At 68.4% G+C, this 55,270-nt stretch carries 56 protein-coding genes and 2 riboswitches (2 of these 58 running past the window's edge); of the genes, 29 read left to right on the top strand and 27 right to left on the bottom strand.

The genetic code is table 11. The features are described from left to right. From SFC76_RS01020 to mtnP, 7 genes are all read left to right on the top strand, one after another. A protein-coding gene (locus tag SFC76_RS01020; RefSeq protein ID WP_322847636.1) for an MFS transporter crosses the window boundary here: on the top strand, positions 1 to 564 show its 3' end. Its footprint begins 696 nt before the window's first position; 564 of the gene's 1,260 nt are visible here — the last part of the coding sequence; its start codon lies beyond the left edge, outside the window; it ends in the stop codon at positions 562 to 564. A gap of 343 nt (positions 565 to 907) precedes the next feature. Then, positions 908 to 2,146: an SLC13 family permease gene (locus SFC76_RS01025; protein WP_322847637.1), complete on the top strand. Its 1,239-nt coding sequence runs from the start codon at positions 908 to 910 to the stop codon at positions 2,144 to 2,146. 131 nt (positions 2,147 to 2,277) lie between these two features. After that, positions 2,278 to 2,613, top strand: a complete 336-nt coding sequence (erpA, locus tag SFC76_RS01030) for an iron-sulfur cluster insertion protein ErpA (protein WP_038660722.1) — start codon at positions 2,278 to 2,280, stop codon at positions 2,611 to 2,613. A gap of 3 nt (positions 2,614 to 2,616) precedes the next feature. After that, positions 2,617 to 3,387 carry an exodeoxyribonuclease III gene (gene xth / locus SFC76_RS01035; RefSeq protein WP_322847638.1) on the top strand — a complete coding sequence of 257 codons (771 nt, stop codon included), beginning with the start codon at positions 2,617 to 2,619 and terminating at the stop codon, positions 3,385 to 3,387. Then, on the top strand, positions 3,384 to 4,181 hold the full coding sequence (locus SFC76_RS01040) for a transporter (protein ID WP_322847639.1): 798 nt from the start codon (positions 3,384 to 3,386) through the stop codon (positions 4,179 to 4,181). Before xth ends, SFC76_RS01040 begins: the two co-directional genes overlap by 4 nt. A gap of 285 nt (positions 4,182 to 4,466) precedes the next feature. Next, on the top strand, positions 4,467 to 5,861 hold the full coding sequence (locus SFC76_RS01045; RefSeq protein ID WP_322847640.1) for an amino acid permease: 1,395 nt from the start codon (positions 4,467 to 4,469) through the stop codon (positions 5,859 to 5,861). Then, on the top strand, positions 5,861 to 6,724 hold the full coding sequence (gene mtnP, locus SFC76_RS01050) for an S-methyl-5'-thioadenosine phosphorylase (RefSeq protein ID WP_322847641.1): 864 nt from the start codon (positions 5,861 to 5,863) through the stop codon (positions 6,722 to 6,724). Before SFC76_RS01045 ends, mtnP begins: the two co-directional genes overlap by 1 nt. A 13-nt stretch (positions 6,725 to 6,737) precedes the next feature. Here mtnP and SFC76_RS01055 read toward each other — a convergent pair whose 3' ends face one another. The 3 genes from SFC76_RS01055 to SFC76_RS01065 all read right to left on the bottom strand — a co-directional run bounded on the left by SFC76_RS01055 (position 6,738) and on the right by SFC76_RS01065 (position 10,889). Further along, positions 6,738 to 7,214 carry a DUF2141 domain-containing protein gene (locus SFC76_RS01055; protein ID WP_322847642.1) on the bottom strand — a complete coding sequence of 159 codons (477 nt, stop codon included), beginning with the start codon at positions 7,212 to 7,214 and terminating at the stop codon, positions 6,738 to 6,740. Positions 7,215 to 7,401: 187 nt separating this feature from the next. Beyond that, positions 7,402 to 10,086 carry an aconitate hydratase AcnA gene (gene acnA / locus SFC76_RS01060; protein WP_322847643.1) on the bottom strand — a complete coding sequence of 895 codons (2,685 nt, stop codon included), beginning with the start codon at positions 10,084 to 10,086 and terminating at the stop codon, positions 7,402 to 7,404. A gap of 152 nt (positions 10,087 to 10,238) precedes the next feature. After that, positions 10,239 to 10,889 carry a L,D-transpeptidase family protein gene (locus SFC76_RS01065; RefSeq protein WP_322847644.1) on the bottom strand — a complete coding sequence of 217 codons (651 nt, stop codon included), beginning with the start codon at positions 10,887 to 10,889 and terminating at the stop codon, positions 10,239 to 10,241. Positions 10,890 to 11,065: 176 nt separating this feature from the next. Here SFC76_RS01065 and SFC76_RS01070 point away from each other — a divergent pair, with 176 nt between their 5' ends. The 6 genes from SFC76_RS01070 to SFC76_RS01095 all read left to right on the top strand — a co-directional run bounded on the left by SFC76_RS01070 (position 11,066) and on the right by SFC76_RS01095 (position 14,360). Further along, complete coding sequence (locus SFC76_RS01070; RefSeq protein WP_322847645.1) at positions 11,066 to 11,623, top strand: hypothetical protein; 558 nt, start codon at positions 11,066 to 11,068, stop codon at positions 11,621 to 11,623. A 261-nt stretch (positions 11,624 to 11,884) separates the two neighbouring features. Next, complete coding sequence (locus tag SFC76_RS01075) at positions 11,885 to 12,166, top strand: hypothetical protein (protein ID WP_322847646.1); 282 nt, start codon at positions 11,885 to 11,887, stop codon at positions 12,164 to 12,166. Positions 12,167 to 12,276: 110 nt separating this feature from the next. Then, positions 12,277 to 12,969, top strand: a complete 693-nt coding sequence (locus tag SFC76_RS01080; protein WP_322847647.1) for a helix-turn-helix transcriptional regulator — start codon at positions 12,277 to 12,279, stop codon at positions 12,967 to 12,969. Positions 12,970 to 13,011: 42 nt separating this feature from the next. Next, positions 13,012 to 13,377: a hypothetical protein gene (locus SFC76_RS01085; protein ID WP_322847648.1), complete on the top strand. Its 366-nt coding sequence runs from the start codon at positions 13,012 to 13,014 to the stop codon at positions 13,375 to 13,377. Between the two features lie 45 nt (positions 13,378 to 13,422). Continuing rightward, complete coding sequence (locus SFC76_RS01090; protein ID WP_322847649.1) at positions 13,423 to 13,890, top strand: hypothetical protein; 468 nt, start codon at positions 13,423 to 13,425, stop codon at positions 13,888 to 13,890. After that, positions 13,887 to 14,360: a hypothetical protein gene (locus SFC76_RS01095; RefSeq protein ID WP_322847650.1), complete on the top strand. Its 474-nt coding sequence runs from the start codon at positions 13,887 to 13,889 to the stop codon at positions 14,358 to 14,360. The genes SFC76_RS01090 and SFC76_RS01095 overlap by 4 nt, the downstream gene beginning before the upstream one ends. A gap of 7 nt (positions 14,361 to 14,367) precedes the next feature. Here the strand turns inward: SFC76_RS01095 and SFC76_RS01100 are convergent, their stop codons facing one another. Further along, positions 14,368 to 14,553, bottom strand: coding sequence for a hypothetical protein (locus tag SFC76_RS01100; protein ID WP_322847651.1), 186 nt, complete (start codon positions 14,551 to 14,553; stop codon positions 14,368 to 14,370). 143 nt (positions 14,554 to 14,696) lie between these two features. On the opposite strand from SFC76_RS01100, the gene SFC76_RS01105 reads away from it, so the two are divergent. Next, positions 14,697 to 15,119, top strand: a complete 423-nt coding sequence (locus SFC76_RS01105; protein ID WP_322847652.1) for a phasin family protein — start codon at positions 14,697 to 14,699, stop codon at positions 15,117 to 15,119. A 275-nt stretch (positions 15,120 to 15,394) separates the two neighbouring features. On the opposite strand, the gene SFC76_RS01110 is transcribed toward SFC76_RS01105, so the two are convergent. From SFC76_RS01110 to SFC76_RS01125, 4 genes are read right to left on the bottom strand one after another with little or no spacing between them, the layout of a single operon-like run. Next, a complete protein-coding gene (locus tag SFC76_RS01110) occupies positions 15,395 to 15,898 on the bottom strand; it encodes a GNAT family N-acetyltransferase (protein ID WP_322847653.1) in 504 nt (167 codons plus the stop codon). A 55-nt stretch (positions 15,899 to 15,953) separates the two neighbouring features. After that, positions 15,954 to 17,537, bottom strand: coding sequence for an efflux transporter outer membrane subunit (locus SFC76_RS01115; RefSeq protein WP_322847654.1), 1,584 nt, complete (start codon positions 17,535 to 17,537; stop codon positions 15,954 to 15,956). Continuing rightward, a complete protein-coding gene (locus tag SFC76_RS01120; protein WP_322847655.1) occupies positions 17,534 to 20,785 on the bottom strand; it encodes an efflux RND transporter permease subunit in 3,252 nt (1,083 codons plus the stop codon). Before SFC76_RS01120 ends, SFC76_RS01115 begins: the two co-directional genes overlap by 4 nt. A 4-nt stretch (positions 20,786 to 20,789) precedes the next feature. Next, positions 20,790 to 21,974, bottom strand: coding sequence for an efflux RND transporter periplasmic adaptor subunit (locus SFC76_RS01125; RefSeq protein WP_322847656.1), 1,185 nt, complete (start codon positions 21,972 to 21,974; stop codon positions 20,790 to 20,792). 189 nt (positions 21,975 to 22,163) lie between these two features. On the opposite strand from SFC76_RS01125, the gene rpiA reads away from it, so the two are divergent. From rpiA to SFC76_RS01155, 6 genes are all read left to right on the top strand, one after another. Beyond that, positions 22,164 to 22,871 (top strand): ribose-5-phosphate isomerase RpiA, encoded by a 708-nt coding sequence (gene rpiA / locus SFC76_RS01130; protein WP_416222374.1) that lies wholly within the window; start codon positions 22,164 to 22,166, stop codon positions 22,869 to 22,871. 80 nt (positions 22,872 to 22,951) lie between these two features. Beyond that, a complete protein-coding gene (tkt, locus tag SFC76_RS01135; RefSeq protein WP_322847657.1) occupies positions 22,952 to 25,027 on the top strand; it encodes a transketolase in 2,076 nt (691 codons plus the stop codon). Then, positions 25,020 to 26,144 carry a transaldolase gene (gene tal, locus SFC76_RS01140; protein WP_322847658.1) on the top strand — a complete coding sequence of 375 codons (1,125 nt, stop codon included), beginning with the start codon at positions 25,020 to 25,022 and terminating at the stop codon, positions 26,142 to 26,144. Before tkt ends, tal begins: the two co-directional genes overlap by 8 nt. Positions 26,145 to 26,430: 286 nt before the next feature. After that, entirely contained in the window at positions 26,431 to 27,414 is a 984-nt protein-coding gene (gnd, locus tag SFC76_RS01145; protein ID WP_322847659.1) for a phosphogluconate dehydrogenase (NAD(+)-dependent, decarboxylating), read from the top strand. Then, a complete protein-coding gene (locus SFC76_RS01150) occupies positions 27,411 to 28,229 on the top strand; it encodes a Cof-type HAD-IIB family hydrolase (RefSeq protein ID WP_322847660.1) in 819 nt (272 codons plus the stop codon). Before gnd ends, SFC76_RS01150 begins: the two co-directional genes overlap by 4 nt. Then, positions 28,226 to 28,972 carry an HAD-IIB family hydrolase gene (locus SFC76_RS01155; RefSeq protein ID WP_322847661.1) on the top strand — a complete coding sequence of 249 codons (747 nt, stop codon included), beginning with the start codon at positions 28,226 to 28,228 and terminating at the stop codon, positions 28,970 to 28,972. Before SFC76_RS01150 ends, SFC76_RS01155 begins: the two co-directional genes overlap by 4 nt. 4 nt (positions 28,973 to 28,976) lie before the next feature. On the opposite strand, the gene SFC76_RS01160 is transcribed toward SFC76_RS01155, so the two are convergent. The 7 genes from SFC76_RS01160 to aroQ all read right to left on the bottom strand — a co-directional run bounded on the left by SFC76_RS01160 (position 28,977) and on the right by aroQ (position 35,252). Beyond that, a complete protein-coding gene (locus SFC76_RS01160) occupies positions 28,977 to 30,323 on the bottom strand; it encodes a glycoside hydrolase family 27 protein (RefSeq protein WP_416222366.1) in 1,347 nt (448 codons plus the stop codon). Positions 30,324 to 30,472: 149 nt separating this feature from the next. After that, a complete protein-coding gene (glnA, locus tag SFC76_RS01165; protein ID WP_322847662.1) occupies positions 30,473 to 31,885 on the bottom strand; it encodes a type I glutamate--ammonia ligase in 1,413 nt (470 codons plus the stop codon). A 37-nt stretch (positions 31,886 to 31,922) separates the two neighbouring features. Beyond that, entirely contained in the window at positions 31,923 to 32,261 is a 339-nt protein-coding gene (locus tag SFC76_RS01170; RefSeq protein ID WP_038660652.1) for a P-II family nitrogen regulator, read from the bottom strand. 194 nt (positions 32,262 to 32,455) lie between these two features. After that, entirely contained in the window at positions 32,456 to 32,797 is a 342-nt protein-coding gene (locus tag SFC76_RS01175) for an arsenate reductase family protein (protein ID WP_322847663.1), read from the bottom strand. 148 nt (positions 32,798 to 32,945) lie between these two features. Further along, positions 32,946 to 34,298: an acetyl-CoA carboxylase biotin carboxylase subunit gene (gene accC / locus SFC76_RS01180; protein WP_322847664.1), complete on the bottom strand. Its 1,353-nt coding sequence runs from the start codon at positions 34,296 to 34,298 to the stop codon at positions 32,946 to 32,948. Between the two features lie 4 nt (positions 34,299 to 34,302). Beyond that, positions 34,303 to 34,803: an acetyl-CoA carboxylase biotin carboxyl carrier protein gene (accB, locus tag SFC76_RS01185; protein WP_322847665.1), complete on the bottom strand. Its 501-nt coding sequence runs from the start codon at positions 34,801 to 34,803 to the stop codon at positions 34,303 to 34,305. Between the two features lie 14 nt (positions 34,804 to 34,817). Beyond that, a complete protein-coding gene (gene aroQ, locus SFC76_RS01190; RefSeq protein ID WP_322847666.1) occupies positions 34,818 to 35,252 on the bottom strand; it encodes a type II 3-dehydroquinate dehydratase in 435 nt (144 codons plus the stop codon). 341 nt (positions 35,253 to 35,593) lie between these two features. Here aroQ and thiS point away from each other — a divergent pair, with 341 nt between their 5' ends. The 5 genes from thiS to SFC76_RS01215 all read left to right on the top strand — a co-directional run bounded on the left by thiS (position 35,594) and on the right by SFC76_RS01215 (position 38,385). Then, positions 35,594 to 36,601 carry a sulfur carrier protein ThiS gene (gene thiS, locus SFC76_RS01195; protein WP_322847667.1) on the top strand — a complete coding sequence of 336 codons (1,008 nt, stop codon included), beginning with the start codon at positions 35,594 to 35,596 and terminating at the stop codon, positions 36,599 to 36,601. Between the two features lie 105 nt (positions 36,602 to 36,706). Continuing rightward, complete coding sequence (locus SFC76_RS01200) at positions 36,707 to 36,889, top strand: CsbD family protein (protein ID WP_322847668.1); 183 nt, start codon at positions 36,707 to 36,709, stop codon at positions 36,887 to 36,889. Between the two features lie 80 nt (positions 36,890 to 36,969). Further along, positions 36,970 to 37,254, top strand: a complete 285-nt coding sequence (locus tag SFC76_RS01205) for a hypothetical protein (protein ID WP_322847669.1) — start codon at positions 36,970 to 36,972, stop codon at positions 37,252 to 37,254. A 70-nt stretch (positions 37,255 to 37,324) separates the two neighbouring features. After that, on the top strand, positions 37,325 to 37,522 hold the full coding sequence (locus SFC76_RS01210) for a hypothetical protein (RefSeq protein ID WP_322847670.1): 198 nt from the start codon (positions 37,325 to 37,327) through the stop codon (positions 37,520 to 37,522). Continuing rightward, on the top strand, positions 37,519 to 38,385 hold the full coding sequence (locus SFC76_RS01215) for a glutamine amidotransferase-related protein (RefSeq protein WP_322847671.1): 867 nt from the start codon (positions 37,519 to 37,521) through the stop codon (positions 38,383 to 38,385). Before SFC76_RS01210 ends, SFC76_RS01215 begins: the two co-directional genes overlap by 4 nt. Here SFC76_RS01215 and SFC76_RS01220 read toward each other — a convergent pair. The 9 genes from SFC76_RS01220 to SFC76_RS01260 form a co-directional block, all read right to left on the bottom strand. Continuing rightward, entirely contained in the window at positions 38,382 to 40,028 is a 1,647-nt protein-coding gene (locus SFC76_RS01220) for a thiamine pyrophosphate-binding protein (RefSeq protein ID WP_322847672.1), read from the bottom strand. The genes SFC76_RS01215 and SFC76_RS01220 overlap by 4 nt on opposite strands. A gap of 64 nt (positions 40,029 to 40,092) precedes the next feature. Next, positions 40,093 to 40,491, bottom strand: a complete 399-nt coding sequence (locus SFC76_RS01225; protein ID WP_322847673.1) for a hypothetical protein — start codon at positions 40,489 to 40,491, stop codon at positions 40,093 to 40,095. A gap of 585 nt (positions 40,492 to 41,076) precedes the next feature. Further along, the gene (locus SFC76_RS01230) at positions 41,077 to 42,060 is read right to left on the bottom strand and encodes a type II secretion system F family protein (protein WP_322847674.1); all 984 of its coding nucleotides are present in this window, start codon (positions 42,058 to 42,060) and stop codon (positions 41,077 to 41,079) included. Positions 42,061 to 42,079: 19 nt separating this feature from the next. Next, positions 42,080 to 43,051: a type II secretion system F family protein gene (locus SFC76_RS01235; RefSeq protein ID WP_322847675.1), complete on the bottom strand. Its 972-nt coding sequence runs from the start codon at positions 43,049 to 43,051 to the stop codon at positions 42,080 to 42,082. Between the two features lie 11 nt (positions 43,052 to 43,062). Continuing rightward, positions 43,063 to 44,337, bottom strand: a complete 1,275-nt coding sequence (locus SFC76_RS01240) for an AAA family ATPase (RefSeq protein ID WP_322847676.1) — start codon at positions 44,335 to 44,337, stop codon at positions 43,063 to 43,065. Continuing rightward, positions 44,337 to 44,978, bottom strand: coding sequence for a CpaD family pilus assembly protein (locus SFC76_RS01245; RefSeq protein WP_416222375.1), 642 nt, complete (start codon positions 44,976 to 44,978; stop codon positions 44,337 to 44,339). Before SFC76_RS01245 ends, SFC76_RS01240 begins: the two co-directional genes overlap by 1 nt. Positions 44,979 to 45,016: 38 nt before the next feature. Next, complete coding sequence (locus SFC76_RS01250) at positions 45,017 to 46,594, bottom strand: pilus assembly protein N-terminal domain-containing protein (protein WP_416222367.1); 1,578 nt, start codon at positions 46,592 to 46,594, stop codon at positions 45,017 to 45,019. A gap of 1 nt (position 46,595) precedes the next feature. Further along, positions 46,596 to 47,630: a Flp pilus assembly protein CpaB gene (gene cpaB / locus SFC76_RS01255; protein WP_322847678.1), complete on the bottom strand. Its 1,035-nt coding sequence runs from the start codon at positions 47,628 to 47,630 to the stop codon at positions 46,596 to 46,598. A 78-nt stretch (positions 47,631 to 47,708) separates the two neighbouring features. Next, entirely contained in the window at positions 47,709 to 48,176 is a 468-nt protein-coding gene (locus SFC76_RS01260; protein ID WP_322847679.1) for an A24 family peptidase, read from the bottom strand. Between the two features lie 50 nt (positions 48,177 to 48,226). Here SFC76_RS01260 and SFC76_RS01265 point away from each other — a divergent pair, with 50 nt between their 5' ends. Both SFC76_RS01265 and SFC76_RS01270 read left to right on the top strand, forming a co-directional pair. Beyond that, positions 48,227 to 49,159, top strand: a complete 933-nt coding sequence (locus tag SFC76_RS01265; RefSeq protein ID WP_322847680.1) for an alpha/beta hydrolase — start codon at positions 48,227 to 48,229, stop codon at positions 49,157 to 49,159. Continuing rightward, the gene (locus tag SFC76_RS01270; protein ID WP_322847681.1) at positions 49,156 to 50,235 is read left to right on the top strand and encodes an FAD-binding oxidoreductase; all 1,080 of its coding nucleotides are present in this window, start codon (positions 49,156 to 49,158) and stop codon (positions 50,233 to 50,235) included. The genes SFC76_RS01265 and SFC76_RS01270 overlap by 4 nt, the downstream gene beginning before the upstream one ends. A 156-nt stretch (positions 50,236 to 50,391) precedes the next feature. Here SFC76_RS01270 and rnhA read toward each other — a convergent pair whose 3' ends face one another. From rnhA to ispH, 3 genes are read right to left on the bottom strand one after another with little or no spacing between them, the layout of a single operon-like run. Next, positions 50,392 to 50,862 carry a ribonuclease HI gene (gene rnhA / locus SFC76_RS01275; RefSeq protein ID WP_322847682.1) on the bottom strand — a complete coding sequence of 157 codons (471 nt, stop codon included), beginning with the start codon at positions 50,860 to 50,862 and terminating at the stop codon, positions 50,392 to 50,394. Beyond that, entirely contained in the window at positions 50,859 to 51,812 is a 954-nt protein-coding gene (thrB, locus tag SFC76_RS01280; protein ID WP_322847683.1) for a homoserine kinase, read from the bottom strand. Before thrB ends, rnhA begins: the two co-directional genes overlap by 4 nt. A gap of 54 nt (positions 51,813 to 51,866) precedes the next feature. Further along, complete coding sequence (gene ispH, locus SFC76_RS01285) at positions 51,867 to 52,838, bottom strand: 4-hydroxy-3-methylbut-2-enyl diphosphate reductase (protein ID WP_322847684.1); 972 nt, start codon at positions 52,836 to 52,838, stop codon at positions 51,867 to 51,869. Positions 52,839 to 53,007: 169 nt separating this feature from the next. Here ispH and SFC76_RS01290 point away from each other — a divergent pair, with 169 nt between their 5' ends. Together SFC76_RS01290 and gcvT are read left to right on the top strand one after the other, a co-directional pair. Then, complete coding sequence (locus SFC76_RS01290; protein WP_322847685.1) at positions 53,008 to 53,643, top strand: hypothetical protein; 636 nt, start codon at positions 53,008 to 53,010, stop codon at positions 53,641 to 53,643. A gap of 295 nt (positions 53,644 to 53,938) precedes the next feature. Next, a riboswitch (glycine riboswitch) is annotated at positions 53,939 to 54,031 on the top strand. Next, positions 54,032 to 54,138, top strand: a riboswitch (glycine riboswitch). Positions 54,139 to 54,195: 57 nt separating this feature from the next. Beyond that, positions 54,196 to 55,270, top strand: partial view of a glycine cleavage system aminomethyltransferase GcvT gene (gene gcvT, locus SFC76_RS01295; RefSeq protein WP_322847686.1) — the 5' portion only. 131 nt of this gene lie beyond the right edge of the window; 1,075 of the gene's 1,206 nt are visible here — the first part of the coding sequence; it begins with the start codon at positions 54,196 to 54,198; its stop codon lies beyond the right edge, outside the window.

Consider the following 55,270-nt stretch of genomic DNA (forward strand, 5'->3'; position numbering starts at 1 on the left):
AACAAGCCGCTGCTGCTGTTCGCGGTGATCGCCTTCCTGTTCCACCTCGCCAATGCGGCGATGCTGACCTCGGTCAGCCAGTTGCTCGCCAAGACGGTGGGCAAGGATTCGGCGACCTCGCTGACCGCGGCGTGCATCGTCGCGGCGCAATTGGTGATGGTGCCGGTGGCGGTCGTGGTCGGGCGCAACGTCGATCGCTGGGGGCGCAAGCCGCTGTTCCTGATCGCCTTCGGCGTGCTGGCGGCGCGCGGGGCGCTGTACACGATGTCGAACGATCCGTGGTGGCTGGTCGGCGTGCAGGCGCTCGACGGCGTCGGCGCGGGGATCTTCGGCGCGCTGTTCCCGGTGGTGATCGCTGACCTGACCAAGGGCACCGGGCGGTTCAACGTGTCGCAGGGCGCGGTGGCGACCGCGCAGGGGCTGGGCGCGGCGCTGAGTGCGTCGCTGGCGGGGGCGATCATCGTCGGCGTCGGCTATGGCGCGAGCTTCCTGACGCTGGCGGGGATCGCGACGGCGGGGCTGGCGCTGTATGCGCTGGCGATGCCCGAGACGAAGCCGGCGTGAGGCGCGTATTTTTGGCGACGATGCCGTCGCCGCATTTCCGCAGGGGCGGGAACCTGGGATCGGGCAGAGCGACGCAGGTCGGTTTTCGGGACGCCGAGACTTCCGCAAAAGTCGTACGTGGCACATCAAAACCGTACCCCGGCGAAGGCCGGGGCCCAGTTCGGCGACGGTTTGTAATGACTTACGATGGCCTTCCCAACTGTGCCCCGCCCTCCGCCGGGGTACGGTATGAGGGTGTGGCGAGCCGGTCTTCGCAGATCGCTCGCCTTCGCGGGGGTGACATGGGTTACGGGGGTGGGATCGTGGCTTCGATCGGGGTGTGCGTGGAAAAGGGTAGGGGCCGATGATCGCGACCGTTGGGATATGCGCCGCCGCGACCGCGGGGGTGATCGTCCGGCCGTTCCGCTGGCCTGAGGCGGTGTGGGCGGTGGGTGGCGCGGTGCTGCTGCTGCTGCTCGGGCTGATCGCGCCGGCGAGCGCGTGGGCGGCGGTGCTCAAGGGGACCGACGTCTATCTGTTCCTGATCGGCATGATGCTGCTGTCGGAGGCGGCGCGCGCGCATGGCGTGTTCGACTGGGTGGCGCAACGCGCCGCGGCGGGCGCGAACGGGTCGGCGGCGCGGCTGTTCACGCTCGTCTTCCTCGTCGGGGTGGCGGTGACCGCCTTCCTGTCGAACGATGCGACCGCGGTGGTGCTGACCCCCGCGGTCTATGCGGTCGCGCAGCGTGCCAAGGTCAAGCCGCTGCCGATGCTGTTCGCCTGCGCCCTGGTCGCCAATGCGGCGAGCTTCATCCTGCCGATCTCCAATCCGGCCAATCTGGTGCTCTACGCCAGCGACCTGCCGCGGCTGGGCGCGTGGCTGGCGGCGTTCGCGTTGCCGTCGGTGCTGGCGATCGGCACGACTTATCTCGGCCTGCGCTGGCTGTTCCGCAGCGACCTCTCGGGCACGGCGGAGCAGGGCGAGGGCGTTGCGCTGTCGGGCAATGGGCGGATGGCGCTGGCCGGGATCGGCGCGACCGCGGTGCTGCTGACGGTCGCATCGGCGCTGGGCTGGGACCTCGGCTGGCCGACGTTCGGGGCGGGCGTCGTCACCGCGCTGGCGGTGCAGCTGCGCGCGCGGGAGTCGCTGGTGCCGCTGGTCAAGGGCGTGTCGTGGCTGGTGCTGCTGCTCGTCGCCGGATTGTTCGTGATGGTGCAGGCGCTCGCCGAGACCGGGCTGATCGGCTGGCTGGCGGCGCAATTGTCCGCGGCGGCGGCGACCGACCCGCGGGCCGCCGCGGCGGCGGCGGGCGGGCTGCTCGCGGTCGGCAGCAATCTGGTCAACAATCTGCCCGCCGGGCTGATCGCGGCGCAGACGATCGCGGCGGCGCATCCGCCGGCGCTGGTGGTCGACGCGTTGCTGATCGGGGTGGATCTGGGGCCGAACCTGTCGATCACCGGGTCGCTGGCGACGATCCTGTGGCTGATCGCGATCCGGCGCGAGGGCGAGGATGTGACCTTCGGGCAGTTCCTGCGCGTCGGGGTGGTGACGACGGTGCCCGCGCTGGTGCTGGCGATCGGGGTGCGGGTTTTGATGGGGTAGGGGCGTATTCCCCGCTTCCCATGAGGTGACGGAAGGGGAGGATACGGCGCACTGCGTTGCTCGACGAGTGAGGGGACACTCGCCACCCATCCCCTGTTGCCCCGCGCCCCCGCCGCGCCTATCTCCCGGGGATGGCCACGTCTCCCGAGATCCTGCTCACTCCTGCCGCGGCGAAGCGTGTCGCGGCAATTGCCGGCAAGCAGAACAAGCCCGCGATCCTTCGCCTGTCGGTGGATGGCGGCGGCTGTTCGGGGTTCCAGTACAAGTTCGGCTTCGCGGAGGCGCCCGAGGGCGACGATACCGTCGCCGAAACCGATGGCGTGCGACTGGTGGTCGACAGCGTCAGCCTCGACCTCGTGCGCGGCTGCCAGGTCGATTATGTCGAATCGCTCGGCGGGGCGGCGTTCCGCGTGGAGAATCCCAATGCGGCGTCGGGTTGCGGCTGCGGCTCCAGCTTCGCGATCTGACGGTTGAAGCTCGTCACCTATAACGTCAACGGGATCAAGGCGCGCCTGCCCCGGTTGCTCGAATATCTCACCGAACAGCAGCCCGACGTGGTCTGCCTGCAGGAGATCAAGTCGAGCGACGACACCTTCCCGCATGCCGATATCGAAGCGCTGGGTTACGGCGCGGTGTGGCACGGCCAGAAGGGGTTCAACGGCGTCGCGGTGCTCGCGCGCGGGCAGGTGCCGGTCGAGCGGCAGCGCGGGCTGGCCGGCGAGGACGAGGACGACCACAGCCGCTATCTCGAATGCGCGGTCGACGGACTGGTCGTCGCGTCGATCTATCTGCCCAACGGCAATCCGCAGCCGGGGCCGAAATTCGATTACAAATTGCGCTGGATGGAACGGCTGGCGGCGCGCGCGCAGGTGTTGCTCGACGAGGAAGTGCCGACGGTGCTGATGGGCGATTACAACGTGATCCCCAATGACGACGATACCTTCTCGGTGCGCGCGATGGCGACCGACGCGCTGATGCAGCCGGAAAGCCGCGCCGCCTATCGCCGCTTGCTCGCGCAGGGGTGGACCGATGCGCTGCGCACGCGGCAGCCGACGGGGCGGGTGTGGACCTTCTGGGATTATCAGGCGGGGGCATGGCAGCGCGACGCGGGCTTCCGCATCGACCATCTGCTGCTCAGTCCGCAGGCCGCCGACCGGCTGGTCGATGCCGGCGTCGACAAGGCGTATCGCGGGCGCGAGAAGGCCAGCGATCATGCGCCGACCTGGGTACGGCTGTCGTGAGGCGCGCTGCCGCGGCGGGTGCCGTCGCGATGACCTTCGTCGCCGCGCCGGCACTGGCGCAGAAGAGCTATTGCCCCGAACGCCCCGGCCTCGATACGCCGGCCTGCGTCATCGCCCCCGGCCGCGTCTCTGTGGAGACGGGGGTGGTCGACTGGACGCTCGACCGCCAGCCGGACAGTCGCACCGATACCGTGCTGATCGCGGACACGCTGGTGCGCGTCGGCGTCGCCGACCAGATCGAGGCGCGAATCGGCTGGACGCCTTATGGCCATGAGCGCGAGCGCGACCGGCAGACGGGGGCGATCGACCGGGTCGGGCAGAGCGGCGACGTCTCGCTGGGGCTCAAGGCGGGGCTGTTGCATCCCGACGGAAACGGTCTGTCGCTGTCGCTGCTGCCCTATGTGACGGTGCCGGTCGGCGGCAGCACGATCGGGTCGCGCGTCGCGGGGGGCGGATTGCTGGTGCCGGTCACCTTCCGGTTGAACGACACGGTGCATCTCGACGCGACGCCCGAGGTGGATGCGCAGCCCGACGAAGAGCGTGCCGGGAGGCATCTGCGCTACAGCAGCGCGGGCGGCGCGACGGTGAAGCTCGCCAAGACGGTCTCGGCGGCGCTCGAGGCGCAGGTGATCCGCGACGAGGATCCCGACGACCGCAGCACGCAATGGCTGAGCGCGGCCTCGGTGACGTGGAAGCCCAAGAAGGACTGGCAGTTCGACGTGCAGACGACGCTGGGCCTCAACCATGCGGCGCCCGACGTGGAACTGGCCGGGGGCATTTCGCGACGGTTCTGAGGCGGGGGAGGTAGGTCGCCGGTTATTACCGTCACCCCCGGACGTTGCGAAACCTCTGAAACACGGCAGATGTACCCCGGCGAAGGCCGGGGCCCAGTTGGGTGAAGGTGGGCGATGACGTACCGCCGCCTTCCCAACTGGGCCCCGGCCTTCGCCGGGGTACAAGGCTGGTGCGACGGGGTATGTGGGGCGGGGGGCGCCCGTCTTACAGCCTCCGCCGTTCTCGCTGCTCTACCCACCACGGCAGCGACCGCTTATACCTCCGCCATCCAGGGAGGGAACCGCATGAGCTTATTGCGTCGCAAGACGATCCACGCCCAGCCGCCCGAGCAGCAGCTCGCGCGGACGCTGAGCTGGCCGCATCTGGTCGCGCTGGGGGTGGGCGCGATCGTCGGGACGGGTATCCTGACGCTGATCGGCGTGGGTGCCGACCGCGCCGGGCCGGCGGTGATCCTCGCCTTCGTCGTCGCGGGGGCGATCTGCGCTTGCGCGGCGCTCTGCTATGCGGAGATGGCGACGATGATCCCCGCCTCGGGATCGGCCTATACCTATAGCTATGCGACGCTGGGCGAGGTGATCGCCTGGGTCGTGGGGTGGAGCCTGATCCTCGAATATTCGCTGGTCGTGTCGACCGTCGCGGTCGGCTGGTCGGGTTATGCGGTGGGGTTCCTCAAGGGGTTGGGCGTGGCGGTGCCGGCGGCGCTGGCCAACGGGCCGGGGCTGGGCGGCGTCGTCAATCTGCCCGCGGTGGCGATCATCGCGCTGGTCGCCGGGCTGCTGATGCTGGGGACGCGCGAGAGCGCGCGGGTCAACACCGTGCTGGTGCTGATCAAGATCGTCACGCTGGCGCTGTTCGTCGGCGTCGCCCTGCCGCATTTCGATGCCGCCAATCTGCATCCGTTCACGCCTTACGGCTTCGGCAGCCCGACCGGGGCGGGGGGCGTGAAATATGGCGTGATGGGCGCGGCGGCGATCATCTTCTTCGCTTTCTACGGCTTCGACGCGATCTCCACCGCGGCGGAAGAGGCGAAGAACCCGGAACGCGACCTGGCGATCGGCATCGTCGGTTCGATGCTGGCGTGCACCGCAATCTACATGATCGTCGCGACTGCGGCGGTGGGCGCGCTGAGCTATACGCGCTTCGGCAGCAGCCCCGAGCCGCTGGCGCTGATCCTGCGCGAACTCGGCCAGCCCAAGGTGGCGACGGTGGTCGCCGCCGCGGCGGCGGTTGCGCTGCCGACGGTGCTGCTCGCGTTCCTCTACGGGCAGAGCCGCATCTTCCTCGTCATGGCGCGCGACGGCTTCCTGCCCGCCGCACTCGCCAAGGTCAGCAAGCGCGGCGTGCCGGCGCGGATCACCGCGATGACCGCGGTGTTCGTCGCGGTGATCGCCGGGCTGGCGCCGCTCGACGTGATCGCCAGCCTTGCCAATGCGGGGACGCTATGCGCCTTCGTCGCGGTGGCGGCGTGCGTGCTGGTGTCGCGGCGGCGCGACCCCGATGCGCGGCGGCCGTTCCGCACGCCGTTCGCCTTCGTCGTCGCGCCGTTGGCGATCCTCGGCTGCCTGTATCTGTTCACCAGCCTGCAGGTGCGCACGCAGGTCGCGTTCTTCGGCTGGAACGCCTTCGGGTTGCTGGTCTATTTCCTCTATGCTCGGCCGCGCGCGACGGTCGCAGGCTGATGGCGGGCTGGCATATCGGCATCATCGGCGGCTCCGGCCTCTACGACGTCGAAGGCGTCGAGGACGGCCGCTGGGTCGAGGTGACGACGCCGTGGGGCGCACCGTCGGATGCGATCTTCAGCGGGCGGATCGGCGAGGTCGCGGTGTCGTTCCTGCCGCGGCACGGTCGTGGCCACCGGATCAGCCCGGAGGCGATCAACGCGCGCGCCAATATCGACGCGTTGAAGCGGCTCGGGGTGACCGACGTGCTCGCGGTGTCGTCGGTCGGGTCGCTGGTCGAGGCGCGGCCGCCGGGCAGCTTCACGATCGTCGACCAGTTCATCGACCGGACCAAGGGGCGCACGTCGAGCTTCTTCGGCACCGGCTGTGTCGCGCACGTTTCGATGGCCGATCCGGTGTGTCCGCGGTTGAGCGATTACGCCGCCGCGGCGGTCGGCGCCGGGGTGGATCGTCGCGGCACCTATCTGGCAATGGAGGGGCCGCAATTCTCGTCGCGGGCGGAGAGCGTCCTCTACCGGCAATGGGGATGCGACGTCATCGGCATGACCGCGATGCCCGAGGCGAAGCTCGCGCGCGAGGCGGAGCTGCCTTATGCTTTGGTCGGGATGGTGACCGATTACGATTGCTGGCGCGAAGGCGAGGCGGCGGTCGATGTCGCGCAGGTGATGGCGCAGGTGTCGGCGAATGCGGCCAAGGCGCGGGCGATGGTGGTGCGGCTGCTGCGCGCGCTGCCCAAGGCGCGGCCGGCGTCGCCGATCGACACCTGCCTCGACAGCGCGATCATCACCGCCAAAGGCGCGCGCGATCCGGCGCTGGTGGCGAAGCTGGACGCGGTGGCGTGGCGGGCCTTGGGTCTGGGGTGAGCCGCCGGTCCGGTCAGCGATCCGGGCCGACCGAGAAGCCGTGCCGGTAGTTCATCGTCACCGCGATCCGGCTCGTCCCGGCGGCGAGCGGCACCGCCACCTGCGCGAAGGCGGGCTTGAGCTTGAGCAGCGAGAGGCCGGGATCGCGCGAGAAGGCGCCGCCGTCGCCGCCGTCGGACTTGCCGTTGGCATTGGCGTCGTGGCGGACGGCGACACCGTAGGTGCCGGGGCGGGGGACGGGGATACAGACCTCCAGCGTGCGGCGTCCGTTGGTCGGCGCCTCGACGCGGCCGAGCCAGCGGCCTTTCTGGAGGAAGCCGGGTTCGTCGTAGAGCTGGACGCGGACGTCGCCAGTGCCGGCGCGCACGCCGCGGACCGTGACGATCAACCGGTGCGGCGTGGCGGCGGTGCAGCCGGTGGTGCTGTGCTGCGCAGTCGCCGGCGTGGTGGCGAGCGCGAGCAGCGCGAGTGACGGGATGAGGCGGGCCATGCGGCGGTAACGCTCCGGAAAAGCGTGATTATACCGTCGGATGTGGCGAGGGTGTGGCCGCTGCTTGGCGGATCGTGGCGGGTATCGGCGGATGCCGCCGCTCCGGCTTATGCGGGATCGATATGCAGTCAATTCCTCCCCCTGGCGGGGGAGGAATTTAGCCAAAATCCCCAGGCGGCGCCCCGGCTTATGCCGCGAGGTTGCGCAGCACGTACTGGAGGATGCCGCCGTTGAGGAAGTATTCCAGTTCGTTGACGGTATCGATGCGGCAGCGCGTCTCGAACGTCTCGGTGCTGCCGTCGGCGCGGGTGAGCTGAACCTCGACGGTCTGGCGCGGGCGCAGATTGGCGACGCCGGTGATCGTGAACGTCTCCGATCCGTCGAGGCCGAGCGTCTGGCGCGTCACGCCCTCGGCGAATTGCAGCGGCAGCACGCCCATGCCGACGAGGTTCGAACGGTGGATACGCTCGAAGCTCTCGGTGATGACCGCGCGCACGCCGAGCAGGTTGGTGCCCTTCGCCGCCCAGTCACGGCTGGACCCGGTGCCATATTCCTTGCCCGCGACGATGACGAGCGGCGTGCCATTCTCCTTGTGGCGCATCGCCGCGTCAAAGATCGGCATCACCTCGCCGTCGAACCTGGTCATGCCGCCTTCGATCCCCGGCACCATCTCGTTCTTGATGCGGATGTTGGCGAAGGTGCCGCGGACCATGACGTTGTCGTTGCCGCGACGCGCGCCATAGCTGTTGAAGTCGGCGCGGCTGACCTGCCGCTCCATCAGCCACTTGCCCGCCGGGCTGTCCGCCTTGATCGAGCCGGCCGGCGAGATGTGGTCGGTGGTGATCGAATCGCCGAGGATCGCCAGCGGCTTCGCCTCGATGATGTCGGTGACCGGCTTCGGGGTCATTTCGAGACCGTCGAAATACGGCGGGTTGGCGACATAGGTCGAACCCGACGGCCAGGCGTAGGTGTCGGATTCGGTGATCTGGATCGACTGCCACTTGGCATCGCCGGCATAGACGTTGCCGTAGCGCGAGCGGAACATCGTATCGTCGATGTTCGCCGCCATCACGTCGGCGATCTCCTGGTTGGTCGGCCACACGTCCTTGAGGAACACGTCCTGACCGTCGGTGCCCTGGCCGAGCGGCGTCTCGGTCATGTCGAGCGTCACCGTGCCCTTGAGCGCGTAGGCGACGACGAGCGGCGGCGAGGCGAGGAAGTTGGCGCGTACGTCGGGCGAGACGCGGCCCTCGAAGTTGCGGTTGCCCGACAGCACCGAGGCGGCGACGATGTCGTTGCCGTTGATCGCCTTCGAGATCGGCTCGGCGAGCGGACCCGAATTGCCGATGCAGGTGGTGCAGCCGTAACCGACGAGGTTGAAGCCGATCGCGTCGAGATCCGCGGTCAGGCCGGCCTTGTTGAGATAGTCGGTGACGACCTGCGAACCGGGGGCGAGCGACGTCTTGACCCAGGGCTTGGGCTTGAGGCCGAGCGCGTTCGCCTTGCGCGCGACGAGGCCGGCGGCGACGAGCACCGACGGGTTCGACGTGTTGGTGCAGCTGGTGATCGCCGCGATCACGACGTCACCGTCGCCGATGTCATGGCTGCGCTCGGGCACGTCGACGCGCTCCGGACGCTCCTTGTGATAGATCTTGAAGAGATCGCCGTTGAACACCTCGTCGACCTTGCCGAGGCTGACGCGATCCTGCGGACGCTTCGGGCCGGCGAGCGATGCGGTCACGGTGCCCATGTCGAGTTCGAGCGTGTCGGTGAACAATGGCTCGGGGGCGTCGTCGAAGCGCCAGAAGCCGTTCGCCTTGGCATAGGCCTCGACCAGCGCGACATTCTCGTCGGACCGCGCGGTGAGGCGCATATAGTCCATCGTCTTCTCGTCGATCGGGAAGAAGCCGCAGGTCGCGCCATATTCGGGCGCCATGTTGGCGATCGTCGCACGGTCGGCGAGCGTCATCGAACCGAGGCCTGGGCCGAAGAACTCGACGAACCGGCCGACCACGCCCTTGGCGCGCAGCATCTGCGTGACGGTGAGCACCAGATCGGTGGCGGTGATGCCCTCGCGCAGCGCGCCGGTCAGCTTGAAGCCGACGACTTCGGGGATCAGCATCGACACCGGCTGGCCGAGCATCGCCGCTTCCGCCTCGATGCCGCCGACGCCCCAGCCGAGCACGCCCAGACCGTTGATCATCGTCGTGTGGCTGTCGGTGCCGACGAGCGTGTCGGGATAAGCGATCGCGGTGCCGTCGCCATGCTCGCCGACGCTGTCCGACGACCAGACCGCCTGACCGATATATTCGAGGTTCACCTGATGGCAGATGCCGGTGCCCGGCGGCACGACCTTGAAATTGTCGAGCGCGGCCGAGCCCCACTTGAGGAATTCGTAGCGCTCGCCGTTACGCTGATATTCGAGATCGACGTTGTCCTCGAATGCCTGCGGCGTGCCAAATTCGTCGACCATCACCGAGTGATCGATGACGAGATGGACGGGAACCTGCGGGTTGATCTTGGCGGCGTCGCCGCCGAGCTTGGTGATCGCATCGCGCATCGCGGCAAGATCGACGACGCAGGGGACGCCGGTGAAATCCTGCATCAGCACGCGCGCCGGACGATATTGGATCTCGCGGTCGGAGCGGCGCTCCTTCTGCCAGTCGACGATCGCCTGCACGTCGGCCTCGGTGACGGTCTTGCCATCCTCGAAACGCAGCATATTCTCAAGCAGAACCTTCATCGAGAAGGGCAGGCGGCTGATGTCGCCGAACTTGGCGGCGGCCTTTTCGAGGCTGTAGTAAGCGTAGCTCTTGTCGCCGACCGTCAGGGTCGTGCGGGTGTTCAGGCTGTCCTGGCCGATGGCGGTCATTGTGAGTCCTTCAATTTGGCCCAGGGCGCTCGGGGAGGCGGCCAGAGGGCCGCGCGGGCGCGCGAGAGCGCTTCAGCGAAAGCGTATGTCGCGGCGGCCTTAGCAAGGGCGGTCCGATGGGGGAAGCGCCTATGCCCACCTGCGGATGACTCTCAAGACACGAGCGTTTCGCCGGTCGCCAGCGTCTTGCCGCGGGTGATGATGACGCGGTCGCCGACCTTCGCCTCGCGGAACAGCAATTTGGCGAAGGCGGTCGGCACGCCGATACAGCCGTGCGTGGCATAGCCCCAGGCGACTTCGGTGCCGTGGACCGCGACGCCGTCGTTGGTCAGCCGCATCGTATAGGGCATCGGCGCGCCATAGAGGCTGGAGACGTGGTGCGCGTCCTTCATCAGGATCGGGAAGCTGCCGAGCGGAGTCGGCTTGTCGTCGGCACCGTACAGGATCGCGGTGGCGCCGATCTCATAGCCGTCGCGGAAGACCGACAGCGTCTGCGCGGCGAGATCGACGGTGACGATCAGCGGGCCGGCGGGCACGCCCGCATCGTCCCAGGTATAATCGCCGAACTTGATCGGGCCGATGTCGAGGACGCGCTTGACGATGAGCGGGTTGGGGGTGGGCTGCGCGATCGGCCGGGGCTGGGGCCGGGGGGCGGCGACAACGGCGCGGGCGGCGGGCACGGCGGGCGCATGCGCCGGCGGTGCGGCGGCCGGGCGGAGCGCCGGGACGGTCGCGGCGGCGGCGACGCCGATCGCGACGGCGGCGAGGATGAGCTTGGCCGCGAAGGCCCGACGTGCGGCCATGATGCGCTCCCGGTGGAACGGGGGGAATGCTCCGGTTGCAGGCACTTGGCTAGGGGGCTCGCGCGGCTGTACCGACGCGGGACGGCGGGGCGCGGCGTCAACCGTGTTGCTGGGTCGCGGGTTTCTGGCAGGGATAAGGGGGAGCCATCGGCGGGCGGGGCGGTTAGGCTGGCGGTATGGCGAAGCTGAAGGTCTATCGTACCCCGATTGGATTCCACGACGCTTACGTCGCGGCGGCGAGCCAGAAAGCGGCGTTGCAGGCGTGGGGGAGCGAGCGAGACCTGTTCGCACGCGGCATCGCCGAAGTGGTGACCGATCCGGCGCTCACCGCCGAACCGCTGGCGCAGCCCGGGACGGTGATCAAACGCTCGCGCGGCACCGCGGCGGAGCAGATCGCGGCGCTGCCGGACACGCCGGCGAAGACGCCGCGCCGCCAGCCCGACGACGCGGCGGATGCACCCGCACCCAGGCCCAAGCCCAGGCCGGCACCGAAGCCGGTTCCGAAACCCGATCGCCGCGCGCTCGATGCCGCGGACCGGGCGCTGTCGGAGGCGGAGGCGCGGCATCGCAGCGAGGCGCGGGCGCTGCGCGCCGAGGAGGCGGAGCTCGCCAGACGGCGACGGACGATGGAGCGCGAGCAGGAGGACGAACGCGCGCGGCTGGACGAGGCGAGGCAAACGGCGGCGGATGCCTACGAGCGCGCGATGCGGCGGTGGAAGGGCGGCGACGGCTAGCCGCGACCGGCACTCGGGGCTTAGCCGAAATTCCCCCCCCGCCAGGGGGAGGTGGCATGCCGCAGGCATGACGGAGGGGGAGGTAAGCGACACGTCCGTTTCGTGTCCTCCCCCTCCGTCACGGCTTCGACCCGGCACTCCCTGGCGGGGGAGGGATTCGGTCGACTGCCGATCCGGACCAGCCCAAGCGGCGGGCAAGGCGTTGCGCAGGCGGAACATTGCGCGGGTACATGGGGTTGGACCGGCCAGAAAGGATCATCCATGTCCCATATTCCGAGTTCCGCCATGAAGCACGCCGGCCCGGTCCATCACGACGAGGCCAAGACGCCGCCGAAGCCGAAGAAATCCCCCAAGCGGCAGCCCGGCGGCCTCGGTACCGGCGCGTGGCTGGCGATCGGCGGGACGATCCTCGCCGGCGCCGCCGCCGCGATCGCGCTGCCGCTGCTGCGCGGCGACAAGCCGCCGGTCGCGACGCGCCGCGGCAAGAAGGCCAACAGCGGCAAGGGCGCGCACAAGAAGCCCGGCAAGCCCGCGCACGGCTGACCATCGCCCGCGTCGTCGCCGGCACGATGCTGGTTGCGGCGCGCGATGGGCGATAGAGGGCCGTTTTCCCCGCAACCTGTGAAACGACGATCTTGGCAATAGCGCATCCCATGCCGATCGACCGCGACGACAGACCGCTTGCCGACCCCGGCGAAACCACCGGTGTCGATCGTGAAGCTCTTGCCATGCCCGCCGTCCCGCGGGACAGAGGGCAAGTGACGGACCCAGCCCCTTTCGACCGCCTGTCGCGGCGCCACCGCGAATGCCTGCGCGGCGTGCGCGAGCTCAAGGGGTCGAAGGAGATCGCCGACGAACTCGGCATCGAGAAGAGCACCGTCGACAAATACCTGACCGAGGCGGTGAAGGTGCTCGGCGCGCGCAACCGTCGCGACGCCGCATTGCGCCTCGCCGCACACGAAGAGGCGGCGGCATCGGCCGCATCCGACCTCCGGATTCCGCAGGATCCCGCCGTTTCGGCGCCGGAAACCGCCTCCGATAAAATGGGGGGTCATTCTGCACGGCTAGTCGATCCGGCGATCGACCTGCCATTGCCGGTGGTGCCGGACGACACGATCGTCAGGGCACCGGGGGTTTCCGGGGAGCCGCCTTCCAGGCACAGCTTCCCGGAAATACGGCTGCCCTTCCGGCGGAAGGGACAGCGGGGCAACGACCTGTCGGTCGGAGGCCGGTTGATCTGGATACCGGCCATCGCCATCAGCCTCGCCATCGGGTTCGGCATGCTGATGACCGGCCTCCAGGTCCTCACCGGCATCATCGAGACGATCGCCCGCCGCCTTTCCTGATCTTCAGCGAAAGCACCCCCACGGGGGTGAACGGGGTGGCCAATGTCTTACGCGAACGCTCATTATGCCGATTCCCAGGTTGCCGCCGACGCCGTCGCCACCTTGCTGTGGCGGCTCGAGACGCAGCTCGACGAAGCCTTCGCCACCGGCGGCGAGCTGCTCGCCGCGCTGCCGCGGGCACGTGCCGCCGCCAAACTGCCGGCGATCGCCGGGCAGCAGGCTTTCGAAACCCTCAGTCAAGCCATCCTCGCGATCGGTACGGCGCGCGGTCACACCGTCGCCGGTCACCGCGTCATCGAGAAGGTGGGCCGCCAGATCGGGTATGAAACGAGTTTCGGCGACGAACAGCCGAAGCCCGATTTCGTCCCGACGGGCGTCGACGGCAGTCACTTGCGCGTCGCCGCCTAGGTGTCATGGCTTGACCACCAGATTGCTCCTTTGGCCGGTCAAGTCATGACACACGTCATCCTCTTCAACATCGTCCTGCTCGGTGCGTGCGCTTATGCCCTGGCGGCAGGCGGGGCGCCCGAGCGGTGGACCGCGGCGGTGTTCCTCGCCGGGGCGACGACGACCTTCGTGCTGCCGTTCCAGCCGCACGTCAGTTATCATTCGGTGCATCTGATGATCCTGACGGTCGATTGCGCGGTGCTGCTCGGGCTGGTGTGGATCGCGGTGCGGGCCGACCGGTTCTGGCCGCTGTACGTCGCCGCGCTGCACCTGATCACGATCGCGATCCACGGCGTGAAGGCGCTGGACCCTCATCTCGTGCCGTGGATGTACGCGGGGGCGAGTGCGAAGATCGCCTATCCCATGCTGGTGCTGCTGGCGATCGGCGCGTTGCGCCATCGCCACCGCCTGGCCCGTTTCGGGAGCGACCGCGACTGGTCGCCCCTCCGCAGACCGGATTACGAACACTCATGAACGCCGATATCCGGTTGCTGCGCTGGCCCGAGCGCGATCGCGAGAACCACGAACGCCTCGTCGCCGCGATCGCCCGCGTCCGCTTCGCCGCGGCGCAGGGGCGGGGCGAAATCGTCGCCTCGACCTTCGTCGGCCCAGAGGAGCCCGACGACGCCGACCGCGCCCGCGCGCTGCTCGCGCAGCGGCGTAGCCGCGATGCGGCGGCGGGCAGCCATGCCGAGCTGTTCGGCGAACCCGGCTGGGACATCCTGCTGATCCTGTTCGTCGCCTACGAGGAGGATCGGACGATGGCCAGCGGCCCGCTGCTCGCCGAGGCGCGGATACGCGGCGCGGTCGGCCGGCGCTGGCTGCAGGTGATGCAGGCGCGCGGGCTGATCCGGTGGGAGGCGATGGAGCCGCGCGATACCGCGGCGGTGGCGCTGACCGACGAGGGGGTCGTCTTCGCGCTGCGCTGCATCGCCGCGGCGTGAACGGGGATCAGGCGGAGCCGAGCAGCCGCTCCGCCTCCTCGCGCATCATCTCGACACCCTGACAGATGTGCAGACCCGCGACGGTATGACCGAGGTCGTCCGACAGGCGGATCAGTTCCTCACCGAGCCCGATCGCACGGTGGAGCAGTTCGCCGCGAATGCGGGGCGGCATCGGGTTTTCGATCTTCGACATGCAACGGGCCTTCTACCGGCGCGCGAACGCGACGCAACGGCTGCTTCGTCACGCTGCCGGAGCCAAGCCATCTATCACACGTTGAAGTCATGGTAACCAAGCGGACCGCCGATACGGCGTCCCAAGATGAGAGGAGAGCGATGATGGCCGAGGATTTCGGTGGTGCCGGCAACGGCGCGGGCGCGGATGCGGGTCAGGGCGCTGCGGATGCGATGCGCGATGCCGCCGAGCGGGCGCGCGCGGGCTTTTCCGACCACGTGCTCGATCCCGCCCGTCGCGCCGGCGAGGCGATGCGTGCCTCCGGCCAGAAGGCGGCCGACAACGGCGCGACGATCGGCCTGAAGATCATCGAACAGGCCGAGCAGAATTCGCGTCAGGCGTTCGAAGCGATGCGCGAGGCGGCGCAGGCCAAGGACCTCAGCGAGGTGATGCGCATCCAGGGCGAGTACCTGCGCGAACAGGGCCAGCGCGCGATGAACCAGGCGCGCGAGATGGGCGAGCTGATCATGCAGTTCGGTCGCGACGCGGTGTCGCCGGTGCAGTCGGGGGACGACAAGGCGGGCTGAGCGGCTGGGGGGCGCCTCGCTGATCCTCGTAGCACGGATGCGGCGACATCAGCGAGGTTCGAGCCATGTCCTTATTGGATCCGTCACCCAGGACTCGTTCGAAACCTGTGCCAAACACCTGATGTACCCCGGCCTTCGCCGGGGGGCAATGTAGGTGTGAGCGCACCGACTTTTGCAGAGATTTCGACTTGTTCCGGGGTGACGGAGTGAGCTTGGATGCCGACAGGCTTACGTGATCGGCCAAACCTTATCTCAGATGAGGACCTTTCGCGACTTCAGCCGGTCGGGATCGGGCGGGCGAGGATCAGCAGGTCGTGCGCGACGCCGTCGCGGGCGCGGACGTGGCCGGCGAGCAGCGCCTCGCGGCGGAAGCCAAGCCCTTCGAACAAGGCGATCGAGCCGGCCTGATCGGGCGTCATCGTCGCGCTGAGCTTGGCGAGGCCGTGCGCGCGGGCGATCGCGAGCAATGCCTCGAGCAGATCGCCGCCGAGCCCCGCGCCGCGACGGTCGGTGGCGACGAGCAGGCGGATCTCGCCGACATGGCCGCTCCAGCCGAGCGGATCGCGGACCAGCGCGCCGGTGGCGACGATGCGGCCGCCGTCCTCCGCCACGAGGCTGTCGATCCAGCCTTCGCCGATCGCCTGCTGCCACGCCTCGATGACGCGCTCGTGGCGCAGGTCGCGGCCGAGGAACAGCAGATCATGTTCGGGCAGGCTCGCGGCGAAGGCGAGCATCGCCGCATCGTCGGTCGGGCGGAAGCGGCGGATCGTGTGGCTCATGCGTGCGGTTCCTGCCCTGATGGACGCTAACCATCGGGGATATCACGCATAAGCGTCAACCGTCGCGTGGCGTTCCGTTTGGCGTCACCGGTTGCGGGCCCTGCGGCGTCGCCTCCAGCGTCGAATCGCCGCCGAGCACGCGGTACAGCGTGACGCGATTGCTCGCGCCGGTAAGCGTCGTGGTGATCAGCGTGCGCTGCGCGGTGTAGAACGAGCGCTGCGCGTCGAGGCTCGACAGGAAGGTGTCGATCCCGCCCTGATAGCGCGCGTTGACGAGTTGCAGCGTATCCGCCGCCGCCGCCTGGAAATTGGTCTGCGCGCGCAGCTGGTCGGCGATCGTGCCCTGCCGTGCGAGCGCATCCGCGGTTTCCTGGAACGCGGTCTGGATCGTCTTCTCGTAGGTGGCGAGCGCGGCGTCGCGCTGCGCCTCGGTATAGCGGACGTTGGCGCGGCCGGCGCCGGCCTGGAAGATCGGATAGCTGACCGAGGGCGCGACCGAATAATTGAACGCGCCGCCGGCGAACAAAGACGACAGCGCGGTGCTGGCGAAGCCGACGAGCCCGGTCAGCGAGATGCGCGGGAACAGCGCGGCGCGCGCCGCGCCGATCTCTGCATTGTAGGCGCGGAGCTGATATTCGGACTGGACGACGTCGGGGCGGCGCAGCAGCACGCCGCTGTCGATGCCCGCGGGCAGCGTCGCGATCGTCGCTTGCGCCTCGTCGATCGAGACGGGGAGCAGCGTCGGATCGACCGGCGCGCCGACCAGCAATTGCAGCGCATTGACGTCCTGCGCCACCAACGTCTTCTGTTCGGCGAGATCGGCGTTGGCGGTTTCGAGGATCTGTTCGGCCTGGCGCAGGTCGGTGCGCGCGCTGACCCCGCCTTCGAGCCGGGCGCGGGTGAGGCGGACGCTGACCTGCGCACTGGTGGCGGTGTCCTGCGCGACCTTGAGCAGGCTGCGGTCGGCGGCATAGGTCAGCCACGCATCGGCGATGTCCCCGACCAGCGTCAGGCGGGTGGCACGCGCCGCCGCCTCGGTGGCGAAATAGCGGTCGAGCGCGGCGCGCGACAGCGACCGGATGCGGCCGAACAGGTCGAGTTCGAAGGCGGTGACGCCGAGCTGCGCGGAAAAGGCGCTGTTGCCGTTGCCGGTGGTGGTGATCGTGCCGGTCGAGCCGTTGCCGGTGCCGACGCCCGTGCCGGTCCCCGTATTGCCCGTGCCGGTGTTGCCCGTCCCGGTATTGCCGGTGCCCGTATTGCCGGTGCTGCCGCTGCTCGCGGTGCTGCGCGCGCCGTTGCCGCCACCCGAATAGGTGTAGCGGCCCGAGGCGTCGACCGCGGGGAACAGGTCGGCGCGCTGGATGCGATATTGCGCGCGCGCCGCGGTGATGTTGGCGGCGGCGACGCGCAGGTCGCGGTTGTTGACCAGCGCCTGGTCGATCAGCGTCTGGAGCCGGCGATCCTTGAAGATGTCGCGATAGGTGAAGGCGGGCAGCGCCGCTTCGCTCTGGCGGAGATAGGCGTCGCCGATCGGCCACGACGTCGGCACCGGCGTTTCCGAGCGGACGTATTTCGGCTCCATCGAACAGGCCGACAGCGCGCTCGCCGCGAGCGCCAGGGCGAGGATCGAACGGGTCATCGGGCGGGCTCCGGCTCGGCGGCGGGCGGCATCGGCGGCGCGGGCGGCTCCTTATTGTCCTTGCCGCCCTGATGGCCGGTCGGGCGACCGCGCAGCTTGGCGATCCCGTCGCGGACGCCGCGGCGGACGAGCACGAAGAACAACGGGATGTAGAAGATCGCGAGGAAGGTGGCCGACAGCATGCCGCCGATCACCGCGGTGCCGATCGCGATGCGGCTGTTCGCGCCGGCACCGGTCGAGATCGCCAGCGGCAGCACGCCGAAGATGAAGGCGAAGCTGGTCATCAGGATCGGCCGCAGACGGATCTTGGCGGCCTCCAGCGCGGCGTCGAAGACGCGCGCGCCCTTGCGCTCCGCCTGTTCGGCGAATTCGATCATCAGGATCGCATTCTTGGCGGCAAGACCCATCGTCGTCAGCAGCCCGATCTGCAGATAGACGTCGTTGGTCAGCCCGCGCAGCGTGACGAAGGCGATCGCGCCGATCAGCCCGAGCGGGATGATAAGCAGCACCGCGAACGGGATCGACCAGCTTTCGTACAGCGCCGCGAGGCACAGGAAGACGACGAGGATCGACAGGCCGTAGAGCAGCGGCGCCTGACCGGAGGACAGCCGCTCCTGATAGGACAGGCCGGCCCAACTCACCGAGGTGCCGGGGATCTGCGCCGCCAGCTCGGCCATCCGCGTCATCGCGTCGCCCGAGCTCTTGCCGGCGGCGGCCGAGCCCTGGAATTCATAGGAGGAGATGCCGTTGAACCGCGACAGCGTCGTCGGTGCGGTCGCCCAGCCGGTGCTCGCGAAGGACGAGAAGGGCACCATCTGTCCGTTCGACCCGCGCACGAACCATTGCTTCAGATCTTCCGGCGACGCGCGATATTGAGCATCGCCCTGCACGTAGACGCGCTTGACGCGACCGCGATCGATGAAATCGTTGACGTATTGGCCGCCCCAGGCGGTGGTGAGCGTGCCGTTGGCGTTGCTCTGCGTCAGGCCGAGCGCGGACAGCTTCTGCTGGTCCATGTCGACGCGCAGCGTCGCGATGTCGGGCAGTTCGGTGAGGCGCACCGAGGCGAGCATCGAATCGGCATTGGCCATCGCGAGCAATTTGTCGCGCGCGGCATTGAACTGGTCCTGCGACAGGCCGCCGGTGTTCTGCAGCTCCATCGTGAAACCGTCGGACTGGCCGAGGCCGCGGACCGCGGGCGGCACCAATGCGAACACCTGCGCGTCGCGCAGGCCGCGGAAGGCGGCGGAGGCGCGACCGGTGATCGCGTCGGCGGTGTTCTCCTTGCCCTTGCGTTCCGACCAGTCGACGAAGTTGAGGAAGCCCTGGCCGGTGTTCTGGCCGCTCGCGCCGCCACCGCCACCGCCGGCGACGGTGAACAGCACCGACGAATTCTTGCCTTCGTTCTGGATGAAGTAATTCTCGACCTGCTTCTGCACCTCGATCGTCCGCGCCTGGGTGGCGCCGGCGGGCAGGCGGAACTGGACGATCGCAGACCCCTGGTCCTCGGTCGGCAGGAAGCCGGTGGGCAGGCGCAGGAACAGGATCGCCAGCAGCGCGACGAGCCCGAGATAGATCAGAAGGAACAACCATTTGCGATCGACCACCGCGCGCACTGCATTGGTGTAGCGCTCGACGCCGCGTTCGAAATTGGTGTTGAACCAGGTCGATGCCTTGGTCCCCCAGCCGGCGACCCGCGGGAAGCGGCGCTTGAAGCCCTGCGCCTCCTCGGCCTCCTGCGATTTCTGCTTGAGCAGCGAGGCGGTGAGCGCCGGCGACAGGATCAGCGCGACGAGCACCGACAGCACCATCGCCGCGACGATGGTCAGCGAGAATTGGCGATAGATCACGCCGGTCGAGCCGCCGAAGAACGCCATCGGCAGGAACACCGCCGACAGGACGAGCGCGATCGCGATCAGCGCGACGGTGATCTCGTTCATCGACTCGATCGTCGCCTCCCGCGGCGTCATGTCGGGATTCTCTTCCATGAGCCGTTCGACGTTCTCGACGACGACGATCGCGTCGTCGACGAGCAGGCCGATGGCGAGGACGAGCCCGAACAAGGTCAGCGTGTTGATCGAGAAGCCGGCGAGGTGGAAGACCGCGAACGTCCCCAGCAGCACCACCGGCACCGCGATCGTCGGGATCAGCGTCGCGCGCCAGCTCTGGAGGAAGACGAACATGACGATGACGACGAGGATTACCGCCTCGATCAGCGTCTTGACCACCTCTTCGATCGACAGTTCGATGAACGCGGTGGTGTCGTTGGCATAAGCGACCTTGAGGCCGGGCGGGAAGGTCTTGGCGACGCGCGCGACCTCCGCCTTGACCAGCTCGGCCGTCTCCAGCGCATCGGCGCCGGGGGCGAGCAGCACCGCGATGCCGGCGCCGGGATGGCGGTTGATGCGGCTGACCGAGGCGTAGCTTTCCGCGCCGAGTTCGATCCGCGCGACGTCCGACAGGCGGACGGTGGCGCCCGAGGGAAGCGTCTTGACGATGATCTGGCGGAATTGCTCGGGGGTCTGGAGGCGCGACTGGGCGGTGACGGTCGCATTGAGCATCTGATCGGAGGCGGAGGGCAGGCCCCCGACCTCGCCCGCCGCGACTTCGGTGTTCTGGTTCTGGATCGCGGTGCTGATATCGCCGGGGATCAGCGAATAACTGGCGAGCCGCGACGGATCGAGCCAGATGCGCATCGCATATTGCGAGCCGAAGACGTTGACGTCGCCGACGCCATGGACGCGACCGAGCGGGTCCTGGAGGTTGGAGACGAGATAGTCCGACACGTCCATGTTGGTGCGCTGGTCGGTCTCGTCATAGACGCCGACTATCAGCAGATTGTCGGGGTTCGACTTGCGGACGACGAGGCCCTGCTGCTGCACCTGTTGCGGCAGGCGCGCGACGCCCTGCTGCACCTGGTTCTGCACCTGCACCTGCGCGATGTCGGGATCGGTGCCCTTTTCGAACGTGGCGGTGATCGTCACCTGGCCGCGGCTCGACGAGGACGAGCTGAAATAGAGCAGGCCGTCGATGCCGGTCAGCTGCTGCTCGATGATCTGCGTCACCGAATTCTGCAGCGTCTGCGCGTTGGCGCCCGGGAAAGTCGCGCGGATCGACACCTGCGGCGGCGCGACGTCGGGATATTGCGCGATCGGCAGGCTGAGGATCGAGCCGACGCCGGCGAGCATGACGATGATCGCCAGCACCCAGGCGAAGATCGGGCGATCGATGAAGATACGGCTGATCACAGGCTCAGCCCGCCTTGCTTTGGGCGTTACCCTGTTCGCCGTCCTTGCCCTGCTGCGGCGGTTTGACCACCTGCGGGCTGTTCGCGGGCACCGCCTTGACCTGCGCATTGGGGCGCAGGTTGTTGAGCCCCTGCGTGATGACCTTGTCGCCGGCATTGAGGCCGGAGGTGACCACCCAATAGCGGCCCTGCGTCCGCGACGCGGTGACCGGCTTCTGCACCGTCTTGCCGTTCGGTCCGACCAGCATCACCGTCGCGGCGCCCTTGGCATCGCGGGTCAGCGCTTCCTGCGGCACCAGGAAGGCGCGCTGGTTGATCGACTGCGCGAAGCGGGCGCGCACGAACATGCCGGGCAGCAGCAGCCCCTGCGGATTGGGGATGCTGGCGCGCAGCGTCACCGTGCCGGTTTCGGTGTTCACGAGAGCTTCGGAGAATTCGACGCTGCCGGTCTGGCCGTAATCGCTGCCGTCTTCCAGCTTGAGCCGCACCACCGCGCGCGTCGGCACCACGCCGTTCTGCGCCAGGCTGCGGCGCAGCGCGAGCATGTCGGCGGCGGATTGCTGGATGTCGACGAACATCGGGTCGAGCCGCTGGATCTGCGCCAGCGGGTCGGTCTGGCTCGCCGAGACGAGCGCGCCGACGGTGAACAGTGAGCGGCCGATCCGCCCGGTGATCGGCGCGGGGACGGTGGTGAATTTGAGGTTGATCCGCGCCGTTTCGAGCGCCGCGCCGGTCTGCGCGACCGAGGCGGTCGCCTGCCGCGCGGTCGCGACGGCGTTGGTATATTCCTGCTGCGAGACCGCCTGGATCGCCGCGAGCGGCTTGTAGCGCTCGGCCTGCACCCGCTGCGCCTCCTGATTGGCGCGCGCGCTCTGCAGATTGGCCTGCGCCTCGTTGACCGCGGCGCGATACAGGCGCGGGTCGATCTCGTAGAGCGGCTGGCCGCGCTTCACCAGCGAGCCTTCGGTGAAGAAGCGGCGACGGATGATGCCGTTGACCTGCGGCCGCACGTCCGAGCTTTCATAGGCGTTGGTGCGCGCGGCGAGTTCGGTGACCATTGCCGCGTCGGTCGGCTGGACGACGACATAGCCGACCGTCGTCGGCCCCTTGTTGGGACCGCCCGCGCCGCCCTTGCCCTTCGACTGCGACTCGCCGCTGCCGCCGCAGGCGGCAAGGGTCAGCAGGACCACGGCAGTAGCGGCGCCGGCACCTAGCCGGCGGCCCCGAAAGGATAATGTGGTCAAGTATGTCACCCGGCTCGTGTCTCGACTCGCGCAGCCGTGACCGGCGCGACAATGCGTGGCCATGGCGATTGGTTGCTTTCGCTGGCCCATTGCCGGGGATCGTGGCGCAAATGCAACCCGACACCCATGTTATTAATGTCGCAATTTGTCGCAGTGTGGGAAGGAGCCGGCATGGACGCTGACACGGAAAAGGCGCGCGCCGGTGCCGCCGCCGCACAGGAAGTGCAGGACGGCATGCTGGTCGGACTGGGCACCGGATCGACCGCCGCGCATGCCATCGCGGCGATCGGCGCGCGCGTCGCGACGGGGCTGCGCATTTGCGCGGTCGCCACGTCGCGCGCCAGCGAGGCGCTTGCGCAGCGGGTTGGAATCGTCATGCTCGATTTCGCCGACGTACCGCGGCTCGACCTGACGATCGACGGTGCAGACGAGATCGACCCGCGTTTTTTCGCGATTAAAGGCGGCGGTGGCGCGATGCTGCGCGAGAAGGTGGTCGCCGCCGCATCCGACCGGATGGTCGTCATCGCCGACGGCGCCAAGCGGGTCGCGGCGATCGGCGCCAAGGCGCCGGTGCCGGTCGAGATCCTGCCATTCGCGCGCGCCTCGCTGCTGGCGCGGCTGGGGGAGGGCGCGGTGCTGCGCCAGGGCCCCGACGGGCCGTATGTGACGGACAATGGCAACAATATTGTCGATTGTCGGCTCGACCTGCAAAATCCCCGCGAAACAGCCGCTTGGCTCGACGGAATTGCCGGTGTCCTCGGCCACGGGCTGTTTCTGGACGAGGTCGATGCGGCCTATTTTGCCCAGGATGGGACCGTTTCGCGGCTGGAACGGCTCGATTAGTCTCGCTAAGGCCGATCCAACCGCAACAGATCGGGCGTGCAGGCGTTCGACGCAGGGTAAGAGCGAGGGCCTTTAATCCCATGACCGATACCAACACCGCGATCCACGAAGACGGTTCGCTGGAACGCCTCACGATCGATACGATCCGCACCCTGTCGATGGACGCGGTGCAGAAGGCCAATTCCGGCCACCCCGGCACGCCGATGGCGCTCGCGCCGGTCGGCTATACCCTTTGGTCGCAGTTCCTGCGCTACGATCCCACCCAGCCAGACTGGCCCAATCGCGACCGCTTCGTGCTGTCGGTCGGCCATGCCTCGATGCTGCTCTATTCGCTGATCCACCTCGCCGGCATCGAAGAAATCGATGCGGAGGGCAACAAGACCGGCCGTCAGGCGCTGACGCTGGACGACCTCAAGGGCTTCCGCCAGCTCGCGTCGCGTACGCCGGGCCATCCCGAATATCGCCACACCACCGGTGTCGAGACGACGACGGGTCCGCTCGGCGCCGGCTGTTCGAATTCGGTCGGCATGGCGATCGCCGAGCGCTGGCTCGCCGCGCGCTACAATCGCCCCGATTTCACGCTGTTCGACCATGACGTCTATTCGCTGTGCGGCGACGGCGACATGATGGAGGGCGTCGCCGCGGAGGCCGCCAGCCTTGCGGGCCATCTCAAGCTGTCCAACCTCTGCTGGATCTACGACAGCAACCACATTTCGATCGAGGGCGGCACCGAGCTGGCTTTCGATGAGGATGTCGGCCTACGTTTCCAGGCCTATGGCTGGAACGTCATCCACCTCGACGACGCCAACGACACCAAGGCGTTCGCCAAGGCGATCGAGACGTTCAAGGCGACCAGCGACCGCCCGACCTTCATCGTCGTCCATTCGGTGATCGGCTGGGGCAGCCCCAAGGCGGGCAGCGAAAAGGCGCACGGCGAGCCGCTCGGCGAGGACAATGTCCGCGCCACCAAGAAGGCGTATGGCTGGCCCGAGGACAAGGATTTCTACGTCCCCGAAGGCGTCGCCGAACATTTCAAGGGCGCACTCACCGACCGCAGCAGCAAGTTGCGCGAAGATTGGGAGGCGAATTTCGCAAAATACGGCGAGGCTTATCCGGAACTCGCCGGCGAGCTGAAGCTGATGCTCCGGGACAAGCTGCCCGAGGGCTGGGACGCCGACATTCCGGAATTCCCCGCGGACGAAAAGGGTCTCGCCAGCCGTGACTCGGGTGGCAAGGTGCTCAACGCGCTCGCCAAGCGCGTGCCGTGGCTGATCGGCGGCTCCGCCGATCTGTCGCCGTCGACCAAAACCGACATCAAGGGCGCGGCGTCGTTCGAGCCCGGCAATTACGGCGGCCAGAACTTCCACTTCGGCGTCCGCGAACATGGCATGGGCGGTGTGGTCAACGGCATGACGCTGTCGCACCTGCGCAGCTATGGTTCGACCTTCCTGGTCTTCGCCGATTACATGCGCGCCCCGATCCGCCTGTCGGCGATCATGGAGCTGGCCAGTATCTGGGTGTTCACGCATGATTCGATCGGCGTGGGCGAGGATGGCCCGACCCACCAGCCGATCGAGCATCTCGCGACGCTGCGGGCGATCCCGGGGCTCGACACGATCCGTCCGGGCGACGCCAACGAGGTCGCTTACGCATGGCGCGCGGCGCTGGAGGATGCGAGCCGTCCGACCGCGCTGATCTTCTCGCGCCAGGCGCTGCCGACGCTCGACCGCAGCAAATATGCGCCGGCCGAGGGAACGCTGAAGGGCGGCTATGTCCTCGCCGATTGCGACGGCACGCCCGACGTGATCCTGATCGCCACCGGCAGCGAACTGGCGTTGGTCGTCAACGCGCACGAGAAGCTGCTCGCCGACGGGGTGAAGAGCCGCGTCGTGTCGATGCCCAGCTGGTATCGCTACGAACTGCAATCGGAAGAGTATAAGGAAAGCGTGCTGCCCTCGTCGGTGGCATCGCGGCTCGCGGTCGAGCAGGCGGGTGAGATGGGCTGGCATCGCTATGTCGGGTTGAAGGGTCGCACGATCACCATGTCGACGTTCGGTGCCTCCGCCCCCATATCGAAGCTGCAGGACAAATACGGCTTCACCCTCGACAATGTCGTCAAGGTGGCGCGCGAGATGTTGGAGACCAACAATGGGTAAGCTCAACGACCTGAGCGCCGCGGGCACCGCGGTCTGGCTCGATTTCGTCGATCGCAAGTTCCTCGAGGCCGGCGGCCTCGACAAGCTGGTCACGGAGGACAGTCTGACCGGCGTCACCTCCAACCCGTCGATCTTCGAAAAGGCGATGGGGCACGGCGACGCCTATGACGCGACGCTCGCCGCCTTCGACAAGGAGAATCCCGGCGCGGCGACGATCGACCGCTACGAGCATCTCGCGATCCAGGACATCAAGGCCGCGGCCGAAACGTTGAAGCCCGTCTACGACCGGCTCGACGCCAAGGACGGTTACGTCAGCCTCGAAGTGTCGCCCTATATCGCGGACGACACCGATGCGACGATCGCCGAGGCCGAGAAGCTGTGGCATGCGGTCGACCGCGCCAATCTGATGATCAAGATCCCCGGCACGCTCGCCGGCGGACCGGCGATCAGCGCGACGATCGCCAAGGGCATCAACGTCAACGTGACGCTGCTGTTCGCGCTCGACGCCTATATCCGCGTCGCCGAGGCCTATGCCGCCGGTCTCGAGGAGCGGGTGCGGCGGGGGCAGCCGATCGACAAGATCGCCAGCGTCGCCAGCTTCTTCGTCAGCCGCATCGATGCGGTGATCGACAAGGAGATCGACCGCCGCGTCGCCGAGAACGACCCCGAGGCTGAGACGCTGAAGGGTCTGCGCGGCAAGGTCGCGATCGCCAATGCCAAGATGGCCTATCAATGGTTCCTCGACTTTGAGAAGTCGGACCGCTGGCAGGCGCTTGCCGCCAAGGGTGCGCAGCCGCAGCGGCTGCTGTGGGCGTCGACCGGGGTGAAGGACAAGGCGTATCGCGACACGCTTTACGTCGACACGCTGATCGGCCGAGACACGGTCAACACGATGCCGCCGGCGACGATGGACGCCTTCCGCGAGCGCGGCACCGTTGGTGCGACGCTGACCGAGGATGTCGAGGATGCGCGTCGCGTCCTCGCCGAGGCGGAACGGCTGGGGCTCGACCTGGCCGGCGTGACCGACACGCTGGTCGAACAGGGCGTCGCATCGTTCGCTAAGGCGTTCGACGACCTTCTGGGTTCGATCGCCGCCAAGCAGCCGGCAACGGCATGACGCGCCGCCCCGTCCTGATCCAGGGCGGGGCGACCGCCGCGATCGTCCGTCACCCCGGCCTTGCGCCGGGGCGCTGCTGTTGCCGCTCACCGCGGCGCCGGGCAGAAGCGGGATGCCGGAACAGGTCCGGCATGACGGCAGGGCATGGAGCCAGAAACGGCGCCCGCCGCGGTATACCTGTGACGTTCAATGACCTTCGGCGAAACGCAGCGTCTTGCGACCTATCGCAACCCCAGCGCCGCCGCCCCGTTTAACGCTCATCATCACAATCGGCAGGACAGCAAGCATGAAGATCGGACTGATCGGCCTCGGCCGCATGGGTGGCAATATCGCGCGCCGGCTGATGCAGGCGGGGCATGAGGTCGTCGCCTACGACCGTAGCACCGAGGCGGTGCAGGCCCTCGCCAAGGACGGCGCCGAGGCGGCCAATTCGCTCGACGACGTACGCGCGAAGCTCGGCAGCCCGGCGATCTGGTGGGTGATGCTTCCCGCCGGCAGCCCGACCGAGGATACGATTGCGGCGATCGGCGAGAGCGCGCAAAATGGCGACATCGTCATCGATGGCGGCAACACCTTCTACAAGGACGATATCCGCCGCGCCAAGGCGCTCGCCGAAAAGGGCGTCCATTATGTCGACGTCGGCACCTCGGGCGGGGTCTGGGGTCTGGAGCGCGGCTATTGCATGATGATCGGCGGCGACACCGAAACGGTGAACCTGCTGGATCCGATCTTCGACGCGCTGGCGCCGGGGCTCGGCACCATCCCGCGCACCCCTGGCCGCGTCGCCGAAGTGGTCGACCAGCGCGCCGAAAAGGGCTATATCCACGCCGGTCCCGCCGGCGCCGGCCATTTTGTCAAGATGATCCACAACGGCATCGAATATGGCCTGATGCAGGCCTATGCCGAGGGCTTCGACATCCTGAAGTCGAAGAACAGCGACAAATTGCCCGAGGACGAGCGCTTCGACCTCAACATGACCGATATCGCCGAGGTCTGGCGGCGCGGCAGCGTGATCTCGTCTTGGCTGCTCGATCTCACCGCGATCGCACTCGCCAAGGACGAGAAACTGGAAAGCTTTTCGGGCAGCGTCGCCGATTCGGGCGAGGGCCAGTGGACGATCGACGCGGCGATGGAGGCGAAGGTGCCGGCCAATGTGCTCACTGCCTCGCTGTTCGCGCGCTACCGTAGTCGCGTCGAGCATACCTATGGCGACAAGGTGCTGTCCGCGATGCGCTTCGGCTTTGGTGGCCACGTCGAGATGCCGCAGTGAGCGCCATCCGTCTGGTCGTTTCCGACATCGACGGTACGCTGGTCGACAAGCAGAAGCAGCTCACCCCCGCCACGACCGACGCGGTGCGTCGGCTCGAGGCGGCGGGGATCGGCTTTACCGTGATCAGCGCGCGGCCGATGTCGGGCATCATGCCGATCGCCGAGACGCTGGCGATCGACGCGCCGATGGCGGCGTTCAACGGCGGCATCATCTTCCGCCGCGACGGCAGCATCGCCGAACATCATATCGTCCACGAAGCGGTGACCCGCGGCGTGATGGACATCGCCACCGACAGTTCGGTCGACGTCTGGGTCTTCGCCGACGACCGCTGGTATGCCTCGACCGATGTCGGCGCGCATGTCGACAGCGAACGGCGCGCCTCCAACCAGGACCCGATCGTCACGAGCGACTTCGCCGATCTGCTCGACCATGCCGACAAGATCACCTTCGTCAGCGACGATCATGCGATGCTCGCGACCCTCGCCGAGCGCTGCAGGGCGGCGCACGGCGCGGATGCGACGATCGTGCAGAGCCAGGTCTATTATCTCGACGTCACCGCGCTGGCGGCGAACAAGGGTGACGGGCTGATCGCGCTTGCCAAGACCTTCGACCAGCCGCTCGACGCGGTCGCGGTGCTGGGCGATCAATATAATGATGTCCCGATGTTGGAACGCGCCGGCCTCGCAATTGCGATGGGCAATGCGCCCGATCCGGTTAAGTCTATTGCCCATGAGGTCACGAGCGGCAATGACGCGGACGGCGTCGCGCACGCGATCGATACGATTATCTTTCCCCGCATTGGAGTTGCTGCATGAAACAACTGGTTGCCTTCGACCTCGACGGAACGCTGGCCGAGAGCAAGCAGCCCCTGCAGGAACCGATGGGCGAAGCGCTCGCCGATCTGCTCGGCGTGGCGCACGTCGCGGTGATCTCGGGCGGCGACTGGCCGCAGTTCCAGAAGCAGGTGGCAAGCCGCCTGCCGGCGCGCGCCGATCTGTCGAAGCTGTGGCTGATGCCGACTACCGGTACCAAGCTCTACACCTATCGCGACGGTTCGTGGAATTCGGTCTATGCCGAATTGTTCGACGACGAGACCAAGGCCAAGATCCTCAAGGCGTTCGATGAATCGCTCGAAGCGACCGGCTTCACGCCCGAGCAGACCTGGGGCGAGCGGATCGAGGATCGCGGCAGCCAGATCACCTTCTCCGCGCTCGGCCAGGAAGCGCCGATCAAGGAGAAGGAGCATTGGGACCCCAAGTTCGAGAAGCGCAAGGTCATCCAGGCCGATCTCAAGCAGCGCCTGCCGGGCCTGTCGATCAACATGGGCGGCGCGACCTCGATCGACATCACGCGTGAGGGCGTCGACAAGGCCTATGGCCTCAAGAAGCTGCGTGACGAGAGCGGTATCCCCTTGGACAGCATGATGTTCATCGGCGACGCGATCTTCCCGGGCGGCAACGATTATCCCGCCAAGGAACTCGGCCTCGACACCGTGCGCGTGCGCGACCCGGAAGAGACGATCTCGGTCGTCACCGCGATCGTCGCCTGCCAGAAATAAGCCCTCAGGGCTGCAATCGATACAGCCCCGCGCCATGGGGCGGGAGCGGCCGGGTGAAGCGATGGCTTGCCCGGCCGATCGTCTGTCCGGCCCACAGGTCGGTCGCGGTCACCGTCGCCGGCAGTCCCAGCATCGCGAGTGGCAGGCCGACGTCCATCGGCTTGGCAGTCGTATTGAACAGCGCGACATAGACACCGGCGCCGTCGGTCGGGCGGGCCGACCAGATGCGCGTGCCGTCGGCGACGAAGTGCGGGCGGTTGTCGCGGCTTGCCTGATTCACCGCGAGCACCGCACGATTGGTGAGCAGCGCCAGCGTCGGTGCGTCCAGATGGCGCAGGTCGCCACCCATGATCAGCGGCGAGCGGGCGATCGCCCACAGGGTCATCAGCGTGCGCTGTTCGTCGGGGGTAAATTTGGTCGCGCGCGCGCCGAGCGCCAGCCGACCGAGCGGTAGCATGTCGGCGTCGGGCCAACCGCCGCTGGTGTCGACCGCATGCCAATTCTCCAGCCGTGTGAACTGCGCCTCCAGCATCGGCCATTCGTCCCAGAAATCGTCGCTGATCCGCCACATCTGCGCGTGCCGGCGAACGTGGTCGGCGCGTGCCACCGGCGTCTCGCCGGGGGACAGGCTGAGCACGATCGACCGGCCGCTATGCTGGATCGCGGCATGCGCGGCCTCGATCTCGGGAGCGTGGGCGTCATAGGGGCGGCTCATGTCGTCCATCTTGACGAAGTCGACGCCCCAGCCCGCGTAGAGTGCGAAGACGCTGTCGTAATAGGCCTGCGCGCCCGGGCGGGTCATGTCGACGCCGTACATGTCGGGGTTCCACGGGCAGATGCTCGCGGTGTCGGCGATGTCCTTTGCCCGATACCGGGTGCCGAAGACGGGCAGGTTGCGCTCGACGGCGAGGCGGGGGATGCCGCGCATCAGGTGGATGCCGAATTTCAGGCCCATCGCGTGGACGTCGGCGGCGAGCGGCGCGAAGCCCTTGCCGGCAGCGCTCGACGGAAAGCGGTTGGGGGCGGGAAGCAGGCGGCCGTAACCGTCGAGCGTCGGTTGCGGCTTGTCGCTATAGGTATAGCTCGAGGCGCCGGGTTCGTACCATTGGATGTCGACGGTGAAGACGTCGTAGCCGAAGGGCAGAAGCTTGGCCTGCATGATCGCCGCGGTCTCGCGCGCCTGCGCCTCGTTGATCGTCGTCGCGAAGCTATTCCAGCTGTTCCAGCCCATCGGCGGGCGCGGGGCGAGGGGGGCGGTTGCCGCCGATGCCGTACCGGCGGTGGTCGCGGCGAATGCGGCGGCGGTGCCGGCACCCAGCAGGGTGCGGCGGTCGAGAAGCGGCTGGGTCATGATCCTCTCCCAAGGAAAAAGGGCGCCCGGTCGTTGCGGGCGCCCTCCAGTTCACGACCCGGCGAAGCCGGGCCGTTAGTCCTCATTGCATGGGGCTGGCCGATAGCGCCCCGTGCGCCTGCGCGCACCGGTCCGGTCGTCACCGCACCTCAGGCGCTGTAGTACATGTCGTATTCGACCGGCGACGGGGTCATTTCCCAACGGGCGACCTCGCCGCGCTTGATCTCGACATAGGCCTCGATCTGGTCCTTCGAGAAGACGTCGCCCTTGAGCAGGAAGTCGTGATCGGCTTCCAGGCTGTCGAGCGCCTCGCGCAGCGAACCGCAGACGGTCGGCACCTGGGCGAGTTCTGCCGGCGGCAGGTCGTACAGGTTCTTGTCCATCGCCTCGCCCGGATGGATCTTGTTCTGGATGCCGTCCATGCCCGCCATCATCAGCGCCGCATAAGCGAGATAGGGGTTGGCCATCGCGTCGGGGAAGCGGATCTCGACGCGCTTCGCCTTGGGGCCGGTGCCGTAGGGGATGCGGCACGAAGCCGAACGGTTGCGCGCCGAATAGGCGAGCAGCACGGGCGCTTCGTAACCCGGCACAAGCCGCTTGTAGCTGTTGGTGGTCGGGTTGGTGAAGGCGTTGACCGCCTTGGCGTGACGGATGATGCCGCCGATGAAATACAGGCACATCTCCGACAGGCCGGCATAACCCTCGCCCGCGAACAGCGGCGTCTTGCCGTTCCAGATCGAGAAGTGGGTGTGCATGCCCGAACCGTTATCTTCCTTGATCGGCTTCGGCATGAAGGTCGCCGACTTGCCGTAGGCGTGCGCGACCTGATGGACGACGTATTTGTAGATCTGCATGCGGTCGGCGGTGGTGGTCAGCGTGCCGAAGGTCATGCCGAGCTCGTGCTGCGCGGCGGCGACCTCGTGGTGGTGCTTGTCGCAGGGCAGGCCCATCTCGATCATCGTCGAGACCATCTCGCCGCGGATGTCGACGGCGCTGTCGACCGGCGCGACCGGGAAATAGCCGCCCTTGGCGCGCGGACGGTGGCCGAGGTTGCCGCCCTCATATTCGCGCCCCGTATTGGTCGGCAGCTCGATATCGTCGATCTTGAAATAGGACGCGGCATAGTTCGTGTCGAACTGCACATTGTCGAACATGAAGAATTCGGCTTCCGGGCCGACGTACACGGTATCGCCGATGCCGGTGGTCTTGAGGTAGGCCTCGGCGCGCTTCGCGGTCGAGCGCGGGTCGCGGGCATAGAGCTCGCCGGTCGACGGCTCGACGACGTCGCAGAACACGATCAGCATCGGCGTTGCCGAGAACGGATCGGTGTAGACCGCGTCGAGATCGGGCTTGAGCACCATGTCGGACTCGTTGATCGCCTTCCAGCCCTCGATCGAGCTGCCGTCGAACATGAGGCCGTCGGTCAGCTCGTCCTCACCGATCAGGCCAGCGACCATGGTGAGATGCTGCCATTTGCCCTTGGGGTCGGTGAAGCGCAGATCGACCCACTCGATCTCCTCTTCCTTGATCTTGTTCAGGATGTCGTTGGCGGTGGCAGCCATGTGCTCTTCTCTTTCGTTTTGACGATAAGACGGGAAATTAGATCGCGGCCTCGTCGCGTTCGCCGGTGCGGATGCGGAGTGCGGCCTCGACGGGGATGACGAAGATCTTGCCGTCGCCGATGCGGCCGGTCTGTGCGGCATTGGCGATCGCCTCCACTACGCGATCGGCGAGCGCGTCGTCGACGACGACCTCGAGCTTCACCTTGGGCAGGAAGTCGACGACATATTCGGCGCCGCGATAGAGTTCGGTATGGCCCTTCTGGCGGCCGAAGCCCTTCGCCTCGGTCACGGTGATGCCGCTGACGCCGATCTCGTGCAGCGCTTCCTTCACCTCATCCAGCTTGAACGGCTTGATGATGGCTTCGACCTTCTTCACCGCAATATGCCCCTTACCGGACCCCGCGCCCCTAGCGCGGATGTTGCACCAAACGTGCCAGCCGCGGCGCGCCGGGGCAATGCGGATTCTGCGTTATTTGCTGCTTGTAAAACGGGCAGATGGAGCGGGTTTGCCCGTTGCGCGGGCATCGCTCCCGGAACGTGGTTCGACATGGCGCGAGAGACGGAATTGGATCAGAGGATCGTTCGGACCGTTTCGGGTGGCCGGGCGAGGACGACACCTTTGTCGGTCTCGACCAGCGGGCGCTGGATGATGATCGGGTTGATCGTCATGGTTTCGAGGATCGTCGAATCGTCCGCGTCGCTCTCGGCAAGCGCCTTGGCGTCGGGTTCGGTGAGGCGCAGGCCGTCGCGCGGGCTGATGCCGGCGCGGGCGTAGAGGCGCGAGAGGTCGCCGACGGTAGGAGGGTGCTTGAGATATTCGATGACGGTGACGTCTACGCCGGCCTCGGTGAGCAGCGCCAGCGTATTGCGCGAGGTGCCGCAGCGCGGGTTGTGGTAGATGGTTGCGTTCATCGTTCGCTCCTCGTTCCTCCCCGGCACGGGGAGGGGGACCGCCGGCCGCAGGCCGGTGGTGGAGGGGGGATCGCCGCCGACGCAGCGTCCGTGGAAGCCCCCCTCCGTCAGCGCTTGCGCGCTGCCACCTCCCCGTGCCGGGGAGGATCTAGTCGGGCTGTTTCGCCAGCCATTCTTCCAGCCATTTGATCGTATATTGGCCATCCTGGAATTCGGGATCGTCGAGCAGCGCCTGATGGAGCGGGATCGTCGTCGTCGGGCCTTCGATCACGAATTCCTCAAGCGCCCGGCGCAGGCGGCGGAGCGCGCCAGCCCGCGTGGTGCCGTAGACGATCAGCTTGGCGATCATCGAGTCGTAGTACGGCGGAACGCGATAGCCGGCGTAGAGGCCGCTATCGACGCGGACGTGCATGCCGCCCGGCGCGTGATATTGCTTCACCAGCCCGGGCGAGGGGGCGAAGGTGCGCGGGTCCTCGGCGTTGATGCGGCATTCGATCGCGTGGCCGCGGAACTGGACGTCCTCCTGACGCAGCGTCAGCGAATGGCCCTCGGCGATGCGGATCTGTTCGCGGACGAGGTCGAGGCCGGTGATCATCTCGGTCACCGGATGCTCGACCTGCAGCCGGGTGTTCATCTCGATGAAGTAGAAGTCGCCGTCTTCCCACAGGAATTCGATCGTGCCGGCACCGCGATAGCCCATGTCGGCCATTGCTTTCGCGACTATGCCGCCCATCCGCTCGCGTTCTTCCGCGGTGATGACCGGGGAGGGGGCCTCTTCGAGCACCTTCTGATGGCGGCGCTGGAGCGAGCAGTCGCGTTCGCCCAGATGGATGGCGTTGCCCTCGCCGTCGCCGAACACCTGGAACTCGATATGCCGCGGGTTGCCGAGGTATTTTTCCATGTAGACGGTGGCGTCGCCGAATGCCGCCTTCGCCTCGGTACCGGCCTGCTGCATCAGCGTTTCGAGATGCTCGGGGCCGGTGCACACCTTCATGCCGCGACCGCCGCCACCGCTCGCCGCCTTGATGATGACGGGATAGCCGATCTCCGCCGCCAACGCCTTCGCCTCGGCGACGTCGTTGATCGCCCCGTCCGAGCCGGGGACGAGCGGCAGGCCGAGCGCGCCCGCCGTGCGCTTCGCCTCGACCTTGTCGCCCATCGTGCGGATATGTTCGGGCTTGGGACCGACGAACAGCAGGTCGTGCATCTCGACGATCTCGGCGAACCGCGCGTTCTCGCTGAGGAAGCCGTAGCCGGGGTGGATCGCGTCGGCGCCGCTGATCTCGGCGGCCGAGATGATGTTGGGGATGTTGAGATAGCTGTCGGTCGCCGCCGGCGGCCCGATGCAGATCGCCTCGTCGGCGAGGCGCACGTGCATCGCATCGGCGTCGGCGGTGGAATGGACCGCGACCGTCTTGATGCCCATTTCGTGGCACGCACGATGGATACGCAGCGCGATCTCGCCGCGGTTGGCGATCAGCAGCTTCTTGATCGGGCGCATGCCGTTACTCGACCACCACGAGCGGCTGGTCGAATTCGACCGGCTGGCCGTTCTCGATCAGGATCTGGCGGACGGTGCCGGCGGTCGGTGCGGTGATAGGGTTCATCACCTTCATCGCCTCGACGATCAGCAGCGTGTCGCCGGCGGCGACCGCGGTGCCGACGGTGATGAACGGCTTGGCGCCGGGTTCGGCCGACAGATAGGCGGTGCCCACCATCGGCGACTTGACCGCATTGGCGGCGCTGACCGTCGGGGCCATTGCACCCGCCTCGGCAGCAAGGGGCGCGGCGGGCGCGATCGGCGCGCTCGCCATCGGCTGCGGCGCATATTGGACGGGGGCGGCGACCGCGGCGGCCTTGCGCGCGACGCGGATCTTGCGGTCGCCTTCCTCCACCTCGATCTCGGTGAGATGGGTGGCATCGAGCAATTCGGCGAGCTGGCGCACGAGGTTCACGTCAACCTGCATCGATTGGGTCTGGGTCCCGGAGTTGGTCTGGTCGGTCATGGGGGAGCCTCCTGTCAGAAGCGCGCCGCGGCTTCAAGCGCAAGGGTGTAGGAGAGCGCACCGAAACCGGCGATCGTTCCCTTCGCGGCGCGTCCGACGAAGCTGACGTGGCGGAAGTCTTCGCGGGTGTGCGGGTTGGAAAGGTGGACTTCGATGACGGGGGTTTTGATCCCCTTGATCGCGTCGTGGACGGCGATCGATGTGTGGGTGAAGGCGCCGGCGTTGAGGATCACCGCCTTGGCGCCGCGTGCCTGCGCCTCGTGCAGCCAGTCGACCAGATGCCCTTCGTGATTCGACTGGCGCATGTCGATCTCCAGCCCCAGTTCGCGGCCGCGATCCTCGAGCTGGCCGGCGATGTCGTCGAGCGTGTCGGCGCCGTAGATTTCGGGCTCGCGGGTGCCGAGCAGGTTGAGATTGGGGCCGTTGAGGACGAAGATGGTGTCGGTCATGGTGCGGGCTTATCGCCGTTCGGCGGACGGTGCAAAGAAGGCATGTTTTCACGCGAAGGCGCGAAGGCGCGAAGATGGAAAAGGGTTGGTTCGCGCAGAGGCGCGGAGGCGCAGAGAGGGGATGCACGGGGGCGATCCCACCCCTTCCCGCGCAGCGGCTGATCCACGGTCGCTCGGAAGAGGGAAGGCCCGCTGCCGCGGGCAAGCCATCTCTGCGCCGCTGCACCGCTGCGCGAACAAAGCTACTTCCTTCGCGCCTTCGCGCCTTCGCGTGAATCAACCCTGCGAAGGTGGACACCGACGATCACGCGCCTAGATGGGGCGCCAAGGAGTTAAGCCTGATGCCCCATAGCGACGGAACGGTTTCGATCACGGTCAACGGCGCGCACAAGCGCGTCAACGCGGGGCTGAGCCTCGCCGAGCTCGCCACGGAATTGGGGCTGGTGCCGGAGAAGGTGGCGGTCGAACGCAATCTCGAGGTCGTGCCGCGCTCGACGTTGAAGGATGTCGAGGTCGAGGACGGCGACGATATCGAGATCGTCCATTTCGTCGGCGGCGGCGATCACCAGAAGCCGATCGCCGACGATAGCTGGACGGTGGCGGGGCGGACGTTCCGATCGCGGCTGATCGTCGGAACCGGCAAGTACAAGGATTTCGCGCAGAACGCCGCCGCGCTCGAAGCCTCGGGCGCGGAGATCGTCACCGTTGCGGTGCGGCGGGTCAACGTCAGCGATCGCAACGCGCCGATGCTGACTGATTTTATCGACCCCAAAAAGGTCACCTATCTGCCCAATACCGCGGGCTGTTTCGACGCGGAGAGCGCAATCCGCACGCTGCGGCTGGCGCGCGAGGCGGGCGGCTGGGATCTCGTCAAGCTCGAGGTGCTGGGCGAGGCGAAGACGCTGTATCCCGACATGCACGAGACGCTGCGCGCGACCGAGATCCTCGCCAACGAGGGGTTCAAGCCGATGGTCTATTGCGTCGACGATCCAATCGCGGCGAAGCGGCTGGAGAACGCCGGCGCGGTGGCGATCATGCCGCTGGGCGCGCCGATCGGGTCGGGGCTGGGCATCCAGAACCGGATCACGATCCGGCTGATCGTCGAGGGTGCGGGCGTGCCGGTGCTGGTCGACGCCGGGGTCGGCACCGCATCCGATGCGGCGGTGGCGATGGAATTGGGCTGCGACGGGGTGCTGATGAACACCGCGATCGCCGAGGCGAAGGACCCGGTGATGATGGCGGCGGCGATGCGTGCGGCGGTGGAAGCGGGACGGCTGGCCTATCGCGCCGGGCGGATGGGGCAGCGGCGCTATGCCGACCCGTCGAGCCCGCTCGCCGGGCTGATATAAACACGGTGACGCATTTGTCACGGAACCGGTCCGGTCCGAACCCGTTGTTCTTGCTGTAGATCAAGCGGCCCGGCTGGCGGGACGCGGTCAAAGCAGGAGGTCCTCATGGGCGAGCTCACCGACAAGATCAAAGGCACCGTCAACGAAGCCATCGGCAACGCCAAGGAAGCCATCGGCAAGCACAACGACGACGCCAGCCTGACCGCAGAGGGGAAGGCCCAGCAGGCCGAAGGCAAGGGCGAGAAGTTCAAGGGCAGCGTCAAGGGCGCGCTCGGCGACAATATCTGACCTGACGGTCCGATGACCGGCGAAAGGCCGTCCCGGGGAAGCGGGGCGGCCTTTTCCTTATGCGAACGAAAGACATGCAGATGAAGAAGATGATGATCGCGCTGACCGCCGGCGCCATGGCCCTGTCGCTCGCCGCCTGCGGCGGCAAGGGCGACGACAAGCTGGGCAGCGACGTCAAGGCCGCCGCCGACAATCGCGCCGATGCGTTGGAGAGCGCCGCCGACAACCTCGAGGATCAGGCCAAGGCCGAGCGCAAGAGCGCGAGCCAGCAGGCGGATGCGATCGACGACGCCGACGTCAATGCCGCCGCGATGTCGAACGGCGAGAAGGCCGCGTTGATCAACGGCAGCGACAAGCTGCGCTAACGGCACGTGGCACGACCGGGGACTAATTCATTAACCGATGGAAACATCGGTTAATATGGCTTGTTGAGGTATGATGACCACGCCTTACAACACGCCGTCCTCGGTCAGCCATGAAAATGGCGAGATCATCGTCGATGGCCCCGATGGGGTCGCCGTCTCGCTGACGCCGGAGGCCGCGCTGATCACCGCGGGGCGGCTGGAAACCGAGGCGATCGATGCGCTGATCGAGCGCGGCAAAACCGTGACGACCAAACCGGCCGAAGCATGAGCGCACCGTTGCGGCTGCTGGTGGCCGAGAGCGAGCCGCCGGCGGCACGCGAAACGCGGCGCGAGAGCGTCGGGCGCAGCTCGGGCGAGACGTTCCTCAAGCGGCTCGGCGAACTGGTGCCCGACGCGATCTGCGAGCGCGTAAAGCCCGCGGATCACGATGCGGCGTCGCCCGCGGCCGGGATCGACGGCTATGACGGGGTGATCCTGACCGGGTCGCCGCTCCATTTATATGAAGATACGCCCGAGGCGCGGCGCGAGATCGACTTCATGCGTGCGGTCTATCGGTCGGGAACGCCGGCGTTCGGGTCCTGCGCGGGGTTGCAGGTCGCGGTCGTCGCGGCGGGCGGCGCAGTGCGGGCGATGGGCGAGCGGCGCGAGGCAGGGTTCGCACGGCGGATCGTGCGGCAGCCGGCGGGGCAGGATCATCCGCTGCTCGCCGGGCGGCCGCCCGCCTATGACGTGCCGGCGGTGCATAGCGACGAGGTGGCGAGCTTGCCCGCGGGCGGGACGCTGCTCGCCTCCAACGGCGTCACCGAGGTGCAGGCTGCCGAGATCCGCCACGACGGCGGCATCTTCTGGGGCGTGCAATACCATCCCGAGATTTCGCTGCGCGAGGTCGCGGCGGCGTTGCGGCGGCAGGCGGACGATCTGGTCGAGCTGGGACTGGCGCGCGATCCGCTCGACGTGGCGACGCAGGCGGCGCTGGTCGAGGCGTTGCACGAGGCGCCCGAGCGGCGCGATCTGGCGTGGCGGCTCGGCCTCGACGAACAGGTTACCGAGCCGCTCAAGCGGATGACCGAGTTGCGCAACTTCCTCGACCGGCTGGTGCTGCCGACCCGCGCGGCGCGCGGGCGGGGCTAGGCCGGTCGCGCGCCGAGCGTGGCGGCGGGGGTGATCACGTCGACATCGGTGCGCAGGTGGAGCAGGCGGACGCCGCGCTGCGCGACCGCGCGGGCAAGGGCTGCGGCGAAATCCTCGGTACGCTCGACGCTCTCGGCCCAGCAGCCGTAAGCGCGGGCGAGCGCGGCGAAATCGGGGTTGGCGAGCGTGGTGGCGGCGACGCGGCCGGGATAATCGCGCTCCTGGTGCATGCGGATCGTGCCATAGGCCTGGTTGTCGACGACCAGCACCAGCAGCTGCGCATCGTGCTGGACGGCGGTGGCGAGTTCCTGGCCGTTCATCAGGAAGCAGCCGTCGCCGGCGAGCGCAACCACCTGCCGATCGGGATAGCGCAGCGCGGCGGCGACCGCGGCGGGCAGGCCGTAGCCCATCGCCCCGGCGGTCGGCGCGAGCTGCGTGCCCGGGGCGGGATAATGCCAATAGCGATGCCACCAGCCGCTGTAATTGCCGGCGCCGTTGCAGATGATCGTGTCGGCGGGCAGTTGCTCGCGCATCGCGGCGACGCAGGGGCCGAGGTCCATCGTGACGCCGTCGCGCGGGGCGGGGGTGGACCATTGCAGCCATTCCGCATGCGCCTCGGCACCGCCGGGATGGGGCGGGCCGTCGAGGGCGACCAGCGCCTCGGCGAATTCGGCCATCCCCGCGCAGATCGCCAGATCGGCACGATAGGTCATGCCGAGTTCGTTCGCATCGGGGTGGACGTGGACGAGGCGCTGGCCGGGATGATCGGGGGTGATCAGCGTATAGCCGTCGGTCGTCGCCTCGCCGAGCCGCGCGCCCGCGACGATCAGCAGGTCGGCGTCCTTCACGCGCGCGACGAGCGCCGGATTGGGGCCATAGCCGAGGTTGCCGGCGTAGCTGGGGCAGGCGTTGGGGATCGCATCCTGCCGGCGGAAGGCGGTGGCGACGGGGACGCCGGTGCGATCGGCCCAGGCGGCGAAATCCTGCGCGGCGACGCCGTCCCAGCCGGCGCCGCCGACGATGGCGAGCGGCCGTTCGGCGGTGGCGAGCAGATCGGTGAGCTGTTCGAGCGGCGCCTCGTCGCAACCCTGCGGCAGGCGTTCGACGCGGGGCCGGTCGACGACCGCGGCGGTGTCGCGCAGCATGTCTTCGGGCAGTGCCAGCACCACCGGGCCGGGGCGGCCGTTCATCGCCACCGCATAGGCGCGGGCGACATATTCGGGGATGCGCGCCGCATCGTCGATCCGCGCCGCCCATTTGGCGAGCGGGGCGAACATCGCGGGGAAGTCGATCTCCTGAAACGCCTCGCGGTCGCGGGTGGTGCGGTCGACGTCGCCGACGAAGAGGATCATCGGCTGCGAATCCTGCCGTGCGACATGGACGCCGATCGCTGCGTTGGTCGCGCCCGGTCCGCGCGTCACGAAGGCGATGCCGGGGCGGTGGGTGAGCGTGCCGTCGGCGCAGGCCATATAGGCCGCGCCGCCTTCCTGCCGGCAGACCACGGTCGCAATGTCGGGCGCGTCGTAGAGCGCATCGAGCACGGCGAGGAAGCTTTCCCCCGGCACCGTGAAAATCCGCTCGCAACCCTGTGCAAGCAACTGATCGACCAGAATTTGGCCGCCGGTGCGTGAGATCGTCTCCATGGCCTGATCTTGCCCGGTCACGCCGCGGAAGTCGAGCGGCGGCGCGCCGGGCCCAAGGTTCGCGTCAGACGCGCGAACGGTCGCCGAAGTCGAACCAGCCGGGGCGGCTGCCGGCGGGGTAGGCGGGGCGGACGGTGCGCACCGGACGGGCACGGCCGGTGAGGCGCTCGCCGATCGTCGGCGCGGGGGCCACGGATGTCGCGGCGACGGGCGTCGTGGTGACGGGAACGGTCTCCGCTGCGCGAGCGAGACGGTCGTTTTCACGCTCCAGCTCGGCGATCCGGCGGTTGGCGTCGGCGAGCGCGGTGTCGCCCTGCTTGCGATAGCCCGCATGCGCCTCGCGCTCGTCGGCGTAGCGCGTCTTCCACTTGCGGCCGCCGCCGTGGCTCGCGAGCCCGAAGAACCAGCCGGCGACGAGGCACAATGCCAATGCGACGAACTGCGTGGTGGTGGTGAACAGCATCCGAGCCTCCCTGTTACGGGTGCATAACGAGCGCGACGGGGGTTGGTTCATCGGGGCTTGGCAGCGTCGCGCTGCGTGGAAGCGGTGTCGTTGCGGTGGAACGGGTTAGGCGCCGAACGTGGACAAGATGGACACCTGAATGGAAACGATCCGGGTTTATCGTTTCGGAAAACGTGCTGATCGATGGCGATGAGAAAGAGCGTGTGGGGGAGTGCTCTTTAGCATTTGGGGCGGGTGTAGGACAGCCGGGCGTTGGTGTTTGTCCGTCGCTTTCCAGATCCATCCGCAAGGGAATAGCGTAACTCCGGAGCGGATCGACTCTCCGTCGAATTCCCCCCCCTGGCGGGCAGGGCTATCGCATATGGCCCTCACGGTAAGTCGTACGCCCTCCAAATCCACTTCGTCACCCCGGCCTTGCGCCGGGGTCTCGCTTCTTTGGACGGCGCGAAGAAGCGGGATGCCGGATCAAGTCCGGCATGACGGGGATGGGAAAGCCGTTGCAACTCCCCAACGGTCATATGCGATCGCCCTGCCCTGGCGGGGGAGGAATTGTCATCGTCCACGAATTTTAATTTCGACAGGCCGCTAGAAGGCGTCGCTGATCGAGCAGGCGGCGGGGCCGAGGATGACGATGAACAGCGTCGGGAGGATGAAGAGGATCAGCGGGATGGTCATGATCGCGGGAAGGCGTGCGGCCTTTTCCTCGGCGCGCATCATGCGTTCGTTGCGGAATTCGGCGGACAGCACGCGCAGCGCCGAGGCGAGCGGGGTGCCGTATTTCTCGGTCTGCACCATCGTGGTGACGACCCCGCGGATCGCGTCGAGGTCGACGCGGGTGGCAAGGTTCTCGAACGCCTGGCGCCGTTCGGTGAGGAAGCCCAGTTCGATCGCGGTCAGCGTGAATTCGTCGCCAAGCTCGGGATAGGCGCGGCCGAGTTCCTTGGCGACGCGGTGGAAGGCGGCGTCGACGGTCAAGCCCGCCTCGGCGCAGATCACCAGCAGGTCGAGCGCGTCGGGCAGGCCCTTGCGGATCGCATCGCTGCGCTTGGTGATCCGGTTCTTGAGATAGATGTCGGGCGCCTTGTAGGCGAGGATGAAGGTCACCGCGACGAGCGCGTAGCGTTTGAACGCCGACCAATCGGGGAAATAGTCGAGCCCGTAGACGATGACGACCATCAACCCGCCGAACACGATCGGCAGCGCGAGCCGGCCGAAGATGACACCGACCGCCCATTCCTTCGACCGGATGCCGGCGCGCATCAGCTTGAGCTGCGCGTCCTTGACCTGGCTGTCCTGCAGCACCTTGAGCGACGACAGCAGGCCGCGCATCCAGTCGGTGGTGTCGCTGCGCTGGACCAGCTTGGCGCGCCGCTTGGTCGAGGCGGTGATGCCGGCCTTGAGCTGTTCGCGGCGTTCGTTGAGCGCCTTGACGCGCTTGGTCATCGGATCGGTGACGGTGCGCATCACGGTATAGATGGCGAGCATCACCGCGAAGGCGGCGACCCCCGACAGGATGGTCGCGACCCAGAGCACGTCGATGCCCATCAGCGTCGGTCCGGAAGCCTGCATGTCTATTCGCCCCCGGCCATCAGATTTCGAAGCTGACCATCTTGGCCATGATGAACACGCCGATGCCCATCCACAGCAGGCCGCCGATGCCGGCGATGATGAGCCGCGGTTCGGAGAAGAAGCCCTGCATATAGCCGGCGTTGATCATCCAGATCATGCCGAAGACGATGAACGGCAGCGATCCGACGATATAGGCCGAAGCCTTGGACTCGGACGACATCGCCTTGATCTTCAACTTCATCTGGCCGCGCTGGCGCAGCACGGTGGCGAGGTTGGCGAGCGTTTCGGCGAGATTGCCGCCGGTTTCGCGCTGGATCGCGATGGTGATGACGAAGAACTGGAATTCGGGCGTGCCGAGTCGGTCGGCGGTGTCCTGCAACGCCGCGTCCATCGACATGCCGATCTTCATCTTGTCGGCGACCATGCGGAATTCCTCGCCGACCGGACCCTCCACCTCGTTGCCGACGACGCCGATCGTCTCGCTGACCGGTAGGCCCGAGCGCAGGCCGCGGACGAGCAATTCGATCGCATCGGGGAATTTGGCGGTGAAGCGGGTGACGCGGCGGCGGATGAAATAGCCGACCAGCCAGTGCGGCACGCCGGCGCCGACCGCGACGCCGAACAGCAGGGCGAACAGGAACGGCGCGCCCTTCAGGATCAGCAGCCCGGCGACGACGACGATCAGCCCGGCGCTGACCATGCCGTAGCGCCCGACGCTCCAGTCCTTGCCGGTCATCGCCAGCCGATGGGCGAGCTGTGCAGGATTGGGCAGCAGCCGGCCGACCGCGAGGTCGGTGCGGGTCTGGACGCGGCCCGCGGCGATGCGCCGCATCTGCGATTCGACCACCGCGGCATCGCCGTGGCGCATCCGCATCGCGGCGAGGCGGCGGGTCTGCGCACGCTGCGGCGACGGGCCGGCGAGCGCGAAGGCGACCAGCGCGATCGCCGATCCGCCGCCGAGCAGCACCATCACGAGAGGGAACAGGTCCATCGCCGCGACGCTTATTTCTTGGCGCGGCGCGGCAGCAGGGCGGAGAAGCCGCCGATCAGCGACTTGCCCTTCTTGCGCGTCTTGCCGTCGCCGCTGCTTGCGACGAGCTCCTCGCCGACGTTGAGGACGTGGCGGGTGAGGTCGATCAGCGGCGCGATCGTCTTGGTGTTCTTGCCCGCCTCGGCGAGCGGCTTGCCGAGCTTGGCCGATTGCGCCGCGAGCTTCTGGTCGAAGGGCACGAGGAAATCGATCTTGCGCTCGATCGAGCTTTCGAAATCCTTGCGGCTGATCTCGAGCTGCGCAGCGGGATGGACGCGGTTGGCGACGACGGTGAGGTGCGTCTGCGGCGCGTGCGTCTTGAGCCACGACAGGATGCGGATCGTGTCGCGCGCCGAGGCGAGGGTGAGTTCGGTGACGATCACCGCGGCCTGGATGTCGCTGATCAGTTGCGGATGCTGGACCAGCATCGCGCGCGGGAGGTCGACCACCGTCGCCTCGAAGGCGGCGCGCATCTCTTCCTGCAACTGATAGAAAGCGGCGCCGTCGGTGACCAAGGGCGCGTTGATCGGCGCCTCGGCGGAGAGGACGGCGAGCTTCTCGGTCGCCTTGACCATCGCGCGTTCGATGAACAGACCGTCGATGCGGCTGGGATTTTCGATCGCGTCGGTGAGGCCGCGGCCGGGTTCGAGGTCGAGCGTCAGCGCGCCGGTGCCGAAATGCACGTCGAGGTCGAGCAATGCGGTGGTGCGCTTCTCGCGTTCGGCGAGCAGCCAGGCGGTAGAGGTGGCGACGGTGGAGGCGCCGACGCCGCCGCGCGTGCCGATGACGGCGATCGCGCAATGCGGCCGGTCGATGCTGGCCTCGGCGAGTTTCGGAGCGTTGAGCATCGCCTGCGCGTGACCGAAGGCCTCGCGCATCGCGTCGGGATGGAGCGGTTTGAGCAGATAATCCTGGATGCCGCTGGCGATGAGGTCGCGGTACAGGCGCACGTCGTTGACCTGGCCGGCGGCGATCACCACCGTGCCGGGCTCGCACACCTCGGCGAGACCGTTGATGTCGCTGAGCGGATCGCCGGATTCGGCGAGATCGACGAGCAGGATCTGCGGGCTGGCGGCGACCGACAGCGACTGGACGGCGTTGCGCAGTCCGCCCTTGTAGACCTTGTCGACCGACCAGCCAAGTTCGGCGGCGATCGGACGCAATGTCTCGGCGGTGGTCTCGTCGCAGACATAGGCGGCGAAGGGTTCGCGCGTCGTCTGGCCGGCGGGCTTCCAGGGGGCGTTCATCAATTGGCTCCGCGCGAGCTGGCCGCCTGCAACGCGCCGGCGCCGGTCGGCGCCTTCTTGCGATAGGCGTCGATCGCCTTGGCGTTGACCGCGGTGTCGACGAGCGCCTGCGGGTCGGTGCCGTGGACGAGGTCGCTGGGTCGGGCGATCATCGCGGCGAGGTTGGCGTTGATCGCGCAGCCGTAGTTGGACGAGGTGTTGGCGTCGAATTCGTTGCTCGAATTGCGGCTCCAGTCGGGGCAGCCGGGGACGCTGGCGTGCATGCGGCTGACGACGACGCGCAGCGTGCCGGGGGTCACCGGCGCGGCGGTCACCGGGCGCTCGTCGGAAAGCAGCAGGCCGTAACTGGCGACGACGGCGGCGACCTCGTCGCGCGCGCGGCCGGCACCGTAAGCGGTCTCGTCGATCGCGACCTTGTCGCCGAAGCCCAGATGCATCGCGTCCATCCACCCGGCGAGCCGGCGGCCCTCGCCGGCGGCGAGACCGGCTCCGCCGGTGGCGAGATCGAGCGCGTAATCGTTGCGCGCGACGACCGGCTGGTGGACCGATTCGAGGCCGCGGTTGGTGGTGCCCATGCAGCCGCCGAGAAGCAGCGCGGGCAGGGTGGCGAGGAGCAGCTTATGCTTGGTCATCGAGGCCATGTCCTTGAACGGGTCCTTGATCGGGGCCGGCACGGGCATCAGTTGGAAAATCCGGGGGCGGGAACGGCGCCCTTCTTCTTCGACGTGGCGCGCGAATCGGCGGCGGCGGGTGCCGGCTGACGCTGCGGCACCGGCGGCACCGCGGCGGCGGCGCCGATCGTCGGCGCGGACGGCGGGTCGCCGGGGATCATCGTCGGCACCGGGCGGGGACCGTTGCCGCCGCTGCCGACCTCGCCGAGCAGGATGCGCGCGGCGTCGCTCGGCGCGCGATAGCCGTCGTGCGGCAGCGCGATCTGCGCCGGATTGCTCACCGGCTTCACCAGATAGGGGGTGATGATGATGACCAGCTCGGTCTCGTTGCGCTGGAAGTTGGTCGAGCGGAACAGCGAGCCGATGATCGGCAGGTCGCCGAGGAACGGCGTCTTGTCGATGTTGTTGCCGTGGCTGTTGGAGAGCAGGCCGCCGATCATCATGCTCTGGCCCGAGCCGAGCTCCAGCGTCGTCTCGGCGCGGCGGGTGGTGATGCCGGGCACGCGGGTGCCGCCGACGGTCACCGCATTGGCATTGTCGATCTGCGAAACCTCGGGACGGACGCGCAGCGAGATGCGGCCGTCGGACAGCACCGTCGGCGTGTAGGCGAGGCTGACGCCATATTGCTTGTATTCGACGGTGACGGTGCCGAGGCCCCCGGCGAGCGGGATCGGGATCTCGCCGCCGGCGAGGAAGGTCGCGGTCTCGCCCGACAAAGCGGTGAGATTGGGGTTGGCGAGCGTCGTCACCTGACCCAGCGTCTCGCCGAGATCGACGGCGGCGAGCAGGTCGAGGCCGAGCAGCTTGCCGGCGAGGCCGAGCGTCGATCCGGAGCTGCCGTTCGGGATAAGGGTGGTGTTGGTACCGGTATTGAAGCCGGTCGCCAGCGGGAAACCCGGTGTATATTGAGGGCTGACGGTGCCGCGACCGATGCCGAATTTGAACCCTCCGGTCGCGTCGAGCGAGCCGAGGTTGACGCCGACGTTCTTGATGAAGGTGCGGCTGACCTCGGCGATGCGGACCTGCAGATTGACCTGCAACGGGGTCGCGGTCTTGAGGCGCGAGAGCACCTTGGTGGCGTCGCCGACATAGGCCTGCACCAGCCGTTCCGCCTCGGCCGCGTCGCCGGGGCCGGCGACGGTGCCGGTGAGCAGCACGATGCCGTTCATCGGCGTCGCGACGAGCCGCGCGTCGGGCATCGCGAGCTGCAGCATCGCCGCGATCGAATCGAGGTTGTTGCCGACGCGGACGGTGGTCGCATAGACGACCGCGCCACCGCGGGTGGTGGCGGAGATCGTCGTCTCGCCGGTCTTCTTGCCGAAGATGTAGAGCTGCGTCGGCGAGCGGACCTGGACGTCGGCGATCGTCTCGTCGGCGACGAAGACGTCGCTCATCGGCCGCGACAGCGTCACCAGCCGGCCGCGGCCGGTGTTGACCTGGACGACCGAGGAGCTGCCGCCGGCGGTCGCGGCATCGGCGCCGCGCGCATCGGCGATGGCAAGCGGCATCGCGAGGGTGGTGGCGAGGGCCAGCGCGACGGCGGCGGTGCGACCGCGGCGGGCGCGGAGGGGGTGCACGAGAGGCATGTCAGTTTTTCCCTCCGACCGGAACGACGGTCACGCTGTTGCCGCGGGCGACCCGCACGGCCGGGCCCTGGATCGTCGCGCCGCCGGCGCCGACCGCGCCACCCGGTGCGGGGCCGTTGCCCACCGGGGCGCCGGCGGTCGGCGCACGCGCCGGCACGGTGCTGCGCTGGAAGCGCGATACGTCGGCGCCGGTGGCGAAGGTGGTGCCGCCGGTCTGCGGTTGGGTGGCAAGGCGCAGCATCATCGCCTTTTCGGCGCGCGGGTCGCCATCGGGCACCTTGACCGCGCCGCTGGCGATCGCCTCTTCGAGTTCGGACGAATTGTCGGCGAGCGCGCGCAGCGACAGCGACAATTCGCCGATCGTCCGCGCCACCGCGACCTGTTCGGCCATCTTCGGCGTCGCCTCCAGCGTCACGGTCGAATAACTGGTGACCTTCGACTTGCCGTCCTCGCCGACGACATTGTCGGTGCGCTGGTCGGTGGCGAGCACGCGGACGTTGCGCATGATCGTCTCGGACACCTTGAGCGGCTGGCCGTCGCCGCCGCCGTTGACGGTCTGCGTCAGGACGAGGTCGATGCGGTCGCCCGGGAAGACGAAGCCGGCGACCGCCGCCTGGCTCGACACGCTGACGGTGACCGCGCGCATCCCCGGTCCGAGCGCCGCGGCGAGGAAGCCGCGGTCGCCCGGCGAAACCAGGGCGCCGCGCGTGATCGGCTGGCCGGCGGTGATCGCGTTGCGCACCACCGTTCCGGTCAGCTTGGCGACGTCGGTGCCCGCCTTCAGGTAATAAGCGTTGTCGATCAGCTGCTGCGGCCAGGGCTGGAACTTCAGCGCGGTGGCATCGAGGATGGTGCCGACCGGCAGCGCGCGGGTCGCGACCAGCACGTCCGGGCCGGTGACGGCGACCGGGGCGGGGGCGCCCATCGCCACCGCCTGCGGCGCGGAGGCGCCGGCGATCAGCGAGCGGGCGAAAAATGCCGTGATGCCGGCGACGAGCAACGCGCCCACCAGCAAAACGATCTTGCGACTATCCATGGTCTCAACGGGCCTTTCAGCGCACCGGTGGTTGATTGGGCCATCTTGGCCGCGGACTGGTTAAAATCCGGTTCGTCTTCAAAGGGCTGGCAGAATGGCGGGGAGCGCGAGCAGCGCCGCCGCGGCGATCGCGACGCCATAGGGCACCTCGACCGCGCCGATCCGGCGCTGCCAGCGCCGCTCGATCATCATCGCGACGGTGATCGCGCCGCCCAGCACCGACATCACCATCAGCATCTGCAACAGGCTGCCGAGCGGCAGCCACAAGGCGAGCGCGGCGATCATCTTGACGTCGCCGCCGCCCATCCAGCCGCAGGCGAAGGCGCCGACGAACACCGCGAAGACGATCGCCGCGACGAGCAATTGCACCGCGACGTCGCCCCAGCCGAGCCCCATCGCCCACCACCACACAGGCGCGAGCAGCGCGATCGCCGCATTCTTGCCGTTGGCGATCTCGCGCGTGCGGGCATCCTCGATCCCCGCGGCGACGAGCAGCGCGCCGAGCATGACGGCAAGCGCCGCGACCAATAGACTGTCCGTCCCCATGGCACGCAGAGGTAGACGGCATGGCTTGCGAAAACGTAACCAAAGCAACGATGACCGATCAAGCCGAGCTGCGCCGCGACCTGCCCGCCGATTCGCGCCTGACGGAATGGCGGGCGCCCGACGGCTGGCGCCACCGCCGGTTCGACTGGCCGCATCCCGCGCCGCGCGGGCGGGTGCTGGTACAGGGCGGGCGCGCCGACATCGTCGAGAAGTTCCTGGAGACGATCCGCCACCTGCATGCGCAGCGCTGGTCGGTGACCGCGTTCGACTGGCGCGGGCAGGGCGGCTCCGGGCGGCTCTCCGCCGATCCGCACGTCGGCCACGCCGCCAGTTTCGACGCGTGGGTGGGCGACCTCACCGCCTTCTGGCGCGACTGGACGCGCGCGGGGGAGGGGCCGGCGGTGCTGCTCGGCCATTCGATGGGCGGGCATCTGGCGTTGCGCGCGATGCTGGACGGCGGCGTCGTGCCCGATGCGGCGGTGCTGGTGTCGCCGATGATCGGCGTGCGCTCGCCGCTCGGCGCGCGCGCCGGCCGCGCGGTCGCGCGGGCGATGACCAGGATCGGCGATCCCGCCCGGCCGGCGTGGACGGTGCGGCCGGGCAAGGCCTCCGCCGGCCATCGCCAGCAGCGGCTCACCCATTCGCTCGACCGTTATGGCGACGAAGCCTTCTGGTATGCGCGCGACCCGTCGCTGCTGCTCGGGCCGCCGAGCTGGGCGTGGGTGCTGGAGGCGTTCGCATCGGGCGCGCGCCTGCAGGCCGATCCGCGGCTGGCGACGCTCGCCGTGCCGATCCTGATGCTGATCGCCGATGCCGACCGGCTGGTCGATGCCCGTGCCGCGGTGCGGCTGGCGGCACGGCTGCCGCGCGCCGAGCTGGTGCGCTTCGGGGCCGAATCGGCGCATGAGATCCTGCGCGAGGACGATGCGGTGCGGCGGCGCGCGTTCGATGCGATCGACGCCTTTCTGGACCGGCTGCGATGATCCACGACATCGCGATCGTCGGCGCGGGGATCGCCGGTGCCAGCCTCGCCGCCGCGCTCGCGCCGCACGCCCGCGTGCTGCTGATCGAGGCGGAGGAGCAGGCGGGGTATCACAGCACCGGGCGCTCGGCGGCCTTCTGGTCGGAGACCTATGGCGGGCCGGGCATCCAGCCGCTGACCAGCGCGTCCGAAACCGCGCTTCGCGGCGGCGGCTATCTGGCGCCTTTGGGGTCGCTGCACATCGGGCGGGCGGCGGATGCCGGGCGGGTCGACGCCTTCCTCGCCGCGTTCGAGCGGACCGCGGTGGTGCTCGACCGCGTCGATCCCGCCGCGTTCGTGCCGGGGCTGCGGCCCGAATGGACGCTCGGCGTGCACGAACCGAGCTGCGCCTATATCGACGTCGCGGCGCTGCATGCCGCCTATCTCGCCGCATTCCGCCGCGCCGGCGGGGCGATCGCGACACGCGCCGGGCTGGACGAGGCGCACCGCACCGCCGGCGTCTGGACGATCGCGACCCCGGCGGGGACGTATCGCGCGGGCTTGCTGGTCAATGCGGCGGGCGCATGGGCCGACCGGATCGCCGTACGGCTGGGGGCGGCGCCGCTCGGCATCCAGCCCTATCGGCGGACGATGGTGCAATTGCGCACCGATCCGCCCGCGGCCGCCGACCTGCCGCACGTCGCCGACATCGCGGGGCGATTCTATTTCAAGCCGGAGGCGGGCCGGCTGTGGCTGAGCCCGCACGACGAGACGCCGGTCGATCCGCACGACGTCGCGCCCGAGGAGATCGACGTCGCGCTGGCGATCGACCGGTTCGAGGGCGTGGTCGACTGGCGGGTCGCGGCGGTCGAGCGGCGCTGGGCGGGGCTGCGCAGCTTCGCGCCCGACCGGTTGCCGGTGTACGGCTTCGATCCGAAGGTGGCGGGGCTGTTCTGGTGCGCGGGGCAGGGCGGCTTCGGCATCCAGACCGCGCCCGCCGGCGCCGCGGTGGCGGCGAGCCTGTTGCTGGGGACGGGCCTGCCTTCGGGGTTCGAAGGGGTCGATGTCGCGCGCTATGCCGCGGGGCGGTTCGCCTAAATCCTCCCCCGCAAGGGGGAGGGGGACCGCTCGGCGTCAGCCGAGTGGTGGAGGGGGAGGATAGGGTGGGAGCGTCGTAACAAAGCTCCCGCCCTGTCCTCCCCCTCCGTCACCGCTTCGCGGCGCCACCTCCCCCTGGCGGGGGAGGATTTGGGGTCAGGCTGGCGGGCGGGCCGCTGCGACCGCCGCGTCGCTCGCCAGTTTGTCGACGCGTTCGTTGTCGGCGTTGCCGGCATGGCCCTTGACCCAGATCCATTCGATCTCGTGCTTCTGCGTCTCGGCGAACAACGCCTGCCAGAGTTCGGCGTTCTTGACCGGCTTCTTGTCGGCGGTGCGCCAGCCGTTCTTGCGCCAACCGTGGATCCAGCGCGTCAGGCCGTCCATGACGTATTTGCTGTCGGTGCTGAGCTTGATCCGGCACGGGCGGGTGAGCACGCGCAGCGCCTCGATCGCCGCGGTCAGCTCCATCCGGTTGTTGGTGGTCAGCGTCTCGCCGCCCGACAATTCCTTCTCGTGGCCGCCGAAGCGGAGCAGCGCGCCCCAGCCGCCGGGGCCGGGATTGCCCTTGCAGGCGCCGTCGGTGGCGATCTCGACGAGCTGCGGGGGGGCGGAATCTGGGTCGGTCATGCAAAGGCCTCCGGATGGGCGTCGTACCAGTCGAGCCGGCGCAGATAGGCGAGCGGGTCCTTGCGCGTCACCAGCGCATCCGCCGGCGTGTCGAGCCAGTCCCACGCGCGGGTGAGCAGGAAGCGGATGCACGCGCCGCGCGCCAGCACCGGCAGCGCGGCGCGCTCGGCGGCGGACAGGCCGCGTGCCCCGGCATAGCCGGCGAGCAGCGCCGGGCCGACGCCGGCGAGCGGCGCGCCCTGCGGATCGAAGGCCCAGGCGGTGTGCATCACGGCGACGTCATAAGCGCGTATGTCACGGCAAGCGAAGTAGAAATCGATCAATCCCGTCACCCGTGCGCCGAGCATCAGGACGTTGTCGGGGAACAGATCGGCATGGATGACGCTGGTCGGCAGATCGTGCGGCCAGTCCGCCTCCACCGCGGCGAGCGCGCAGTCGACACGGGCGAACAGGCCCGGCGCGATCGCGTCGAGATCGCTGCCGCACCGCGTCAGCAGCGGCCGCCAGTCGGCGACGCCGAGGCTGTTGGGCCGGCCACCCTCGAAATCGGCGACCGCGGCGTGCAGCGCGCCGAGCGCGGCGCCGGCGGTGGCGGCCTGATCGGGCGTCGGGCGGGTCACCGAGACGCCGTTGAGGAAGCGGATCAGGCAGGCGGGGCGGCCCTCCAGCGTCTGGATCGCGACGCCGTCGCGGTCGCGGATCGCCGGCGGCACCGGCAGGCCGCGATCGGCGAGGTGATCGAGCAGGTCGAGGAAGAAGGGCAGGTCGCCGGCGTCGACGCGCTTCTCGTAGAGCGTCAGGATGAAGCGCGCGGTGGTGGTGTCGACGAGGTAGTTGCTGTTCTCGACGCCCTCGGCGATGCCCTTGGCGGAGACGAGCTCGCCGACATCGGCGTAGCGGCGCAGGAACGCGGACAGCGCCTCTGCCGAGACGTGCGTGTAGACGGCCATCGATCCCTCCCCCAGTCTCCACGTCCCCCGGACGTGCGCCGGGGGACGGTCGGCCTATGCCGCGGCGTCGAGGCCGCGCGGCAGTTTGAACGCGATCGTCTCGCGCGTCGTCTCCTCCTCGCGCTCGGTGATCGCGAAGCGGGTGGAGAGCAGGTCGACCAGCTCCCGCACCAGCAGTTCGGGCGCCGAGGCTCCGGCGGTGATGCCGAGCGTGCCGACGCCGTCGAGGAACGTCCAGTCGAGCTCGCCGGCGCGCTGGATCAGCCGCGCGGGCACGCCCTCGCGCTCCGCGACCTCGACCAGCCGCACCGAGTTGGACGAATTGGGGGCGCCGATCACCAGCATCGCGTCGCAGGCCGCGGCGATCGCCTTGACCGCCGCCTGCCGGTTGGAGGTGGCGTAGCAGATGTCCTCGCCGCGCGGCGGCAGCATGTTGGGGAAGCGGCGCTGCAACACCGCGACCACCGCGGCGGTGTCGTCGACCGACAGCGTCGTCTGGGTGAGGAAGGCGAGATTGTCGGGATCGACCGGCGCGAAGATCTCGGCATCGGCGGCGGTCTCGATCAGCGACATCGCGCCGGCTGGCACCTGGCCGAAGGTGCCGACGACCTCGGGATGGCCGGCGTGGCCGATGAAGACGATGTGGCGACCGGCGGCGACGAGCCGTTCGGCCTGACGATGGACCTTCGACACCAAAGGGCAGGTCGCGTCGAGATAGTCGAGGCCGCGGTTCTGCGCGTCGGCGGGGACCGATTTGGGCACGCCGTGCGCGGAGAAGACGACCGGTGCGCCGTCGGGCACCTGATCGAGTTCCTCGACGAACACCGCGCCCTGTGCCTTCAGCGTGTCGACGACGAACTTGTTGTGGACGATCTCGTGGCGAACGTAGACGGGCGCGCCGTGCTTCTCGATCGCGAGTTCGACGATGCGGATCGCGCGGTCGACGCCGGCGCAGAAGCCGCGCGGTGCGGCGATCAGCAGTTCGAGGACGGGCTTGCCGCCGTCCGCGGGGAATTGGGAGGCCATGCGGAGCGTTCTACGCGATTGGCCCCGCGCACGGAAGTACGCGAATGCCTCACCGCGCGGAAGTACGCGATTGCTTGCGCGCGCCAAAGCCGGTTCCTATGGTGCGCCGCGCATCGTCCGGGTCCTCCGGCGGCGCATCACCGTCCGTTCGACAAAGGTACGCGTCCTCGTGAAAACCCCGGCTTTAGGCCTGTCCGCCCTCGCGCTGATCCTCTCGGGCTGCGCCAGCAAGGGCGAGATCGTCGAAGGCGGCATCTCCGCCGTGCGCTCCGCCTGCCCGACGGTCGGCGTCGCCGCCGGCACCGGCGACATCACCCTGTTCGATCCGGCGACCAGCAAGGACGCGAGCGCGATCGACGTCGTCGCCAGCATGACCAACGTGCGCGGCGCCTGCAACGACGCCGGCGACCAGATCGCCACCACCGTCAGCTTCGACGTGCTCGCGCGGCGGACGCGGACCGAGGGCCCACGCGACGTGGTGCTGCCGTATTATATCGCGATCGTCCGCGGCGGCTCGGCGGTGACCGCCAAGCGCAAGGGGCAGATCGCGGTGCATTTCGACGCCGGCCAGGCGCGGGCGCAGGCGCGGGGCACCGCCTCGACGCAGATCGCACGTGCGGCGGCGACCTTGCCCGACGAGGTGCGCAACCAGCTCACCCGCAAGCGCAAGGCGGGCGACGAGGATGCCGCGACCGATCCGCTGGCACGGCCCGAGGTGCGCTCCGCGGTGCTGCGCGCGACCTTCGAGGCGCTGGTCGGCTTCCAGCTCACCGACGACCAGCTGAAGTATAACGCGCAACGCTGATACTCCTCCCTCGCGTTCGAGGGAGGGGCGATCGCCGATGGCCGATGATCTGGTCGGCTGCCTCACCTATCCTTTCGTCACCCCGGCCTTGCGCCGGGGTCCCGCTTCTTCGGGACGGCGGACGAAGCGGGATGCCGGATCGAGTCCGGCATGACGGGGGATCGCAGCACCCCGATCGGTCATAGGCGATGGCCCTGCCTTGCGGGGAGGGGAGCGGTACCGCGGCCCGCTTTCCGCATTGACTAAGCCCCCGCCCCCCGCCACAGCACGAGGCGTCGATGCCGGGCGACCGGCATGGGCGGGCGCGGGAGAGAGCCTCTGCACAAGGAGGCCGCCGAAGGAGCAACCACCCCGGAATCTCTCAGGCACAACGGACCGCGCGCTGCCTCATCGACACTCTGGAAAGCGTTCCTTTGAGGAGCCACCGAAGGGGTAAGCCCGCCGCCGCCGCGCGCCGGGTCAAAGCTCTCAGGTCACCGTGACAGAGGGGGTATGACGGATCGAATGCGGCGCTGCGCCGTCTTTGGTCCCGTGCCTTTTTGGAGACGGTTGATGAGCGATTCGCTTTCCGAGACTTTGCCAGACCCGCTCGACGACCTCGAAGGCGACGAGCCCGCCATCCAGCTGCTGCCGCTCGACGGCTGGCACCGCGCCCGCGGCGGCCGCATGGTGCCGTTCGCCGGTTACGAGATGCCCGTCCAATATGAGGGCATCATGGCCGAGCATCTGTGGACGCGCGACTCCGCCGGACTGTTCGACGTCAGCCATATGGGGCAGGTCGGCCTGACCGGCGACGGGATCGACGCCGCCGGTGTCGCCAGGGCGCTCGAAGCGGTGCTGCCGGGCGATATCGCCGGCCTCGCCGCCACCAGGATCCGCTATTCGCTGCTGCTCAACGACGAGGGCGGCATTCTCGACGATCTGATGGTCACGACGCTGCCCGCCGAAGGCGCGCATCCCTTCGGCGCGGCGAGCCAGTATGTCGTCGTCAACGGCGCGACCAAATATGACGATCTCGCCTATCTGCTCGACGTCCTGCCCGAGGATGTGACGCTCAACCTGATGGAAGATCAGGCGTTGCTCGCGGTGCAGGGGCCCAAGGCGGTCGCCGCCGTGTCGCGGCTGATCCCCGGCGTCGAGCAGCTCGTGTTCATGACCGCGGGTGCGTTCGAGTGGAACGGCCATGCGCTGTGGATCAGCCGTTCGGGCTATACCGGCGAGGACGGCGTCGAGATTTCGATCCCCGCCGAGGCCGCCGCCGAGTTCGCCGATGCGATCTGCGCCGAGCCCGAGGTCAAGCCGATCGGTCTCGGCGCGCGCGATTCGCTGCGGCTCGAAGCCGGGCTGCCGCTGTACGGCCACGATCTCGATCCCGAGACGACGCCGGTGATGGCCGATCTCGGTTTCGCTTTGTCGAAGCGCCGTCGCGAGGCCGCCGATTTCGCCGGCGCCGCGCGCATCCTCGCCGAGCGCACCGACGGCCCCGCGGTCAAGCGCGTCGGCCTGTCGGTCGAAGGTCGCCAGCCGGTGCGCGAGGGCGCCAGCGTCGTCGATGCCGACGGCGCGGTGATCGGCCGCGTCACCAGCGGCGGCTTCGCGCCGAGCGTCGGTGCGCCGATCGCGATGG

This window comes from Sphingomonas sp. CD22 (genome assembly GCF_034556155.1).
In the GTDB taxonomy this organism is placed as follows: Bacteria; Pseudomonadota; Alphaproteobacteria; order Sphingomonadales; family Sphingomonadaceae; genus Sphingomonas.

Bases quoted from the DNA above. Each gene is read 5' to 3' on its own strand.
- SFC76_RS01260 (WP_322847679.1), bottom strand. From the start codon at position 48,176: ATGGGGACGGACAGTCTATTGGTCGCGGCGCTTGCCGTCATGCTCGGC.
- SFC76_RS01225 (WP_322847673.1), bottom strand. From the start codon at position 40,491: ATGCTGTTCACCACCACCACGCAGTTCGTCGCATTGGCATTGTGCCTC.
- SFC76_RS01070 (WP_322847645.1), top strand. From the start codon at position 11,066: ATGGCGAAGCTGAAGGTCTATCGTACCCCGATTGGATTCCACGACGCT.
- SFC76_RS01220 (WP_322847672.1), bottom strand. From the start codon at position 40,028: ATGGAGACGATCTCACGCACCGGCGGCCAAATTCTGGTCGATCAGTTG.
- SFC76_RS01200 (WP_322847668.1), top strand. From the start codon at position 36,707: ATGGGCGAGCTCACCGACAAGATCAAAGGCACCGTCAACGAAGCCATC.
- SFC76_RS01270 (WP_322847681.1), top strand. From the start codon at position 49,156: ATGATCCACGACATCGCGATCGTCGGCGCGGGGATCGCCGGTGCCAGC.
- SFC76_RS01265 (WP_322847680.1), top strand. From the start codon at position 48,227: ATGACCGATCAAGCCGAGCTGCGCCGCGACCTGCCCGCCGATTCGCGC.
- SFC76_RS01100 (WP_322847651.1), bottom strand. From the start codon at position 14,553: ATGTCGAAGATCGAAAACCCGATGCCGCCCCGCATTCGCGGCGAACTG.
- SFC76_RS01055 (WP_322847642.1), bottom strand. From the start codon at position 7,214: ATGGCCCGCCTCATCCCGTCACTCGCGCTGCTCGCGCTCGCCACCACG.
- SFC76_RS01175 (WP_322847663.1), bottom strand. From the start codon at position 32,797: ATGAACGCAACCATCTACCACAACCCGCGCTGCGGCACCTCGCGCAAT.
- SFC76_RS01250 (WP_416222367.1), bottom strand. From the start codon at position 46,594: ATGCCTCTCGTGCACCCCCTCCGCGCCCGCCGCGGTCGCACCGCCGCC.
- SFC76_RS01075 (WP_322847646.1), top strand. From the start codon at position 11,885: ATGTCCCATATTCCGAGTTCCGCCATGAAGCACGCCGGCCCGGTCCAT.
- SFC76_RS01105 (WP_322847652.1), top strand. From the start codon at position 14,697: ATGGCCGAGGATTTCGGTGGTGCCGGCAACGGCGCGGGCGCGGATGCG.
- mtnP (WP_322847641.1), top strand. From the start codon at position 5,861: ATGGCGGGCTGGCATATCGGCATCATCGGCGGCTCCGGCCTCTACGAC.
- glnA (WP_322847662.1), bottom strand. From the start codon at position 31,885: ATGGCTGCCACCGCCAACGACATCCTGAACAAGATCAAGGAAGAGGAG.
- SFC76_RS01090 (WP_322847649.1), top strand. From the start codon at position 13,423: ATGACACACGTCATCCTCTTCAACATCGTCCTGCTCGGTGCGTGCGCT.
- acnA (WP_322847643.1), bottom strand. From the start codon at position 10,086: ATGACCGCCATCGGCCAGGACAGCCTGAACACCCGCACGACCCTGACG.
- SFC76_RS01230 (WP_322847674.1), bottom strand. From the start codon at position 42,060: ATGCAGGCTTCCGGACCGACGCTGATGGGCATCGACGTGCTCTGGGTC.
- cpaB (WP_322847678.1), bottom strand. From the start codon at position 47,630: ATGGATAGTCGCAAGATCGTTTTGCTGGTGGGCGCGTTGCTCGTCGCC.
- ispH (WP_322847684.1), bottom strand. From the start codon at position 52,838: ATGGCCTCCCAATTCCCCGCGGACGGCGGCAAGCCCGTCCTCGAACTG.
- SFC76_RS01240 (WP_322847676.1), bottom strand. From the start codon at position 44,337: ATGAACGCCCCCTGGAAGCCCGCCGGCCAGACGACGCGCGAACCCTTC.
- erpA (WP_038660722.1), top strand. From the start codon at position 2,278: ATGGCCACGTCTCCCGAGATCCTGCTCACTCCTGCCGCGGCGAAGCGT.
- SFC76_RS01085 (WP_322847648.1), top strand. From the start codon at position 13,012: ATGTCTTACGCGAACGCTCATTATGCCGATTCCCAGGTTGCCGCCGAC.
- accB (WP_322847665.1), bottom strand. From the start codon at position 34,803: ATGACCGACCAGACCAACTCCGGGACCCAGACCCAATCGATGCAGGTT.
- SFC76_RS01025 (WP_322847637.1), top strand. From the start codon at position 908: ATGATCGCGACCGTTGGGATATGCGCCGCCGCGACCGCGGGGGTGATC.
- SFC76_RS01205 (WP_322847669.1), top strand. From the start codon at position 36,970: ATGAAGAAGATGATGATCGCGCTGACCGCCGGCGCCATGGCCCTGTCG.
- SFC76_RS01110 (WP_322847653.1), bottom strand. From the start codon at position 15,898: ATGAGCCACACGATCCGCCGCTTCCGCCCGACCGACGATGCGGCGATG.
- rpiA (WP_416222374.1), top strand. From the start codon at position 22,164: ATGTCGCAATTTGTCGCAGTGTGGGAAGGAGCCGGCATGGACGCTGAC.
- SFC76_RS01245 (WP_416222375.1), bottom strand. From the start codon at position 44,978: ATGGCCTCGATGACCAAGCATAAGCTGCTCCTCGCCACCCTGCCCGCG.
- SFC76_RS01155 (WP_322847661.1), top strand. From the start codon at position 28,226: ATGAAACAACTGGTTGCCTTCGACCTCGACGGAACGCTGGCCGAGAGC.
- SFC76_RS01065 (WP_322847644.1), bottom strand. From the start codon at position 10,889: ATGGCCGCACGTCGGGCCTTCGCGGCCAAGCTCATCCTCGCCGCCGTC.
- SFC76_RS01115 (WP_322847654.1), bottom strand. From the start codon at position 17,537: ATGACCCGTTCGATCCTCGCCCTGGCGCTCGCGGCGAGCGCGCTGTCG.
- SFC76_RS01210 (WP_322847670.1), top strand. From the start codon at position 37,325: ATGATGACCACGCCTTACAACACGCCGTCCTCGGTCAGCCATGAAAAT.
- SFC76_RS01215 (WP_322847671.1), top strand. From the start codon at position 37,519: ATGAGCGCACCGTTGCGGCTGCTGGTGGCCGAGAGCGAGCCGCCGGCG.
- thrB (WP_322847683.1), bottom strand. From the start codon at position 51,812: ATGGCCGTCTACACGCACGTCTCGGCAGAGGCGCTGTCCGCGTTCCTG.
- SFC76_RS01235 (WP_322847675.1), bottom strand. From the start codon at position 43,051: ATGGACCTGTTCCCTCTCGTGATGGTGCTGCTCGGCGGCGGATCGGCG.
- accC (WP_322847664.1), bottom strand. From the start codon at position 34,298: ATGCGCCCGATCAAGAAGCTGCTGATCGCCAACCGCGGCGAGATCGCG.
- aroQ (WP_322847666.1), bottom strand. From the start codon at position 35,252: ATGACCGACACCATCTTCGTCCTCAACGGCCCCAATCTCAACCTGCTC.
- SFC76_RS01080 (WP_322847647.1), top strand. From the start codon at position 12,277: ATGCCGATCGACCGCGACGACAGACCGCTTGCCGACCCCGGCGAAACC.
- SFC76_RS01160 (WP_416222366.1), bottom strand. From the start codon at position 30,323: ATGACCCAGCCGCTTCTCGACCGCCGCACCCTGCTGGGTGCCGGCACC.
- SFC76_RS01045 (WP_322847640.1), top strand. From the start codon at position 4,467: ATGAGCTTATTGCGTCGCAAGACGATCCACGCCCAGCCGCCCGAGCAG.
- gnd (WP_322847659.1), top strand. From the start codon at position 26,431: ATGAAGATCGGACTGATCGGCCTCGGCCGCATGGGTGGCAATATCGCG.
- thiS (WP_322847667.1), top strand. From the start codon at position 35,594: ATGCCCCATAGCGACGGAACGGTTTCGATCACGGTCAACGGCGCGCAC.
- rnhA (WP_322847682.1), bottom strand. From the start codon at position 50,862: ATGACCGACCCAGATTCCGCCCCCCCGCAGCTCGTCGAGATCGCCACC.
- tal (WP_322847658.1), top strand. From the start codon at position 25,020: ATGGGTAAGCTCAACGACCTGAGCGCCGCGGGCACCGCGGTCTGGCTC.
- SFC76_RS01095 (WP_322847650.1), top strand. From the start codon at position 13,887: ATGAACGCCGATATCCGGTTGCTGCGCTGGCCCGAGCGCGATCGCGAG.
- tkt (WP_322847657.1), top strand. From the start codon at position 22,952: ATGACCGATACCAACACCGCGATCCACGAAGACGGTTCGCTGGAACGC.